This is a genomic window from Bradyrhizobium sp. Kon37, from assembly GCF_055807535.1.
Genome location: NZ_JBVVOY010000010.1, coordinates 1 through 54426, shown reverse-complemented (window position 1 = coordinate 54426; position 54426 = coordinate 1). Strand labels below are relative to the sequence as shown.

Here is a 54426-nt window from a genome sequence, read left to right as displayed (position 1 = left end):
GTCGAGATTCCACAGGCTCTCTCCGAGGCTGCCCGTGGTGCTGCGGCCGATCTCGTCCAGCCGCGTCTCGATCAGTCCGACCTCACGATTGTAATCCAGATAGAGCTGGAGCGCGGTCAGGGTCAGCGTCACGACCGACGAGAACAGCAGCACGGCGGCCAGCAGCCGGGGCCCGACGCCGCTGCGCGACCAGTTGAAGATGCGCGACAGGAGCGCCGCGAACATCGCAGGCGCGAGCGCGGCACCAATGCCGGTCAAATCCTGCTTCGCAGCCGCCGGCGCAATGGCGCGGCCACGCTTGGTATCGTCGTCACCTGCGTTGCCCATGCACCACGTCCCCGAAATGGCGGCACCTGCTCAGCCTACCGGCCGCAGCCGCGCGCAAAGTGAACGGTGAGGCTTTGCCGCGTCACGCGATACACGTGGCGATCCTGTCGGCCCTTGATCCTGTCGGCCCATGGGCGGCCTGAGTTCGACGGGGTCATATCTTGCGCCCAGCAGCAGGATTCCCGGGCAAACTACCACCTCGCGTGCTAGAATGACATCGGTGAAAGTCCGGAGCCGCCCGCACAGCGGGAAGGCGCTGCAAACGTTGCGGACCGGCGCAGCTGCCATCTCCGGTAGATCGCGCGGCACCGGAGTCCGATGGTAGCAGAGCACGCCAAAAGGCATGGCCAGGGAGATGCGTCATGAGGCGGATAGTCGTGGTCTGCCTGTTGCTGCTCGCGGCAGGCCCGTCGCAGGCGCAAGAGGTCATCCGGCTGGCACGCATCGCCGATATCCCCGATCAATATGTCGGCGGCGAGATGCTCCGTGCGGTCTATGCCCGGCTGAATATCAAGCTCGAATTCGAGGATGTCCCCGGCAAGCGCGCGCTCACGCTGTCGAGCACCGGCGAGGTCGACGGCGAGGTCCAGCGGATCGGAACGCTCTCTCGCGACTACCCGACGCTGATCCAGGTGACACCTGCGATCAATTACATCGAGCCTGCTGTCTTCACCACGAAACTGCAGTTCGACGTCGCCGGCTGGAATTCAATCAGAGACTACAGCATCGGCATCGTACGCGGCGTCGGCTCGTCGGAAGCCGGTACGCGCGGCATGACCCGGGTCACGGCGACGACAAGCCTCGACAACATGGTCAAGATGCTCGATGCCGACCGCTTCGACGTGATGGTCACCGACCTCTTCAGCGGGTTGGCTGCGGTGAAGAAACTCAATCTCCAGGCCAGGATCCATCCGCTCTCACCGCCACTCGAGCGCATCAGCATCTACCACCATCTGCATGAACGGCATCGCGATCTCGTGCCGAAGGTCGGAAGGATGATCGAGCAGATGGAGGCGAGCGGCGACCTCGCCCGGTTGCGGGAAACCCTGATCAAGCAGGTGCTGAGCGGGATGTGACACGCGGTCAGTTCGTGCGGGTCCGCTCCCGCACCGCAACCGCCGCGATCAACAGCCCGACGCACCAGGCCATGGCCGCCCGCGACGGCTCGCCGCCGAGCAACACGGTGAAGATGCCCGCGAGCAGGCATGGCGCGATCGCCTTGCCGGACCTGCTCGCGAGCGAGAGCAGGAACGGCATCGCGGCGATCGATATCTGCACGACGTTCATGGTTGCAGGCTGTTTCGCAAGCGTCGGGCTTAGAAGCCGCAAACGCTCATTGCGGGCGGGCGCTTGCCGCGCCGGCTTTCGACGATGCGCTCGCCGCCGCTCTCGGCCGAGCTGCCGTAATAGCGGTGGTGGCCGCTCTGGTCGTGCAGATCCGCAGCGTCCGACTTTCCCGCCCGACGCGCGTCGCAGATGATCTTGCAGATGATCTTGATGGTCGACATGGCCGCCTCCGAAGTGTTCTTGGTGGCAATCAGTCGCGCCGCATTCGGGCGGCGTTCACATTTTTCGGCCGCAATCGGGTTTCGGGAGGGTTTCGTCGCCGCACCCCGCGACGCAATATTTTCCGCAGCCCCATTGTCGGCTGCGACGGTGGTGATACGTCCTTGGGACGCGCGCAGCGAAAACAACGAGGTGACGATGCTTTACGCTATCCTGGCCTATCACGTGGAAGACGAGATCTTGTCTTGGACGCCCGAGAAGGACGCCGCAGTCGTGGCCAAAGTGATCGAGGTTCAGGCGCCCCTGCGGGCAAGCGGGCATTTCGGCCCGGCCGCCCGCCTGGATGAGACCCGAAAGGCCCGCACCCTGCGGGGCCCCGGCGCGGGCGTCGTGCTGGACGGCCCGTTTGCCGAGACCAAGGAGCAGCTTCTGGGCTTCCACCTCGTCGAATACGACACCGACGAGGAGGCGATCGCGGCCGCGCGGACGCTGCGCCAGGTCAATCCGTCAGCGGTTTACGAAATCCGCCCGGTCAAGCTTTACGTGCCGGCCGACGGGTTCGGCGCGACGCCTTCCGGCGAATGAACGGCAGGCCTATTTGTCCGTCCCCGTCGGCCCGGCATAGAAGCGCTGGATCAGCAGGCCGCCGAAGGCGATGAACCACACGAACGGCGCGACCTGCGGCGCGAACGCCGCAACGACCGTGCCCGGGATGAACACCAGCAACGGAAACAGCGAAGCCATGATCTCCTGGCGCCAGCCGCCCAGGATCCTCCACCACAGCCAGGCATTGAGGCCGGCGATCGCAGTCAGGTGCAGGCCGTAGAGCACGGCGACCGCACTGCTCGTGGGGTAGTTGGTGTAGAGGCCGTTGGTCACCGGCAGCAGCACGATCGACAGCAGGAAGAACAGATTGAGGATCACCGCGCCGCGGCTGCCGACGGGCTGGCGCGCCAGCCGCCGGTGATGGCTGATCCAGAACACGCCGGCGATGATGAAGCTGAGCGCTAGACCCGCGAGCTTGCCGGAATAGACCCGGGCGAGATCGTTCCAGTCGGGCGCGCTGGTGAACACCGCGGCCCTGGGCAGGTCGTAGGCGAGCAGCGTCATGGCGACGCCAAAGATGGTGTTGCTGAGCGATTCCAGCCGTCGCATTTCGAACTGGTCGGATTTGAGCTCGGTCATGCCGGTTAGCGCTTTTTCGGAATGGAACCTTGGGCCGTCTTGTCCCTAGGTCTTAACATCGGTCCCGTCCAGACGCATTGCGATTCGCAGCGGGATCGCCGACTCTGGCTGTTTCACCGGGGCGATTCGTGGCGACATATCTGGACACGCTCAATGCGGAGCAGCGCCGCGCCGTGGAGCATGGCGTGGCCGATGGTGCGACCGTGGGCGCGCCCCTGCTCGTCATCGCCGGTGCAGGCTCCGGCAAGACCAATACGCTGGCCCATCGCGTCGCGCATCTGATCGTCGCGGGCAGCGATCCGCGCCGCATCCTCTTGATGACGTTCTCGCGCCGCGCCGCGGCCGAGATGGCCGGCCGGGTCGAGCGCATCGCCCGAAAAGTGCTCGGCGAAAACAATGCCGCGATCATGCGCGACGCGCTCAGCTGGGCCGGCACGTTCCACGGCATCGGCGCACGGTTGCTGCGCGAATATGCCGAGCGGATCGGTGTCGATCCCGCCTTCACCATCCACGACCGCGAGGATTCCGCCGACCTGATGAACCTGGTCCGGCACGAGCGCGGATTGTCGAAGACCGAGAGCCGCTTTCCCGCCAAAGGCACCTGCCTGTCGATCTACTCGCGCTGCGTCAATGCCGAGATGGAGATCGAGAAGGTTTTGGGGGCGCACTATCCCTGGTGCGCAGGCTGGGCGGCCGAGCTGAAGGGCCTGTTCGCGGCCTATGTCGAGGCCAAGCAGGCCCAGCACGTGCTCGATTACGATGACCTCCTGCTCTACTGGTCGCAGATGATGAGCGATGCGCTGATCGCGGAAGAAATCGGCGGTCGCTTCGATCACGTGCTGGTCGACGAATATCAGGACACCAACCGCCTGCAATCCTCGATCCTGCTGGCGCTGAAGCCGGATGGACGCGGCCTCACCGTCGTCGGCGACGACGCGCAGTCGATCTATTCGTTCCGCGCCGCCACCGTCCGCAACATCCTGGATTTTCCGCAGAGCTTCTCGCCCCGCGCCGAGATGATCACGCTCGACCGCAATTACCGCTCGACGCAACCCGTGCTGGCGGCGGCCAACGGCGTCATCGGGCTGGCGCGCGAGCGCTTTACCAAGAACCTCTGGACCGACCGCGCCGGCACGCAAAAACCACAGCTCGTCACCGTGCATGACGAGGCCGATCAGGCCCGTTACATTGTCGAGGAAGTGCTGGCCAACCGCGAGCAAGGCGCGCTGTTGAAGCACCAGGCCGTGCTGTTCCGGACGTCCTCGCATTCGGGCCCGCTGGAGATCGAGCTCACCCGCCGCAACATTCCCTTCGTCAAGTTCGGAGGGCTCAAGTTTCTCGATGCCGCGCATGTCAAGGACGTGCTGGCCTTGCTGCGCTTCACGGAGAATCCGCGCGACCGCGTCGCCGGCTTTCGCATCCTGCATCTGTTGCCGGGGATCGGACCCGCGACGGCGCAGCGTGTGCTCGACCAGATGGCCGAGAGCACCGATCCGCTCGCCGCGCTCGGCCAGCTCCCGGTGCCGGCGCGCACCGGCGCGGATTGGACCGACTTCGTCCGCACCGTCGAAAATCTGCGCTATTCGGAATGGCCGGCCGATCTCGAACGCGTGCGGCTGTGGTATGAACCGCATCTCGATCGCCTCCACGAGGATTCCGAGACGCGCCGCGCCGATCTGATGCAGCTCGAGCAGATCGCGAGCGGCTATGCCTCGCGGGAGAAATTCCTGACCGAGCTCACGCTCGACCCGCCGGATGCGACCAGCGACAAATCCGGGCCACCCTTGCGCGACGAGGACTATCTGATCCTCTCCACCATCCACTCCGCCAAGGGCCAGGAGTGGAAATCGGTGTTCGTGCTCAACGTCGTCGACGGCTGCATGCCGTCGGATCTCGGCGCCGGCACCAGCGCCGAGCTCGAGGAGGAACGCCGCCTGCTCTATGTCGCGATGACGCGCGCCAAGGACGATCTGCACCTCGTGGTACCGCAGCGCTTCTTCGTCCACGGCCAGGCTGCCAAGGGCGACCGCCATGTCTACGCCTCGCGCACCCGCTTCATCCCGGAGCAGCTCGTCTATCTGTTCGAGCGCACCGCCTGGCCGAAAGCCGGCGCAAGCTCAGCGCGCACTGCCGCGCAAGGGCCAAAGGTCGACATCGGCGCGCGGATGCGCGGAATGTGGCGGTAAGACACAAGAGGCTGGTGTCGGGACCTGTCAGGATAGCTGGAACAACAGAGGTCCGACATGAAGGCCGTCGTCGTCGAGCAATACGCGCCCATCGATCAAATCGCGCTGAAGGACGTTCCGTCTCCGCGCATCGAGCCGGGACAGCTGCGCATCCGGGTAGAGGCCGCAGGAATCGGATTTGTCGACGGCTTGAAGATCGAAGGGCGCTATCAGACCAAGGATCCCCTGCCCTTCATTCCCGGAACCGAATTCGCAGGGATCGTGGACGAAGCGCCCGGCGCACCGGGCGGCTATCGACCCGGCATGCGCGTGATGGGCATGACGCGGTCGGGCGCGCTCGCCGAAGAGATCGTCGTCACCCCCGAAGCGCTCTATCCCCTGCCGGACGGCGTCGCGGCGGAGGTCGCCGCCTCGTTTCGTGCCAATTACCTGACCGCCCTCTATGCGCTGAGTGCGCGCGCGTCGCTCGGCGCAGGCGAACAGCTTCTGGTGCTGGGCGCAGCGGGCGGCACGGGAATCGCGGCTGTCCAGATTGGCAGGCTGCTCGGCGCCCGCGTGATCGCAGCGGCGTCGACACCAGACAAGCGCGAGTTCGCGCGACAGCACGGCGCCGATGCCATGGTTGACTACACGCAGACCAACTGGCGCGACACATTGAAGGAATTGACGGGAGGACACGGCGCCGATGTGATCTTCGACCCCGTCGGCGGCGAAGTCTCGGTTCAGGCCTTTCGCTCGATCGCATGGCGCGGCCGTCATCTCGTGGTCGGTTTTGCCGCCGGCGCGATCCCTGCATTGCCGTTCAACCTGCCACTGCTGAAGGGTGGCGCCCTGCTCGGCGTCGACCTCGCGCAGCTTCCAATCCGCGAGCCCGAGGTGCAGAAGCGCCTGATGTCGGAGCTGACGGCCTGGTTGGTCGACGGCCAGCTGAAGCCCGTGGTCGGTCGCGTCTTCACGCTGGATGATTTCCGGGAAGCGTTCAGGACCATGCAGACGCGCGGGGCGCTTGGCAAGATGGTCGTGCGTATCTCGAAATAGGACTAGTTATGCGCCCAGCCGGTCGAACTGGACCTTGCCCGCCTTCATCACCATCGGGATGTGCTCGCCCTGGCCGAGCAGGCAGGCCACGTCGCGCAGCGGATTGCCGTCGACCACCAGCAGGTCCGCAATGGCTTCGGGCATGATGCGGCCGAGCTTGCCTTCCATGCCGAGCACCTCGGCGCCGATCAATGTCGCGCTGGCAATGACCGCGCGCGGTCCGAGAATTTCGGCGCGGATGCGGAATTCGTCGCTCTGCAGACGCTGCGACGGTCCGAGCAGGTCGCTGCCGAACCCCATCTTCACGCCGGCATCGCGGTAGATCGTGAGCGAACGCAGGCCGGCGTCGCGAACATCGGCGATCTTGGCCACGCTCTCCGGCGGCAGGCCATACTGAGCGCCCTCGTTGGCCAGCGCCTCGTAGGTGACCAGCGTCGGCACCACATAGGCGCCCTTCTCGGCCATCAGCTGCGCGGTCGGAGCATCGACCAGATTGCCGTGCTCGATGGTGCGCACGCCGCAGCGAACGGCGCGTTCGATCGCGGCAGCGGTGTAGGCGTGGGCAAGCACATAGGTCTGACGCCCGCGCGCCTCCTCGACGATGGCGCGGATCTCGTCCTCGGAGTAGCCGAAGGCACCGACCGGATCGGTCGGCGAAGCGACGCCGCCGGAGGCCATGATCTTGATCTGGTCGGCGCCCATCTGGAGTTCCTCGCGCGCCGCCCTGCGCACGCCGTCGACACCATCGGCAACGCGCGCCAGCGCGCCGACACGCACGCAGCAGGGGCACGGTGCGTCGCTGGCGAGGTAGTCCGAGCGGGCTCGCATGTCGCCGTGGCCGCCGGTCTGGCTCAGCGCACGTCCCGAGACGAACAGCCGTGGACCGTCGGTGAGACCGGTCTCGATCGCCTGCTTCAGCGCATGGCCGGCGCCGCCGGCGTCGCGCACGGTGGTGAAGCCCCGCCGCAGCATGCCGCGCAGCAGCAGCGTCGAGCGCAGCGTCACCAGCACGTTCGGCATGTGCACCTGCTGCGCCAGATTGAGCTCTACGGCGATCGCATGCACATGCAGGTCGATCAGGCCGGGCATCAGCGTCTTGCCCTTCAGATCGACGGTGCGGTCGGCTTCCACCTGGAGCGGCCGATCGGAGACCTCCTTGATCAGACTGTCCTCGACCAGCACGTGATGCCCCTCCAGGAGGTCCGGCTGAAGCGGATCGAGCAGAGCGGCGTTCTTGAAGAGCACACGGGACATGACGACTTCCTGTCTTATCAGGACTGGATCAGCAGCACGGGCAAGGCGAGCTGGGCGAATGGAAGACACGCAGCGATATCGTCCTCGCCGTACCAACCTGCCTCATGGAGCAGATTGAGCGAGCCGAGCGTGCGCCCGCGCCAGCGCACGGGCATGTTGAGCACGCTTTCGCAGCCGAGCGAAGCGATCAGCTCGTGATCGGAAAACACCTCGCGCAGATCGTCCCGGGTGCGGCCGATATAGGCCTCGCCGCGGTCGAGCACGGCCTCAGTCCACGGCCCCGCCGCCAGGCGTTTGCGTCCGCCCGCGGGGTAAGGTCCGGGCAGATTGGAATACACCCGCGCTGCTTCCCTTGTGTCGTCTTCATAGGTCAGGATCGTGAACAGCTTGTGCCCGATCGCCGATTTCAAGGCGTCGTCCAGCGCCGAGTACAAGGCATCCGGCTGATCCGCCCTGCCCTGCGCGGCCGCGACGGCGCAGAGCAGCGGATCGGACCGGCGTTTCGTTTCCCTCATGCGACTTCACCCGCCGCGATCTCTTCCAGCGAACGGCCGCGTGTCGGCACGCCCATCAGCACCACGGTCAGCGCGCCTAACAGCAGCACGCTTGTGGTGAGGCCGAACACGCCGGCGAAGCCGAAATTGGGATAGAGATAGCCGACCAGGATCGGCGAGACGATCGCACCGATGCGGCCGATTGCGGAGGCGAGCCCGGCGCCGGTGGTTCTCACCGCCGTCGGAAATACCTCGGCGGTATAGGCATAGACGCCCGCATAGGTTCCGTTCATGAAGAAGGACAGCAAGATTCCGGCGACCATGATGTGCTGGTCGCTCTGCGCGAATGCAAGTCCAAGCGCGCTGGCGCCGCCGAGCACCATGTAGGAGGCGATCGTCGCCTGCCGGCCGATGCGCTCGTTGAAGTACGCGGCGCTGAAATAGCCGGGGATCTGCGCGCAATAGATCGCGATCGAATAGGCGAAGCTCTTGGTGATGCTCATGCCGTTCTGGACCAGAAGGCCGGGGATCCAGACGAAGAAGGAATAGTAGCTGAACGTGATCGTCAGCCACATGATCCAGGTCATGATGGTGATGCGCGCCTGGCGGCCGGCGAGCAGCGCAGCAAAATTGGCAAGCAGCGTCCCACCAGTCACGGCAGGCGCCGTGATTTCGACGACCGGTTGCGGCAGGACGTGGCCTTGGCTCGCAAATCCGGCCTCGATCCTGTCCAGCACGGCTGCGGCTTCCTTCTCCCGGCCCCGGCTTTCCAGCCAGCGCGGCGATTCCGGCAGCGCCCTGCGCCACCACAGCAGCATGACGACCGGCACCGCGGTGATCACCAGAACGATGCGCCAGCCGTTCTCATAGGCGGGCACGATGAAATAGCCGAGCAAGGCCGCCGCGACGAAACCGAAGGAGAAGAAGCCGGCCAGCGCGCCGGTAAAGCTGCCGCGGTAACGCCGTGCGACGAATTCCGCCAGATAGGGCGCAATGATTGCGCTCTCCGCGCCGGTGCCCATGCCCGCGACCACGCGGGCGGCGAAGAAGGACGACCAGTCGTTCACCGCCGCGCTGACGATGGATGCGACGCAATAGAGCGCCAGCGCCGACATCATCACCGCACGACGGCCGATCAGGTCACCCAGCGTGCCCGCCAGCAGCGCGCCGAACAGGAAGCCGATATAGGTGCTGCTGCCGAGCACGCCGATCTGCACGCTCGACAGATTCCAGGTCGTGCGCAGCACCGGCAGGATGAACGCCAGCACGGCTGCGTCCATCGCGTCGAACATGTAGCCGAGCCCGCCCATCAGCAGCAGATGCCCGTGGAAGCGCGCAAATGGAAGGCGCTCGATGCGCGCCGAGATCATCGACATGAAAGTCCCCTCTGTCTGGCGGCCCGGCACTCCGCTCATTCCCTGGGGAAACCATAGACAAGGAGATATTATCGTCATAATTTATAATCATGATCTAGTACATCACTGTGGTGAATGTTCTGTCGTTCCGAAAGCTCGACCTCAACCTGCTGAAAGTGTTCGAGGCCCTGATGACCGAGGGCAGCGTCACGCGCGCCGCCAACGCGCTCCTGATGACGCAGCCGGCGGTCAGCAATGCGCTCGCACGACTGCGGGACGCGCTCGGCGATCCCCTGTTCGTCAGGTCCGGCACCGGCATCCGTCCGACCCAGCGCGCCGTGGTGTTGTGGGAGCCGATCGGCGAAGCGCTCGAAACCGTCCGCGGCGCGCTCGACGAGCAGGTGTTCGATCCGCGCCGTGCGCAGACCGAGTTCAGCCTGTCGATGTCGGATTACGTCGCCTCGCTGGTGATGCCGAACCTGCTGAACCATTTCGGCAAGGTCGCGCCGAAGGCGCGCATCCACACCGTCCCCAACACCGTCGTGGAGATCGCCGATCAGCTCGAGGACAACAGGGTCGATTGTGTGTTGAGCGTCTATGTCAACGAGGCGCAGCAGCCGGCCGCCATCCGCTCGCGCTCGCTGTGGACCGTCGACTACGCCTGCTTCATGCGGCGCGGCCATCCGCTCGCGGCGGTGAAGCGGCTGAGCACGCGCAGCTTCCTCAACGCAGGGCATGTCGATGTGAGCCTCGCCGGCAAGACCTTGCCGTCCTACGACCTCTTCCTCGCCTCGCGCGGGCTGTCGCGCAACCTGGTCGCGACCGTCAATCACTACAGCGCCGCCTACGAGATCGTGCGCCAGTCGGACCTGATCGCGGTGCTGCCGAGCGATCTGCGCTCGCAATCCCGACACGCGCCGTTCCTGCACGCGATGCCGCTTCCGCTCAAGGCGCCGCCGCGCATCGTCAGCCTGTTCTGGCACCAGCGCAACGACACCGTACCGGCGCAGCGCTGGCTGCGCGACACCCTGGTCGAGATGTTCGCCAGGTCCGACTGAAGGCGCAGGCCCCCGACACCCGAAAAAGGGAAACAATGGGTTTCTCGAAGCAGCATTGTGTTCCAGTCCCCGCTGCTTAGCTCCAACGGAAGCAAATCCCCTCCCCCAGTGACAGGCGCGCAAAGCTGCGCCCGCAGAGACCTCATCAATGACCGCACCGCTCGAATTCGGACTGGACACCTTTGGCGATGTCACCAAGGACGCCGCCGGCGCGATGCTTCCGCACGCGCAAGCGATCCGCAACGTCGTCGACGAAGCGGTGCTCGCCGACGAGCTCGGCCTCGACTTCATCGGCCTCGGCGAACATCACCGCGCCGACTTCGCGATCTCCTCGCCCGAGACCGTGCTGGCGGCAATCGCGTCGCGGACCAGGCGCATCCATCTCGGCTCGGCCGTGACGGTGCTGAGCTCGGACGATCCAATCCGCGTCTTCCAGCGCTTTGCCACGCTCGACGCGCTCTCGAACGGGCGCGCCGAGGTGATCCTCGGCCGCGGCTCGTTCACGGAATCCTTCCCGCTGTTCGGCTTTGATTTGCGCAAGTACGAAGAGCTGTTCGAGGAGAAGCTCGATCTGTTCGCAGCACTGCTGTCGCAGAAGCCGGTGACCTGGGAAGGCAAGCTGCGTCCGCCGCTGAAGGATCAGCTGGTCTATCCCCCGGTCGAGAACGGCACGCTCAAGACCTGGATCGGCGTCGGCGGCAGTCCGCAATCGGTGGTGCGCGCGGCGCATTACGACCTGCCCCTGATGCTCGCGATCATCGGCGGCGATCCCGCGCGCTTCGCGCCTTTCGTCGATCTCTATCACCGCGCCTTTAGGGAGTTCGGCCGCCCGGCACAGCCGATCGGCGTGCACTCGCCCGGCTATGTCGCCGAGACCGACGAGCAGGCGCGCGAGGAGCTGTGGCCCGACTACAAGGCGATGCGCGACCGCATCGGCAAGGAACGCGGCTGGCCACCGATGGGCCGCGACGAGTTCGTCAATGAGGCCGAGCACGGCTCGCTTTATGTCGGCTCGCCGGAGACGGTCGCGCGCAAGATCGCCAAGACGGCAAAGGCACTCGGCATTTCGCGGTTTCAGCTGAAGTATTCGGCGGGCCCGCTGCCGCATGGCAAACTGATGAAGAGCATCGAGCTCTACGGGCGGAAGGTGGTGCCGATGGTGCGGGAGATGATGGGGTGACTTGCGCGCTGCGCCAGTCCGCCTGCGCCCTACGGCGCGACAGCCTTCGCTCGCTTCGCGCCATGACCATCGGTGCCGGCTTGCCGAGCCGTAGCTCGCGAAGCGAGCGAAGGCTGGTGGGGGAGGCAGGACTCGAACCTGCGAAGCCATAAGGCGGCTGATTTACAGTCAGCTCCCTTTGCCACTCGGGACACTCCCCCGCTCGACGGCAGCACAATCGGGCCGGACCTTGCCGGCGACCGAAGACGGCCATGGAACGTGAAGGCCGCGACAGCCCGGATGGGGGCGCGACCGGGCGCGGTTATCGGCGAAGCGATGGGGTAAAGTCAACCGAGGCGAACAGCTAAAATCGCCCCCGAAGCCACCCAAATTGCCATATTCCGGGACCCGTGACACAAGCGAGCCCATGAAGGATCGAAAATTCAACCCGAGGGGGCCCCGTGGCGGGTCTAAGCCCTTCAACAGGCCCGGAAAATCGGCCGGTCGCCCGGCCCGGCGCGATCGCGATTCGGACACCGACGGTCCCGTCATCCTCTATGGCTGGCACACCGTCACCATGGCGCTCGCCAACCCCCAGCGGCAGATCCGCAAGCTGACGCTGACTGAGAACGCCGCAAGGCGTCTGGCGGACGAGAACATCGCAACCCGCATCACGCCCGAGATCGTCCGGCCCCAGGAGATCGATCGGCTGCTGTCGCCCGACGCCGTGCACCAGGGCCTGCTCGCGGAAGCCGATCCCCTGCCCTCGCCAGACATCGAGGATTTGGTGCAGGACGGCATCGTGCTGGTGCTCGACCAGATCACCGATCCGCACAATGTCGGCGCGATCTTGCGCTCGGCGGCGGCGTTTGCGGTGAAGGCGATCGTCACCACCGCGCGCCACAGTCCGGAAGCGACCGGCGTGCTGGCCAAGGCCGCCTCCGGCGCGCTGGAGCTGGTCCCGATGGTGACGGTGCAAAATCTCGCCCGCGCATTGACCACGCTGAACGAGCTCGGCTTCCAGACCGTCGGGCTGGACAGTGAAGGCAGCGCCGATCTTTCCGAGGTCACCCTGCGCGAGCCGCTCGCGCTGGTGCTGGGCGCGGAAGGCAAGGGCCTGCGGCAATTGACACGCGAGACCTGCAGCGTCGTGGCGCGGCTCGACATGCCCGGCGAGATCAAGAGCCTCAACGTCTCGAATGCCGCCGTGCTCTCGCTCTATGTCGGCGCCAGCCGGCTCGGGCTGATGAAGCGGTAACAAAACAAAAGAAAACGCCCGTCCGCATCGCGGACGGGCGTCTCGTTGGTTCAACCGATCAAGCGATCAGTAATAGCGACGCAGCACGCGGTGGCCGCCATAATACGGCGCATGGCGCGGGGCGTAGCCGTAGCGCGGGCCGTAGCCGTAATGCGTGCGCGGCAGATAGCCGGCGCGCGGGCCGTAGCCGTAGCGATACGGACGGTAATACGGGCGGCGGTAGGGATAGGCGGCCGGCCCTTCGACCGCGGCGGCGCGATAGCCATAGCCGTGCCCATAGCCATAACCACGGCCGTAGCCGTAATTGGCGGGCGCAACCACCGCGTCCTCACGGTAGGTCGGATACGGCGCGAAGGCGCCCGGGCCGGTGTAGGTCGGGCCCTGGTTAACGTGATAATATTGCGTGGTGGGCTCGGCGAGACGCTCATAGGCGCCGTAGCCGTAACCATAGCCGGCCCCGTAACCGCCGCAACCGGTGTTGCAGCCGGAATAGACCGGCGCGACCGGCTGGCACGGATTGAAGCCGCAGGCCGCGGCGGGCGCGGTGGCAGCGAACATCACGGCAGCCGCCGCGACCAGTCCCGAAATCATCTGACGCATTACTCTCTCCTGTTGATTTTCGTTTGTTGTTTAACCCGGCGGCCTGCCGGGCATCTCTGCACGCGGCCGCGGCCGAGGACGCCGCGGCTGGTCGTTGATCTCGGGCGCGAGGATCACCGGCGGCGGATTGACGGGTACGTCCATCTGCGGCGGCAGCGGCGCCGATTGCGCGCCCCAGCTTTGGTAATAGCCCTCGGCGGGCTTGGGCAATTTGCGGTTCGCGGGCGGCTCGACCTCGAGCCGGCCATAGCCGGGCCGCAGGCCCAGCGTCGGGTAGTAATGGCCGACGTCGGTGGGCTGGCGCTCGGCGACATAGCGCCCGCCATAGATCGTGGGCTGCACCTGGACGTTTTTCCCCAGGCCCCAGGTCCCCTCGATCACGCTATAGGACGCATCGATGTTGTTGATGATGATGGGTACGCCCGGCCGACCGGGAACGACGATATCGAAGCCGCCGCCGGCAAACGCCGTCGCGGGCAGTCCGATCAGAAAGGCGGCGAGCGCAGATACGCGCATGAGGGGATCCCATTTATTCGGCGACAACCTACCCGATGGCGGCGCAGAGAGGGTTAAGGCCCTCTCACCAATTGCTGGTAAGCCTAATGTGTAAGGATTGCGCGCCGCTCAAATCCTCTAAAGCGAACTAGTGAAGCATTAACGCCGGCGGCCCCTGCAGTCCGGAACCGTGGCGCGTGCTCACTTCCGTTTGACTGTCGCACACGAAAATCCGCCGGTTTCAGCGGAACGTCCGGCGTCCTCGGCGTTTAGCCCCCGTCAACAAAATGGGAGCCAAACAATCATGAATATCAAACTTCTCGGAGCCACGGCGATTGCGGCGACCCTGGTGACGGGCTCTGCCATGGCGCAGGCCGTGATCAACAATCCCGGCCGCTGCGCGGCGCAATTCCCCAACGCCAACTGCCAGAACGTCGGACCGGGAAATCCGTACACCGACAGCGGCTATCGGCATCGTCGCGTGTCCTATCGCCAGACCACCAACGGCGACTGGAATAACGACTGGAACAGGAGCCGCACCGGCTTCTGGCCGACCGACGTCGCCGCCGGCGCGGTCGGAGCAGCCGCTGGCGTAGCCGGCGCAGCCGTCGGGACTGCGGGCGCGATCGCAACCACCCCGTTCCGTGCCACCAACGACGCCTACGCCTACGACAATGGCTGGGATAATTCGTGGAATAATTCTTGGGACAATCGCGGTTGGGACACCCGCACCTACGCCCAGCGCAACGGCTTCGTCTGCACGCCCGGCACCTGGTTCAAGGGCGAAGACGGTCGCCGGCACATCTGCCAGTAAGGCCGTTTGAACCGAATGCGACAGATCAGGCGGCCTTCGGGCCGCCTGATTCATGTCTGCATCGGGCATCGCGGGTTCTGGCACTTTCCGGTCAAGTCTGGTATTGCGGCGCGCACGGGCGGACAGCCCCGGCATACGCCGGCCCTGCCCCGCTTCTCCAGGCGTCGCCGGCTTAGCTCAGCGGTAGAGCAGCGGTTTTGTAAACCGAAGGTCGGGGGTTCAATCCCCTCAGCCGGCACCACCGATTTAGCCGACACCACGGCCTTATAGATCAGGGCACTCCTCGGTCTGACGACGGCCAGAATCGATTTCCAAGGCAATCACGTCAGAGATTTCCGAGCGACCGTTACACTCAACTCGAGCAGCGGGTGCTTCTCGTTCCTGACTGTAATGAGGACCTGCGCCCCCTTTGCCGACGCGACGTCTCTGGCAATCGAGGTCGCCATTGCGATCGCCTCTTTTTCGGCGGCTTCCGGGCCGGGCAAATCCACCCCATCCTCGTCGACCGCAGCGAAAAAATCGTCCTTGATGTCGAAGTAGAACTTCATGGCTCAGAGCGACGGATTGAGATGAAGGTAAAGCACGTCGAAGTCTGCTATTTGACGCAGCCCGGCTTCATCAAGGATCGATATTCTTCCCCGTTCCAGGTCCAACACGCGCTGAGCACGCAGCTGCTGAACGACGCGATTCATGTGAACCACACTCGTGCCGACGGCGTCGGCGAGGAGTGCCTGAGAGGCCGGAAAGTCGAAGGACAGGCCGTCCGCTCGGCCGATCGCCTTCAATCTGGTGTAAAGCTCAAGCACGAGGTGCGCCACGCGGCTTGTGGCTTCGCGTTGACCGACGTTGCAAATCCACTCCCGGAAGATCGCGGCGTCGGTCAGTGTATCGCGCCAAAGCGCTTGAGCCACGTTGGGCCGCTTTCTTATCAGCGAGCGCACCGCTGCATGGGGAATGAAGCCGAGAACGCTATCGCCCAGCGTGCTGACGTCATGGTCCATCACATGCAGAAAGAGACCCTGCAGATCGGGAATGTCGCCGGGTTGGTGAAAGGCCATGATCTGGCGGTGGCCATTGCCGACGATCTTTGATCTCAGGATAAAGCCATCAACGACAAGGCAGCATGCCGAAGGTCGATCTCCGAGAGAAACGACCGGTTGACCGCCAGCCATCCGCTTCACCGTGATTGGCAGATGACGGATAGCGACCTCGTCCTCTTCGTCAATTTCGGTGCTGACCCGCAACCGCGCCAGGAAAGGTTCGAAAATTTCCGCGTTATTCATCGTTAGCTCCGGTCGGCAAACGAGTTTTTGTCACGTTCGTTCCAACCTGGGGCCGCCAGCGATTGTCTCAAGCGAAGCAGAGGGACTGCCGCAAATTCCAACACTCGGCGGAACCAGACGGGAACGGCGTCAATTCATCTCGCCGCGAAGCCTTGGCGCGAAATTTGAGGCGCAACGCTCACTTGGAATACTTAGGTGCGCTGCTTTGCTGGAAGTGCTCGGCGCCTGATATCTCCACCCAGGCATGTTTCGACTGTTCGAAAACCGAGCGGATGGGCGCCGGGTAGTTCGGAACCGCGACCGCGCCCACGGCAACGCCGATCATCGCAGGCAGATTGTCCGCCTTCCAATAGACCGTCGAACCGCACGCGGGGCAAAAATAGCTGCGGACCTTGCCGCCGCTTGCGGCTGTCCGGACGTATTCGTACGACCTCCCTGAGATCGTGACGCCCTCCGCCGGATAGAACGCACCGACCCCGAACGGCGCGCCGGTTCGACGCTGGCAGTCAATGCAGTGGCAGGCAACGACGAGGCTGGAAGCTCCTGGAAGCGACAGCGCGAGAGCGCCGCAGCTGCATTGGGCATCGATCATCGGGATTCACTCCACTCTCGTTGGTCCTGTAGTTCGGATGGAGCGCAGCGCGATCCGGGCTACAATTGATCCAGCCGCCACAGCCCGAGGCTCTTGTCGCGCCAGCCGCCACCGCCCTCTTCGCAATGCTCGTTGATCAGCTCGCGCGGCGCCGGCCAATCGAACGGCGCTTTCTCCATGTTCAGCGCGCGCCAGTCGCCGTCCTCGCAATCGCGATTGTTTTCCCATTCGGGAAATGTCGTGACCAGCAGGAAATGCGCGCCGCTGGCGCGGAAGTTCGCGACGGCGCGAACGATGTTGTCGAAGCTCAAATGCACCAGGCAGTCCCGGCACAGAACGACATCCGCGCGCGGCAGTGCATCGCGCGTGATGTCGGTAACGAGAAATCGGCCGGACAACTCGCCGGCCGCGACGCGCTGGCGATTGGCCGCGATCAGCGACGGCACGATGTCGATGCCGGTGTAGTCGAGATCCAGCTTGATGCGACCGATCCAGCCCGCGTCACCGCAAGGGGCGTCGAGCAGTGAGTGCGCGCCGAGCCGTTGCAGCAGGAGAGGAAGCGCCTCGCGGACCGCGGCGGTCGCGGGGGCCTCCGAACCGAGGCCCGACACCGAGGTGGCCGCGCCCCACAGGTTGGTCTGCTCGATCCGCTCGAACCGCGCGGCGAGATCGAGGTCCGCGAAATTGTCGCGGTCGGCGACGAAGCGTTCGTGAGCGAGCACGGATGGACGTTTGGCGATCACCGGGCAGACCTCAGACCATGATTCCGTCGTGAACACGCTAGCAGGTAGAGCTTTGCGTCCGAAGTCCGTCTCAAGCCGGTTTCTGCCACTCCATGACGTGGAAGAAGGGCACCCGTCGATGACGCGCATTCCTGTCGGGGTCGCCGCCCGTGGGCTGCGGCTCGACGAACAGGCGCAACTGGAGCCCGCGATCGAGCAACAGCGTCATGTACATCGAGAGCGGACGATGCCAGTTCTGGACGCGAATGCCGCGCCATGTCACCCAGGTCGGCCGCTCTTCCATGTAATGATCGATGACGAAGCGCAAGACGCCCTCGCCGTCACGCGTCCAGCCCTCGGGCGGACCGGCGGTGTTGAAGCTGGTCAGGTTGGCGATCAAGAGCGTACCGCCCGGCCGCAGCGCCGCCTCCATCCTCGCGATAGATCCAGCGAGATCGGGCATGTCTATCAAACTGAGATAGCTGACGACCAGATCGAACTCCGCGCCGAAATCCATTGTCTCGGCTCGGCCGAGCCGATAGTCGCCCTGCGGGTCTAACTCAATGGCACGCGCGAGCAGCGCTTGGGTTGGATCGACGCCAGTGGTGCGGATACCGGCGCGCTGCATGATGCGACAGAAGCGCCCCTCCCCGCAGCCGACGTCGAGCGCATTGCGGAAGCCTCGCCCTTCGATCCGCGCCCGCATCGGCGCGTCCAGCACGAAGCGGCGGCCATAGTCGCCGTCCTCGCCCTGCTCGACGATCCAGGCCATCGCGGACGCGGCCCAGCCGTCGCTGACATCGTCGCTCATGGTCGACCTTCGGCAACACATCTTGGCCGCGCCCGTCGCGGGCGCCGCTACTGATCACAGATTGGATCAGAGTTCAACATGAGGTAGATTGCAGCCCCCATGCGCCCCACCACAGCCAAAGAAAAGGCCAGGATCGCCGCCGGTGCGGCGACGGCCGTCGTCATGACGGCCGTGCTGTTCGCATTCGCAATGGGATTTCTGCTGGCGCGATGAATGCGCCGCGCGGCGGACGGATGGCCGCCGCGCAGACCTACGCGGCGCGCACCGTGTGGAGGAATTTCCCGACTTCGTCCCTCAGCCGGCTGCTGTCGGTCGCCAACATCTTGGCGGTGGAAAGCACCTGCGAGGAGGCCGAGCCGGTCTCGGCCGCACCGCGCTGCACGTCGGCGATGTTGGTGGAGACCTGCTGGGTGCCGTGGGCGGCCTGCTGCACGTTGCGCGAGATCTCCTGGGTCGCGGCGCCCTGCTCCTCGACGGCCGCGGCAATGGTCGACGACACTTCCGAGAGCCGCTCGATCGTCGCGGAGATGTCGCGGATCGCGTTGACGGATTCCTGGGTCGCGGTCTGGATGCCGGAAATCTGCTGGCTGATCTCGCCGGTCGCCTTGGCGGTCTGCTCGGCCAGCGTCTTCACCTCGGAGGCAACGACCGCAAAGCCGCGGCCGGCCTCGCCGGCGCGTGCCGCCTCGATCGTGGCGTTGAGCGCCAGGAGGTTGGTCTGGCCGGCAATGGTGTTGATCAGCTCGACGACGTCGCCGATGCGCGTCGCCGCAACCGAGAGCTCGCTGACGCGCACCGTCGTGGTGCGGGCCTGGGTGACGGCCTCGCCCGCCATCCGTGCCGATTCCTGCACCTGGCGACTGATCTCGTTGACCGAGGAAGACAGCTCCTCCGTGGCGGTCGCAACCGACTGCACGTTGCTGGTGGCTTCACCAGAGGCGATTGCGACGACCGAGGTCAGCTCCTGCGCACGCTGCGCGGTGGTGGCCAACGTCGAGGACGACGCTTCGAGCTCGGTGGACGCCGAGCCTACTGTCTCGATGATCTCGCCGACCGCGCGCTCAAAGCCGTCGGCAAGGTTGACCATGTCGCGCTTGCGCTGATCGGAGGCCTGCTTCTCCACTTCGACCTGCGCAGTCTTGAGGCGCTCGACCTCGATCCCGTTGGTTTTGAAGATTTCGACCGTCTTCGCCATGTCGCCGATCTCGTCGCGGCGGTCCTTCTCGGGCACCTCGGTCTTGAGATCGTTGCGGGCAAGGCCCTCCATGGCGAGCTTGAGGCGGGCAATCGGCCGGGACATCGCATTGAGGCCGATGAACAGTGCGATCGCGATACCCAGGATCAGGCCGCCGGCGCTGACGCCGATCACAGTCCAGGTCGCGGATTTAGCATCGCGGTTGATAGCGTCCTTGCGTTTGGCGACCGCCTCTGCGGTCTCGCCCACGAACTTTGCAATGCGCCCCAAGGCCGCATCCATCACCGGATCGCACTCCTTATGCGCACGTTCGGCTGCCTTGGCGTTCTCTTCCGGGCTGCTTGCGAGTGAGCCTGCCTTCAGCACCGGGTCGCAGCCGGCGAACACCGCCTTCAACTGATCGCCGATGCTCTTGATCTGGCTCGCGCGCGCCGGATCGTCCTGCTCGGCTGCATCGAGGTATTGGCGGATTTCATCGCGGTTCTGGGTCGCGGTCTTGAGACGGTTGGCGTTGCCCGCCTCCGTCGCCTCGGTGAAGACCGCATAGAGCGCTGCATGATAGGTCTCTGCGCGGCGCTGGGCCCGCGTCAGGTTGAGCGCTGAGGATTGTGCTGCGGAAAGCTCGGCGAAGCCGTCGACCGTTGCCGAGAGCTCGCGCGTGCCGAAGCCCGCGACGGCGACCATGGCAAAGCCCATCACGGCGACGATCAGCGCGACCTTCCACACGATTTTCAGATTGTTCAAAACGCTCATTGCAGCCGCCCCAGTGATTTTCTGCCGATGCATATTCCCAGCACCGTGCATTGGAACCAGCTGACGTTAAGATTTGATGCCAAATGTCCGGGGTAGTCTTACGGAAAACTAACTATTTGGGCTTCCGCCGTAAGCTTGGTGTAAGCTTCAGCCTATTCCGGGGTGTGAGCCGGGCTTGGAAAACCGGAACCGGTCGGCGGCGTCGTCCGTTGTCGGCGCATGCGGATCACGGAAGAAAACCGAAACATGTTTCTGCTGGCGACGGTGACGCTGTGCTGTAGCGCCCTGGCCGGAGCAATTGCGCTGTTCGAACCGGCTCCGGCAAAGCAGCAGGCTCAACGGGCAGTGATCGATGTGACCGCTCCGACGCCGGTTCGGGTGGTCGGGGCTCCGTTCGAGCCCAACCTCAATCCGCGGGAGCGCTAGCCCTCACCCCGGCGAGACGTCGGCGCCCTCCTCGGGACGGCGTTTGGCGCGGGCCAACTCCTCAACGAACGCGATCACCTCCGCCCGTTTGTCGGGCGGCAGCGACAGGAACGCGCGGACGAGCCTCAAGCCCTCGGCTTCGGCTGAATGGTCTGCTTTGGCATCCATTCCCCACTGTCGGGCGGCCGGGAAAAATATGCAATCCCCTACCCAAGACCTTCTTGATTCAGCCGGCCAGCTTTGCTGGAATGATCCCGACAGGGGTGCACCATGAAGTGGATCACGGAACGCGACGCGCTGATCGCGCAGACAATGGCCTTCGTCCAATCGGTAACCGGCAAAAAGGATGACTTGCATCCCCCGGAGATCCCGACGGCGACAGTGGCCGCGTTGGTGCAGATCGTCCCCGTCAACACCCTCGTCGAGAGCAAGCCACTTCCGCCCCAACCCTTGCCTCTCCCGCCGCAGCGCGTAGCGAGCCACGACGTCCGCACCGAGATGCAGGCCCGCATCGCCAATTTCCGCAAACATCAGGAGCGGTTCGAGCGCGAGCGCGAGGAGTATTGCGCGGCCACCCTGACCAAACTGCGCGCCGCCATTCGCGACGCCTCCCCCCGGCCACCGGCTGAAAAGTAAAGCCGGGGCCTCCCGTCGCAGGCTACAGCCAGGACCACACCAGCCAGAGATTGGCCGCGCAGGCGCCGAACAGGGCCAGCGTGAGGGGCAGCAGCATGTGCCCGCAAGAGGTTTTCAGGTCGGTCGTCATGGCCGAAAACATCCCCTGATTCCGCCAAATGAGTCCCGGGGATTCTTTTTTTCGGGATTCAGGACTCGTTAAGGACTCAGGCCCCGGCGACCCTGATCACGGCCGCGTGATCGACCGGCAATCGGAACCCCTCCCCCGCAAAGTCGTTAACGCGCTTTCCGGGAGCGGGAAGAATGCCCTACGCCCTGTTCTGCAACGACGCCCAGATCAGCAAGGCCTATCCTGATGAGTCCGACGTCTGGAGGCTCGCGCAGCGCAGTGGCCTCGTCGTGGACGTATCCGCGGATGACAACCGCCCCGGGCCACGCCGGGTGCTCGACAACGATTACGAGATCAAGCCGTGCCGGGCCGCACAGGGCGAGGACCCAGCCCGGAACAAGGCCGAGGCCGATCGCCAAGCGAGGATGGAGCTTGAGCTGAATTCCTAAAGACGGATCAAAGGTGGGAAGCCAGAGCTCAGGAAAAGCTCAGGGCGTCGCGGTCGCGAGCGAGGCCTGCTCGCCCGCCAGAGCCACGCAGGCCTTCCGACGATGCAGCCCACGGATCGCGCCGGTGACCTTCAGCACCTTACCGGAGGAGCACGAGGCGTCCTTGACGAAGGCCACCTCGTAGGGTGCCAGCATCAGAGGCTCGGATTTGAGGATTGTTTGGGCAGCGCACGGCAAACTGACGAAGCACGAGAGCACCACAGCCGACACCAAGATACGCATGTCCGTCGTCCCACCAGCCCGGTAATTGTCATATAACGCGTTCCGGCGCGCGAGTTCCCTAAGCTGCAAAAATTATTTTTGCTTTACCCGAGCTCCATGACGCGCGTGAGAAAGCGCGCGCCAAAACGTTTGCTTGCAAATGACGCGCCAGATGGTTGACGCAATGCAAACGACAGAAGGCTGGCAACCGGAGCCGGCAAACGAAAGGCCGGCGGGAGCCGGCCTTTGTCAGATCGTGGTCGTTGGTGGCGCGTCAGTAGCGCGAGGCTGCCGGACCGCCCCAGCCGAAGCGATAATTCACGCCGACCTTGACGGTATGCTCGTCCTCCCGGCCGCGGACGCCGACAACGTCGACCGGACCGGAGGTGATCGTCGTGCTGCCGAAGTTGTAATACTGGTACTCGGCCTTGGCCGACCAATTCGGCGCGAACATGTATTCGAGGCCAGCGCCAACGGTATAGCCGTCCTTGCTGTTGCCGGTGGCGGTGAAGGGCTGCGGCACGCCGGCAATATTGACGCCGAGGCCGCCGTTACGCCAGGCATAACCGCCCTTGGCGTAAAGCAGCGCCGGACCCCAGGTGTAGCCGATGCGGCCGGTCACCGAGCCGAGCTGGTCGGTATTGGACGTCACCTGCGTGCCCAACGGGAACGTGGCACCGCCGTTGTTGGTCGGCAGCCAGGAATACTGCGCCTCGACGCCCATGACCCAATTGGGCGCGAACTGGTAGTCGAAGCCGCCCTGGACACCGCCGAGGAAGCGCGCGTCGCTCGACTGGAAGCTGCTGTCGCCGGCAAAGGCGCCGCCGACATGGCCGCCGATGTAGAAGCCGGTCCAGTTGTAGATCACCTGCGGCGGCGTGTAGGCCGGAGCCTTGGTGTAGGTGCGCGCCTGCATGTCGGCTGCGGCAGCCGGCGCGGCCAGCGCAAGCAGGGCAACTGCACCCAGCAAAATCCTTTTCATGATCATCCCCGTTCTTTCAAATTCGACACTCAGGAAACAACGTGGCGTGAATTGGGTTGCTTCGCGGCGATGCCGGAACGTTGATCGTTCGTTACTGTGACGGAGCGGCAACAGCGCGATTTTGTTCCGTCCCGCAGGCTCGTGCCGACGGTTTTTTTCCGCAGGAAACAGAACCTGCCGTAACGATTAGTCGCAACGCAAAACCACGCCGTTCAAAGCTCCCCGAAATGTGATCCGGCAGCTCCGGCGGGCTTGGTCCTATCACCAAGCGATGAAGGTGGGCTTTGCGCTACCGCGTCATCTTTTCAAGTTCCAGAAAGGGTACGTAAACCGCGCCCGCGCACAGCTCGCTGGCGCGATCGACGACGCGGTCCGCCCGACCGTTGACGAAGATCACGGCGCGCTCCCTCATGGCCTTGTAGGTGCCGTCGGTCTCGCGTGGGGTGAAGTGCAGGCAGCTGACATAGAACTGCCGACCGCCGACCTCGCGCTGCACCGGCTCGGCCATGCTGGCGTCACGCACGCCGACGGGGTTGTTCAGATAGCTGCGCATCAAGGCCAGCGTGTCGCCGCGGAAGTTGTCGGGAAACGGCTGCGGTCCGCCAGCCTGGGTCCCGTCCATCAGGGTTGGACGGTCACCATCGCTGCCGAAACATCCCGTGAGCGCCAGCGGCAGTGCCAGCATCAACGCCAAGCTCACTGCGCGTTTCGCTCGTCGCCGCACCGCTTACGCTCTCCGCTCGATCAGTCTCGGAGACGTTCAGCCCCAAGGTTGCAATGATGCATGTCTACAGGTGTTTTGCCCGACGAGTCAAACGGATTGATTCGTAAAATCCGTAGATGAGCCACCGCTTAAACCATTGATTTATCTACGACCCGCTACTGTGCATGGGGTTGTTTTCGAGGTTTTGTTGGCGGCCGCCAAATCTGGGACGTTGCTCGCGGGCTTCATCATGGTCGTACCGGCCCGCCGCCAGCACCTCGAGCTTTCGCGCAAGGCGTGACGAACGGGCCGGGCCTGAATTCCTCACGCGGCGGCTGGGCAATGCTAGAACGCCGCCGCGCAGGATCAGTGGTTAGCTGCGCTTCTCCATCGTCGCCGGCTTGGTCACGTCCGGCTGCGTCGTCAGCGACTTCTTCGCGGACAGATGCTTGTGGTGGTGGCGATGCGTGCGCACGGTCTTGTGCGCGTCCGGTGTGACCGCGGCGTTGGCGTTCATCGCCTTCGACTTGGTGTCCACCTTGGCGTCGGCCTTGACGTCCGAAGCCTTGACACCGGAAGCCTTGACATCCGAAGTCTTGACATCCGACGTCTTGGCATCGGAAGTCTTGGCATCGGCCTTGAGGCCGGCGTCGGGTTTCGCGGCGGTGGTGGACACCTTGGTCTGGGCCTGGTCCGCCTTGATCACCGGCGTGGTCGTGGTGGTCTTGCCGGCCTCGGCTGCGAAGGCCGGGGCTGCGATCACGGAAGCTGCAAGCAAGGCTGCGGAAATGGTCTTCAACATGGTTGGTCTCCTCTTGGAAGGATCTTGAGGCGGGCGCCCTCTCGCCAACCCTTTGATCGTAGGTTGGAGCCTAGGGGGCACGCACTGAACCCAATCTGAAGCCCGCAGCAGGCTCCCGTTCATCTGGATGACAAGTTTGTCATCTGCCCGCAGGGCGAATAGGCCGGGATGCCGGGAATGTTTTCGCCTGATGGGTGTTCCGGTCTTTGGGCAATCGTGTAGGATCGCCACGTTCCATACGGGAGAACTTAGATGCGAAAACTCTCAACGCTTCTTGTGCCGGGACTTGTCGCCATGACATTGGCGGCCGGGCCGGCTCTGACCAGCGCCTATGCCGCAGGTGGCGACACCCCCTCGTCGCCGCCATCGTCGGACACCTCGACCAAGAAGGGCAAGAAGAAGAGCTCCTCCGTCAACGATCCCAAATTCCTCGCCGCCTATCGCACCGCCTACACCACGATCTACGACAATCACGACTACACCGGCGCGATCGGCCAGCTGAAGTCGCTCAAGCGCGACGACGTCGCCGACGTCGCCAATCTGATTGGCTACTCCTATCGCAAGCTCGGCGACTACCAGTCGTCGAAGGTCTATTACGAGCTGGCGCTGAAGGACGATCCGAACCACGTCCGCACCTGGCAGTATTATGGCCTCTGGCAGCTCGAGCAGGGCAACCGCGAGCAGGCGCAGTATCACCTCGACAAGCTCGCCTCGCTCGCCGGCACCGACAGCTCCGAATATCGTTCGCTCGCCGCCGCGCTCGACAAGCCGACCGGAGCGACTCTCGTCTATTAAGAACATCGCATCTTTGAACGAAGCGAACGGGCACAACCTCAGGGTTGTGCCCGTTCTGCGTTCTCGGCTAGCCTCTCGCATCAAATCCTCTCCTCGCTAATCGGTGCGCAATGGACAAATGGCTGCGATCCGCGATCGACTACATCGGCTCCTGGATCGAATTCCAGCACACCACAATCCAGCAGCCGGGCGTGATCGTCGCATTCGCCCATCGCGGCGAAATCGTCGCCGAGCACGCGTTCGGCCTCGCCAATCTCGACACCGGTGAGAAGCTCACCCCGCGCCACCGCTTCCGCATCGCCTCGCACTCGAAGAGCTTCACCTCGGCCGGCATCATGAAGCTGCGCGAGCAGCGCAAGATCCGGCTCGACGATCCCATTGGCCAATATGTCGCCGGCCTGCATCCGCGCGTCGCCGAGACGACGATTGGGCAAGTGCTCTCGCACAGCGCAGGACTGACGCGCGACGGCGCCGATTCCGGCCAGTTCATCGACAGCCGTCCCTATCTCGACGCGAGCGAGCTGCTCGCGGAATTGAAGCTGCCGACCGCGATCGAGCCAGGCACACGCTTCAAATATTCCAATCACGGCTTTGGACTGATCGGTCTCGTCATCGAGGCCGTGACGAAAGAGCCCTACCCGGTCTGGATGAAGCGCGAGATCATCGAACCGGCGGGCCTGCGCGAGACCGCGCCGGACGCGCCGCTTCCCAAGGGCGCGTCGTTCGCGCGCGGCCACACCCGCAAGCTGCCGTACGGGGAGCGATGCGTGATCCCCGGCGATAATCCCGCGCACGCGATGGCCTCCGCCGCCGGCTTCATCGCGACCGCCGCCGATACCGCCCGCTTCTACGCGCAGCTCGCGCCCAATGCGAAAAAGAGCGTGCTATCGGTCGCGAGCCGCCGCGAGATGACGCGAAACCATTGGCGCGTGCCGCAAAGCTTCGAGGCCTATTACGGCCTCGGCGTCAACGCCGGCAAAACCGACGGCTGGGATTGGTTCGGCCATGGCGGCGGCTTTCAAGGTTACATCTCGCGGACCTGCTGCATCCCCTCTTGCGAGCTCGCGATCAGCATCCTCAGCAACTCCATCGACGGCGCGGCCCCGTTCTGGATGGACGGCGCGATGCAGATCCTGCGCGTCTTCCAGTCCCGTGGCGCACCCGACCGGCGCGTGCGCGACTGGACCGGTCGCTGGTGGACGATCTGGGGCGCGAACGACCTCGTGCCGGTCGGCAACCGCGTGCTGGTCGCCAATCCCCAGTTCAACAACCCGTTCATGGATGCCGCCGAGATCGAGGTCACCGGTCGCGACACCGGCAAGCTCGCCTGGGCCGCCGGCTACTCCAGCCATGGCGAGCCGGTCCGCCGCGTCCGCGACAAGCGCGGGAGGATCAGCGACGTCTGGATCGCGGGCGCCAACGTCAAGCCTGCGGCCGTCGTGGCGCGTGAGATCGCGCGGAGATACAAGCCGCGCAAGCGACGGCCTACTCCCGAATGAGCGTCTCGACCTCGCTCCGAAGCGCCTGGCGCGAGCCGTCGCGCGAATAGAACATGTGGCCGCCGGGATAGACCACGAACTTGACCCGCTGTGTTGCGAAGGCCGGCAACTGGTCGAGCACCCGCTTCGATCCGAAATAGGGCGTGGCGAGATCGAACAGGCCGTGCGCGACCAGCACGTTCAGCTTCGCATCCGTGGCGAGGATCTGGCGCAGCTCGGAGACGGACTGCGGCGGGTTGATGCCGCGGCCGAAATCCCAGTGACCCTCGACGGCGCCGTTCAACACCTCGTAGGAGCCATCGGGCCGCCAGTTGAGCTTGTGTGTCAGCAGGTCAACTGCGGCACTCGTCAGCGGCGCCTGCAGCGCATCGCCGGAGGGATCACCGAACCGCGAGCTGCTCGAATCCGGATAGGGATCGAAGCCGCGCACCGAGGCATCGTAGCGCCCCGTCACCTTACCGTTCTTGCGGTCGAATTCGCGGCGGAATTCGCCGACGTCGAAGCGGCCGGCGAGCCGGCGGCTCACCGCCTGGTCGATGCCGGTGAGCTCGGCGACCTTGTCGGCAAGCCGATTGGTGGCCTCCTTGTCCGCCTCGCCCTTGACGAGGTCGGCCAGGAATTCGCCGCGCGCGTAAGCCTCGACGTCGGCGAGATCGGCGCGCTTGACCGGGCCTTTCGCCTCGCGCGCCACCGCGACATAGCTCGGCAGCGTCGCGACATATTGCAGGAGGCTGGTGCCGGTGAACTCGCGGAAGTCCAGGAGCGGCGACACCAGGATCAATCCCCTGACGCCGACGCCGTGCTGGAGCTGCAACTGGCGCACCACCTTCGGCCCGCGAATGCCGCCATAGCTTTCGCCGGCGACATATTTCGGCGAGGTCAGCCGGTCGTGCTTCTCGAGCCAGCGGCGGATCACGAGCGCGATCGAATTGACGTCGCCGTCGACGGAGTAGAACGACTTGCGCGCTTCATCGCCGCTTGCGACGAAGCGGCTGTAGCCGGTGCTGACGGGGTCGATGAAGACGAGATCGGTGAAATCGAGCCAGGTCTCCGCGTTCGGCTTCACCTCGGGCGAAGCGGACGGCGACAGCGCTTCGCCATCGAGCGGCAGCCGCCACGGCCCGGCCGCGCCGAACTGAAGCCATGCCGAGGACGCACCGGGCCCGCCGTTGAACAGGAACGTCACGGGGCGCGTCGCCCGGTCGGCGCCGTCGAGCTCATAGGACGTATAAGCGATGTCCGCCACCGGCTCGCCCTTGCCGTCGAACACGCGGATCGAACCCGCGGTCGCCGCGAAACTGAGGGTGCGGCCCGTAAGATCGAGCGTCTGCTTCGTGGTGGAATCCGGCGGAAGACGGTGCGGCTCGGCGGATGACGATGCATTCTGCGACGCGCTTTGTGCGCCGCCGCGACCGCCCTTCGATGCGGCTGGCGCCGCCGCCTCGGCGCGCGGCTGCGGCGGATCCTCGGCGCGCGCAAATCCTGCGAGCGCGAATGCCGACACCGCCAGCACCAGGGTCGCGCGGCGGAGCGCCGGCATGTTCGTGGCCATGATCGTTCTCCCTGTCCGGCGACGCTCCGGTGCGGACCGCAAGGCTAGCGCGGAATTGCGACGGTTTGGGGGATCATGGCTCCAGCGGCGCCTGAAGAGCCCGGTGGGGCACAAATCGACCCGGTTTCATCCTCAAATCGGAATGGGCAGTTGCCGGTCTGCTGTGAAGGGCGGTCATCCTCGACAATCCCGGTCGAGATCGTTAGACGAGCCCGGCGGAACTTTCTCCAGCCAGCGGCCCTGCCCGGAAGCCATGACCAAGCCAGCGCGATACGACCGGATCGCCTTCGTCGCCAGCCCGAGCAGCGAGGCGCAAGCCGCCTTCGGCCAGCTCACCAGGGACTTCGGCAATTGCGATCCGAAGGACGCCGACATCGTGGTCGCACTCGGCGGCGACGGGCTCATGCTCCAGACGCTGCATCAGCACATGCATACGGGCAAGCCGATCTACGGCATGCACCGCGGCACCGTCGGCTTCCTGATGAACGAGTACTCGACGGTCGATCTTCGGGCCCGTCTCGAGGCGGCGCAGGAATCCGAGATCCACCCGCTCCTGATGCGCGCGACCGACGCCAACGACCGCGTTCACCTGCATCACGCCATCAACGAGGTCGCCCTGTTCCGGCAGACCTACCAGGCCGCGCGCCTGCGGATCCTGATCGACGAGCGCGAGCGCATGTCCGAGCTGATCGCCGACGGCATCATGGTGGCAACGCCGGCCGGCTCGACCGCCTACAATCTGTCCGCCCAGGGACCGATCCTGCCGATCAACGCCGCTCTGCTGGCGCTGACGCCGATCAGCGCCTTCCGCCCGCGACGCTGGCGCGGCGCGCTGCTGCCGAACACGGCTTATGTTGTGATCGAGGTGCTGGAGGGCGACAAGCGTCCCGTGGCGGCGGTCGCCGACCATGACGAGGTGCGCGACGTCCGCCGCGTCGAGGTGCTGTCCGACAGGACCATCTCGATGCGCATGCTGTTCGACCCCGGTCACAGCCTGGAAGAGCGCATTCTGCGCGAGCAGTTCGGCTCCTGAGCCGCCTCGCCGGACTGCCGATCGCAACCCTTCATTAACCCCCGGCGAGATATGGTTAACGAAAGTTGACCGCTCCGGCCCGGGCTCCATGTTCCGCATCGATTTCAACAAGCTGCGTTTCCTCGTCTGCGACGACAATCCGCACATGCGCCGCATCCTGCGGACGCTGCTGCATTCCTTTGGCGCGCGTGAAGTCTACGAGGCCGAGGACGGCGCCACGGCGCTGGAAATGTACAGCCATTACGTGCCCGACATCGTCATCACCGACTGGGCGATGCCGATCTTCGACGGGCTCGAGCTGGCGCAGATGATCCGGCAGCCGGAATCCAAGGGCAATCCCTACGCGCCGATCATCATGCTGACCGGCCATTCCGAGAAGCGCCGCGTCACGGTGGCGCGCGATGCCGGCGTCACCGAATTCCTGGCCAAGCCGATCTCGGCCAAGGGGCTCTACCAGCGCATCCTCAACGTGGTCGCCAGTCCCCGCCCCTTCATCAAGACCAAGACCTATTTCGGCCCGGATCGCCGCCGCAACATCACCTCCGCCTATATGGGTCCCGAGCGCCGCGTCGGCGAAAAGCACGAGGTGCTGCAGCAGCCCTCGCTGCTCGACAAGGCCCGCTCCTCCATCTAGCGCAACGTCTCTCACGATCGAGGCCGATATCATGGCGAAGAACAGCGCAAGAGACATCGAGATCACGGCCTTCGCCACGCATCAAATCATCACGCAGCCCAACCCGCTGCGGTCGGTCCTGCGCCGCGTCGAAGACAAGGACATGGACGATCCGGTTGCCCGCGCCGAACAAGCGCTCGCGGGCCTCGCCGGCGAGTTCAAGGACTGGATGGCGACCGAGATCAACCGGCTGTCGGCGGCCTACGTCGCCATCCGGCACGACGGCTTCACCAAGGACAGGCGCGACGAGTTGTTTCGCGCCGCGCACGACATCAAGGGCGATGCCGCGACCTTCGGCTATCCGGCGGCGGCGGGTGTAGCCGAGAGCCTGTGCCGCGTCATCGAGCACGCACCCGATCTGGAAAAGGTGCCGGCCGAGCTGTTCACGCACCACATCAACGCCATCCTCGCCATCGTGCACGAGAACACCAAGCTCGACAGCATCAGCGTCTCCGCCGAGCTCAGCCGGCGCCTGCGCAAGGTCGCCGACGACTATCTCGCCGACGCCAACCGCGACCGCCCCGAGCATCTCGAGGTGATCCTGGCGCCAAGCATCGCGCCGGCGGGGTAGCTCTTCCCTCATCATTGCGAGCGCAGCGAAGCAATCCAGACTGTCCCCGCGGTGGGATTCTGGATTGCTTCGCTGCGCTCGCAATGACCGGAGTTTGCGGTTTCGACCTGCCCTGTCTCGGATATCGAATCAGGCCGCGATCAGATCGTCATAGACCCGATCAACTGTCTCCTCCGCGACCAGCTCGTCGCAGAACAGCCTTGCCTCTTCGCGCGCGGATTCGGTGGCGAAGCGGCGCAGCAGGACCATCAGCGGCTCGGTCGCGCCGCGGTCGGTCTCGCAATGGGTGAGCACGCGCTCGACCATGCGGCGGCGCAGCCGCACCGCATTGTCGTCGCTGTCGACGAAGCCTTGCTCGTGGCAGGCATCGAGCGCGACCTGGAAGGCCGCAAACGTCGCCTCGGGAAGTCCGGCGCGGCGGAGCAGCGCGTGCAGGCTGTTGCCGCCGCGATCGTGCAGCAGCGCGGACACGCGCGCCAGCGGCAGCTCGGCGAGCTCGGCCAGCGCCGCATCGAACAGGTCGAGATTGCTCGACAGCAGCGCGCGCAGAATGAGACCCGCGGTGAGCTGGCCGGTGATGCGCAGGTGCCGAACAAGACCTTCCATGTCTTCGCCGCGCGAGCGCGCCGCGATGTTCATGGTGGAGCGGTCGCGCGCCTCGATTGCGATCCGCTCGGCGCGGTCGGCACTCAGCCAGTTCCGGGCCACGACGAATTGAGCCAGCGTCTCCGAGAGTTTTGCCACCAGCGCAGCGCGCGTTGCCGACGGCAGATCCTCGAGCACCAGCATCGCCTCGCGGATCGCGGCGAGATGGCCGTGACGCTCGACGATGCGATCCCAGGAGAACGGCGCAAGCTCGGCATGAGAATTTTCGATCAGCTCGAGCGCTGCCGCCGCGCAGCCGACTTCGGCAATGGCGGCGCAGACCGATACCGGCAGCGCGATGCGGCGCGCGACCGCGCACTGCACCTCGTCGTTGCCGGTCGCGACGATGTCGACGAGATCGGCGTCGATCAGCAGCGGAGAATGTTCGAGCACGGGCAACGCGACGGTGGGCTGGTCCGCCGACAGCGCCCGCACGATCGACGCCGGTGCCTCGGTGCTGCGCGCAAACGCCTCGGCCATCGCCTGCCGCACCAGCGGCGAGGGATCGTCGAGCAGCATCAGAAGCGCGCCTTCAGCGGCAATACGGTCGTCATGGGAAAGGTCTGAGATCAGCCAGGCCCGGGCCAGCGCCCGCGTCGCCTCGGCCCGCTCGCCAGCGGGCGCCGTCCTGATCCAATTGATGAACTGCCGAACAATCATGGTGCTTCCGGCTTACGCAACGAAGACGAAGCGGTGACGGCTTGTCACCTGCAACACAAAATAAACCACGACGCTTAACAAAGCGTTCACCATAACTGGCTGGTTTTATTGACGTTTTGTTAAGGGAACAAAGGCGCCCCGTTCACGCACTGGGCCCTGCGCGCAGCGTTCACGCTGCGACGTGTCCGAGACACCGGCGCGCGAATTAGCTTGAGAACGTGCCGCTGCGATCGCTGAAGAGATCAAGAGGCTGGGGCGGCCGGACGTCGGGCGTCGCCGATGCGGCCGAAGTCGCGGGTGCGACCGTGGTCGCGGGTGCGACCGAAGTGAGCGAGGCGTTGTTGCCCCACAATTTCTGCACGGTCGTCGAGACCGGCTGGGTGGTGTCGCCGGGCTGATAGATCGAGCGAAACACCGGCGTGCTCGGTGCATTGTCCGCCACCGTCATTGGCGCTGTCGCGCTGACCGGCGTCACCGCGCGTGTATTCGGAAAGGACTGGAGATACGCGGCATTGTCGATCAGCGGCGCGGCAGGCTGTACGCCGTTGGCGCTCGCGACCTGCGTCGTCGATGGCGTGCCGCCATACATCGCCATCGCGCTGCGGGTGGTTTTCGAATTTGCCGCGCCGGCGTAGCGTGCATCCAGCACCGAATAGACCTCGGAGACGCTGCGCGCGCGGCCGTCCCTGGCGTAGAAGATCGAGCGATTGGCGGACGCAGCGTTGGGAAACAACCGCGCGCCGACCGCTTGCGGATTGTCCTCGGCATTCGCGATCAGCTTCGCGGCGCCGCCGACGCCCATGAAATGCGCCATGTAAAGTTCGCTGTCGGACGGCCTGCGGCCGAGCAGCCCGGTGAGCTTGAAGCTGTTCGACTGCGTCAGCGCGGCCGCCATGCTGGAGGCGGCCTCCGGATCGTCTCGCAGCTTCATGATCGACCGCTTCATCGCGGGATCATCGACGGTGTAGGTGCCCGACGACGTCCTGGTGATGGCGTCGGAATAATTGCCATAGCCGAGCTGGGTGCCCGCTTCCTTCACCGTGCCGAGCCAGGTCTGGTCGATGAACTGGTAGAGCCCGTGCGCCGATGACGTAGACGCCCCCGCCGTGGGATCGAAATCCGATTCCATCTTGGCGGTGGTCAGCATGTATTGGAAGCTGACGCCACCGACGTTCGAGGCCTGCTTGATCGCACCGGCGACGCGTGCCCGCGACGGATCGAGAACCGCCGTCTGAGAGGCACTGGAATTGTCGACCGACATGAAATGCCCGCCCCGCGCGGCGTTGAGCGGCGCCGGCAATTCGGCGCCCTGTCCTCTCACCGTGGAACAGCTATGGTTAATCCGGGGTTAATTCGGCCGCCCGCGCTCCGCGTGACGGCAGGACTACTTCTTGTACACCGCGTCCGGATCGAACAGCCTGTCCGCATCGACGAAGACGAGCGTGGCGCCGCCGTCTTCGGCCTCGACCTTGCGGTAGAAGCAGGACCGGCGGCCGGTGTGACATGCCGCGCCGATCTGCTCGACGCGCAGCCAGATTGCATCCTGATCGCAATCGGTGCGGATCTCGACCACGCGCTGGGTTTGACCCGAGGTCTCACCTTTTCGCCACAAGGCATTGCGCGAGCGGCTGAAGTACCAGGCCTCGCCGGTCGCGACGGTCTTGCGCAGCGCCTCGTCATTCATGTGCGCGACCATCAGCACGTCGCCGGTGGCGACGTCGGTCGCGACGACCGTCACGAGCCCGGCCGCGTCGAATCTGGGAAGGAAGGCGAGACCTTCCTCGGTCTCATGGGAGTGAGCGGACACAGTGCCCTCGCCGGTCTATTCGCGAGGTCAGCGCTGCAGGCCTCGCACCAGGGACAGAAAACGAGCCTGCTCCGCCGGATTGTCGCGGAACATGCCGGTGAAGCGGCTGGTAAAGGTGGAGGCGCCATGCTTGGCGACGCCGCGCACCGACATGCAGGTATGCTCGGCCTCGATCAGCACGGCAACGCCGCGCGGCTTGAGGATCTCGTCGATCGCCGCCGCGATCTGCGCGGTCATGTGCTCCTGGGTCTGCAGCCGGCGGGCGAAGATGTCGGTGAGGCGCGCAAGCTTCGACAGGCCGACCACGCGTTCCACCGGCGTATAGGCGATGTGCGCCTTGCCGTAGAACGGCATCATGTGATGCTCGCATTGCGAGGTGAACTCGATGTCCCGCACAAGGACGAAATCATCATAGCCGGCGGTCTCGCCGAAGGTGCGATCGAGCACCTCGGCCGGGCACTGGTGGTAGCCCTGATAGAGTTCGTCGAAAGCCTCGACCACGCGGCGCGGCGTGTCGAGCAAGCCCTCGCGGTTGGTGTTCTCGCCGATATAGGCAAGCAGTGTCTTCACCGCCTGCTCGGCCTCGGCGCGCGCCGGGCGCGGCTGGTCGGCGCGTACGGCAGCGGCGAGGAATTCGGAAGGATCAAGCTCCGCCGGACGGCTCTCGGGCTGCCGGTCGGAGGGCTTGTTGGGGCGGATGGATTTGATGGTAGCGTCCATGTCTACTCCGTTCGACGGCCTTGCGGCCGGAGTGTCACCGGCAGACGGGGCGGCGAGCCGCCGGACGCCTGAGAGAACAGTTTCGGCGAAAGGTCTTCAAATTAACGCCGGCAGCACGGTTCTGGATCACACCATCGCTGCGGCGCTGGACTGTTTTTCCGCCAGTTCCGACCCTATATAGGGCCGTGGACGGCGCACGCCAAGGCCGATCCTGCTGGACTCCATCACATGCTGAACGACATTTATAACAAGCGGATCATCGAACTGGCCGGGAATATTCCGCGGCTCGGACGGCTGTCCAATCCCGATGCCACCGCCACCGCCCACTCCAAGCTGTGCGGCTCGACCGTCAAGATCGACCTCAAGATGGAGGGCGACAAGGTCACCGACTTCGCCCACGACGTGAAGGCCTGCGCGCTGGGACAGGCTTCTTCATCCATCATGGCAAGTCAGATCGTCGGATCGACTGCGAGCGAACTCCGTGAGTTACGCGAAACTGTTCGCAAGATGCTGAAGGAGAACGGCGCGCCTCCTGAAGGCAAATGGGCAGAGATCAAGTTCCTTGAGCCGGTCCGCGACTACAAAGCGCGCCACGCCTCGACGCTCCTGACCTTCGATGCCGTGGTCGATGCCATTGGCCAGATCGAGGCGAAGGCGAAGCAGCCGGCTGCGGCGCAAGGCTGAGTCCGGAGGCTGATTCCGGCGGCTGCTTCCGGGCGCCTCGCTAGGCCCGGAAACGAGATCAGAAATTCGAGGCTACTTCTGCGACGCCGCAACCGGCGTGGCCACGCCGCCCGTCGGCACCAGAGCTTCCGCCGTCTTGGTCGACTTGGCGGGCTGCTCCGGCTCCGCACCGAATCTCGCCTGGGTCTTCGGTGCAAGCTCCGCCATTGCCGGCGCGGAGATGTCGACATGCGGCAGCACGTCGGCCACGAGATCCGTCGTGACGAGATTGGTGAGCTTGAGCTCGCCTGCATCGAGCTCGTGCAGATCTTCCCAGGGCGGGACGCTGAGCGCGAGCGATAGCAGATCGCCGGCACCGCCCATGTCGAACGTGTATTTGGCGAGCCGGCCAATGTCGCGCTCCACGATCATCAAATCCTGCGCGCTGTAGCTCGCGGCCTTGGCATCGTCGGCGCGATCGCCCATCCAGATCTGGTGGACCCGCACATGGGCCGCTTCCGGCACGTAGCGCTTCTTGCCGGCCAGCAACAGGAACACGCACATGGATTCGCAATAGGCCTCAGGCGCGACCGCCGGACGGACCGACTGTCCGCCGCGGTTCTGAAGGCTGATGCCGACCGTGGTCAAAAGTCCGAGATTGCGGAAGCGCCGGCCGAGCGTGATCGCGTCGTTGACGGAACCACCGCTGGAATCCAGCACTACGGTGGCGCCGCCGAGCTGGCGCCCGCGGGAAAACTCTTCGAAGTCTTTGGGCGTATCGGCGGTGATGATGCCGACCGCGCTGACCCAACCGCGGCAATTCGGTTCGCAGGCGACCCAGCCGAACTTCATCGGCAGCTTGCGCTCTTCGAGGGCAACACCGGCCCGAGCCGACGACCCGAGCGTCGCGACGGCGCCAGCCAGCACGACTCCACAAGCAGCGGTTCCCACCAGCAACCAGCCGCGAAGTTTGAGCGCCTTCAGAAGTTTCAAACTGGTCCCTTCCCCAAGTCCCAAGCTTTAGCCCAAGCCTTACGGCGAGCCGACTCAGCCAAGCCCCGTTCTGACGTTCCAATGAGTCTCACATGAACGTCACAAAAATGGTATCCGGGGGAATACAGCTCGTCCATAGGCACTTGCTGCACTGCTCCCAAAAAGCACGCAAAATATGACGTACAAACAACAGCTTATAGTTCCCTGCGCCGGAACCGCGCAGAACCTCGCCCACGATCTCGGCAAAGCGCCTATGAAGCAATCAGCCTGCGAGCACTGTTCCAATCCCGTCGCGGGCGCACTCCGGCTTCCACGCAGATTCGGCCGTGCGTTGATCTGGCTCTACCGCCACACGCTCTCGCCGCTGGTTGGCTACAATTGCCGGCACCTGCCGACCTGCTCCGCCTATGGCGACGAGGCAATCGAACGGTTCGGGCTGTGGGCCGGCGGCTGGATGACGCTGGCGCGCCTGCTCCGTTGCAACCCTTTCGGCACCTCGGGCATCGACAACGTGCCCCTCACCGCGCCGCAAGCTTCGCGCTGGTATCTGCCCTGGCGATACGCCCGCTGGCGCGGTGTCAACGCATCCTAAGCACGACGCGGCGCCTCACGCGTCGCTACCTTGAGTGGAACCGAAACTCTCTTCTCGCATTGATGTGATGCTCCCGCGGGAGGAAACAACAATGCGCTGGAAAATCAGCCCTCATTTTCACTTCAGATCTGGACCGGATTCGCGGGGTGGTTCGCGAGGCCACGATCCCAGGACCCTCGACATGCTCGCCATCATCGTCCTCCTGACGCTCGCGGTCGGCTCCGGCTGGTATCTGGCGACGAGCACTGCCACGCCGCCCAGTACGACGGCGTTCATCGTGCCGAGCCAGAGCGTGCACTGGTAGGCTGGACTTAGAGGTCCAGCACCAGCCGGTCCGCGTCCGATCCGGCGACGCAGATCATGAGAAAGCGTTCGCGCTCATACGGCGACAGGACGCGATCGCGGTGCACGGGCTTGCCCTCGATCCAGCCGACCTTGCAGGCGCCGCAAATGCCGCCGCAGCAGGACGTCGATATATCGATGCCTCCTTCCTGCAAGGCGGCCAGCATGGTCTGGCCGGCGCGAACCTGGATTTCCGTCCCCGTACGCGCCAGCGACAGCGTGAAGGGCTTTGCGTCGGGGTCGATCACCGGTGGCGGCGCCACGAAACGCTCGATGTGGACGTTGGCTGCGGGCCAGGCTGCGGTCAGGCGCTCGAACTCGTCGGTCATGCCTTCCGGCCCGCAGCAGGCGACCATCGTCTGCACCCCGACCTCTCCGACCAGCGACGCCAGATCCGGACGCCCGGCCGAGGAGGTGCGGTGCACGACGACACGCCCCGCTTCGATCAGCGGCGCGAGGTGGGCGGCAAGCGGCACCTCCTCGCGCACGATGAGGTGCAGCACAAAGTCCGCATTGCCAATCCGCAGGAGGTGACGTGCCATCGACAGGAACGGCGTCACGCCGATGCCACCCCCGACGAACACATGGCGCGCAATGTCCGCAGCCGGCTCCAGCCCGCCGCGCGGCAGTGACACGCCGATGACATCGCCTATGCCAATCTCGTCGTGAAGCGCGCGCGAACCGCCGCGCCCATCGACCTCGCGTTTGACCGCGATGACGTAACGCGAGTTGTCGGCGGGCTCATTGCACAGCGAATAGGTCCGCACGAGACCGTTTGGCAGATGCAGGTCGATGTGGGCGCCAGGCTTGAACGGCGGCAGGTCCCAATGGTCGGGATCGGCCAGCGTGAACACCTTGATCCCCGTACCAGCCCCTTCGATGCCGACGACAACCGTCTTGATCGTCGTTATGGGCCGCGCACTCATGGCGCGTTCCGCACGGTGTCGCCGACCCTGACGATGCCGCCTTGCAATATCCGGCAGTTGAGGCCCGATCGGTTGATGAGCGGATCGAAGATCGCCTTGCCTGTGATCTCCTCGATATGCCGGCACGGAATCGACAACCGGGTTGCTTCCAGCAAGGTCTCACCTAACCAGAAGCGGCGGCCGACCAGGTGGTTCAACGGCACGCCCTCGACCGTCACGTTGCGGCGATGCTCCTCGGGACCGAGTTCGATTCCCGCGTCGCGCTTGAGCGCGATCAAGGTTTCGAGCTCGAACAGGGTGACCTGCCGGCCCTCTTCGGGCTTGTGCGAATAAAATCCTTCCTCGCGCCCGATCATGTAGCGGTCGCCCTCTATTCCTTGGCCAGCGACGAGAACGAGCTGCTCCATCGCGCGCATTGGCAGGAACGCGCGTGGAGCGAGATGGAGGAAGCGGACCAAGCCAGTCCAGCCAAGGCGTGCTGTGCTATCGGCCGAGCCGGCGTCTATCTCATCGAGCATGACAAAATCCTTTTGAGAAGCGATGGCGCGCCGCCAGCAGCGGCGCGCCGCGGGATCAGGTCAGTTCCTTGTTCGCCGTTTCCGGCGCGAACGTGGTCGCGGTCGCCGTGATGGCGGCGCAGCCAATCAGCAGCAGCGACACCGGCCAGGTGGCGCCGCCGCTCCAGGCCATCAGAGCCGCCGCAATCAGCGGCGTCAATCCGCCACTGATGGCAGCACCGACCTGGAACCCGAGCGAGGCGCCGCTATAGCGCAGCCGCGCGGAAAACAGCTCGGAGTACCAGGGCGCGCCAATGCCGAACATCACCATCTGCCCGAAAGTAATCGCGACCACGATGGTGCAGATGACGATGGTGGGATCGCGGGTGTTGAGCAGCCAGAACAGCGGAAAGGCAAACAGCGCCGAAAACAGACAGCTTGCATAGAACATCTTTTTGCGGCCGACGATATCGGACAGCCAGCCGAACAGCGGAATGGCGAGCAGTGCGACCAGCGATGCCGCGAAGGCGCCGTTCAACACCACCGTACGAGACAAGCCAAGATTCGCCGTGGCGTAGGACATCACGAACACGCCGCCGATGCTGGCATAGGCGATCTCCGAGATCTTCAGCCCGACCGCGGTAAAGAAAGGCCGGCGGTGGTGCCTGAAGATCTCGACCAGCGGCAGAGTTGCGACCTCTTTTTTGGCCTGGACCTGACGGAAGGCCACGGTCTCTTCCATGTTGAGGCGGATGTAGAGACCGACGCCGACCAGGAGGATCGAGATCAGGAACGGAATGCGCCAGCCATAGGACATGAACTCACTTTCCGGCAGGCTCGCCACCAGCGCAAACATGCCGATCGCGGCGAGATTGCCGATGGGATTGCCGACCTGCACCATGCTGCCGAGCAGGCCGCGGCGGTGCGTCGGGCAATTCTCCACCACCATCAGCACCGCGCCACCCCATTCGCCGCCGAGGCCAATACCCTGGAGGAATCGCAGGCCGATCAAGAGCAGCGGCGCGGCGATCCCGATCTGCTGATAGGTCGGAAGCAGGCCGATCAGAAAGGTGCCGATGCCCATCACCATGATCGTGATCGCGAGCATCGCCTTGCGGCCCACCCTGTCGCCGTAGTGACCGAAGATGGCGGCGCCAAGCGGTCGCGCCAGAAAGCCGACCGCATAAGTGCCGAAGGCCGCGATGGTGGCGAGCGCGGGATTGCCGGCAGCGAAGAAGACCTTGTTGAAGACCAGCGCTGTCGCCGTGCCGTAGATGAGGAAGTCGTACCATTCGACCGCGGTGCCGATCACGCTCGACCACACGATCCGCCGCAAGCTCGCCGCCTCGTCCGGCGCTACGTTCAGGGTTACGTCGTCTGCTACGGTCATCGATGTCTCCAAAAAGTACCGGCGCCAGGGGAAGCAGTTGATTCTGTCCGCGGAGCCCATCGGCGTCCCGGACGGTAAAATCGATCATGTTTACTGTTGGAAATCAACGACGCGGAACGCGGCAAATGCCATCCGGAGCGGCAAAGCACGCCAATTGCACTGTAACTGAGCTGATTTAAGCGATATACCAGAGTCTCTGCTTACAATATCTGCGCCCTTGCTCTAAATTTCTGCGCATATGTTTTCCGTTGGAATACACCCGGCGCGTACACGGAAGGGACAGCGCGCACCCGCCGGACTGGCAGTCGGGCGACATCTGTTGCAAAAGAGACGTCACCAGTTCGGGAGACTCATGCGTGCTTGACGTCAGCAAAGCGGCAGCCGTCGGGGCCAACATTCGCCATGCGCGGATCGCCAAGGGCCTGACGCTGGACCAGCTTGCCAAGCAGAGTGATCTCACGCGCGGCTATATCTCGCTGGTCGAGCGCAACCTGAAGATCCCTTCGCTCGCCGCCCTGCTACGGATGGCAGCCGCGCTCGAGGTCAATGTCGCGACTTTCTTCGACCCTAACGCCGAGCCCGCGCCGCGCTACACGCTGTTCCGCCGTGAAGGCGGCAACGTCCCGCTGTTTCAGGACACCTTTGGCGTGGTGCCACTGGCCACCGGCCGCACCCGCAAGATGATGGAGCCGTTCCTCCTGAGCCCGCCGCACAAATCGGCGACGCGCGCCTCGCATGCGGGCGAGGAGTTGCTGTTCGTTATCAACGGCAAGATCGCGATCAAGCTCGACGGCGAAGAACTCGTCCTCGGCAAGGGCGATTGCCTGTATTTTTCAGGCGAGACACCGCACGAGGTCAGGAGCCTCGGTCGGCAGAAGGCGGAAGTCCTGGTCGTCGTCGCCCAGAGCCCGGCGGCGTAACTCCGGGCCTGGCACCAGGCTTAACGGGACCAGAAAAAGCGCCCGGGTGGCGGCGGGACCGGCTCGGGCGGACGTGGCCGCTTCGGACGCGGCGGTTTCGGCGGCGGCTCGGCGGACGAGGTGGTCTCCGCGCCCGGCGCCGTCTCGCTTCCCGGTACCTTCACCGACAGCAGCAAGTTCGACTCGTGCATCCGCCAGCGGTAACCGACGCCGAAATCGATCGGCTGGGCGCGCGTGAACAGCGCGGCGTAGCGTTCCTGGTAGCGGCCGGGAAATTCGCCGATCGGTCCGAGATAGCGGCCGAACGGGAAGAACCGCCATTGCCGCGAATTGTAGCTCGAAAGCGGAATGCCGGAATCGTCCTGGACGATGGTCGCGCTGTTGGCGAGCAACCAATCGCGCGCGACCGTGAAGTTGCCGGAGTGCAGCAGATAGGACGCACTCTTGATCAGGCTGTTGCCGGGGCCAAGCGTCTCGCAGAACTTCAGGAAGCCGGCTGCGCGTGCACCTGAATTGGAGAGATCGGTCGAGAAATAATACAGCGTGCGCGCCTCGCCGTCAGGGCCTGCAAAGGTGATGCGGGCCCCGCGCGTCGCGTTCGGTCCGGGATTGTCGTTGCCGACATGCATCCCGCCCTTGTCGTCGAGTGCGACCATCTCGACATTGCGGATGGTCTTGCCGGAGCGGACGAGGAAGACGTAGAGGATCGGCAAGGTGCCGTTGACCTGGTTGGTGTGCAGGTCGACCTTCATTTGCTTGGTGATGAAGAAGGAAAAGCTCAGGATCGAGCCGAGCGAGCGCTCGACATTGTAGAGCGCGGCGCCGACCGAGCCGCGCGGCAATCGCGTCAGGTCAGCCACCGCACCGACCGGCTCCAGCGCGCCGAGCACGTAAGTGCTGGCCTTGGGATAGAAGGCGTTGGCATAGAGGAAGTCGGGACCGCTGAACAAATAAAACATGGTCGGCCTGGGCGCCGCCAGATTGACGTCGGCCCAGTTGCGGATCTTCGAGAGCTGGCGCTGCTCGAGCTGGGCGAAGGCGCCGTCGAAGAATTTCGCGTGCCGCTGCCAAGCCGGGTCCTTTGTAAGCGGCACCAGCGGCGAATCCGCCGAAGGCTGCATGCCCGCAAGGAAGCGCGCGGTGTCGTCGAAAGTTGCCTCGGCGGCACGTGCGCACGAGACGGCCGCAGCCAGCAAGGCGAGAGCGACGGCCGCAATTCTCATGGGTCGAAACATGTCTATTCGCAATGTCATGAAGTGCCAGCGGCGACCGGCCGCCTGCGGAAAACAGCATAAATCAACAGGCCCGAGAGCATGACGAGCATCCCCGACAGCGATTGCACGGGCCGCTCGGTCAACAAATAGTACATCATGAACGCGGTCACGAGCAGGAAAACGAGTGGCGTGAACGGGTATCCCCAGGCACGATAGGGCCGTGGCAAATCGGGATCCGTGATGCGCAGCTTGATGACGCCGGCGACCGTGAAGAACGAGCAGAACAGCAGCGCGAACTGGATGAAGTCGAGCACGGCCTCGAAGCTGCGGGTGAACAGCAGCAGATTGGCGACGGCGAGCTGAAACAGGATGGCATAAGCGGGCGCGCCGCGGACCGACCTCTGCGAGAACACGCGCAGCGCCGGAATGTCCTCCCCCATCGTCATCATCACGCGCGGGCCGATCCACATCATCGCGCTGATCGATGAGATCAGGCCGAAGCAGATCATCGCGCCGACGATCCGGCCCCCGAGCTTGCCGAAGATCGCGCTGCCGGCGACGCTGGCGACGTCGAGCTGACCCGCGAGCGCGCCGACCGGGGTCGAATGGAGAAACACCGCATTCAGCGCAACGTACAGCACGAGCACGATCAGCGTGCCCGCGAGCAGCGCGCGCGGCAGGTCCCGCTGCGGCATGTTCATCTCGCCGATGATGTAGGTCGCGGCATTCCAGCCCGAGAACGAATACATCACGAATACGAGCCCGATCGCGAAGGGCGCGCTGACGATATGCGCGAGATCGCCCGCCTGCGGCGAGAAGGCAATCGGCTGCGGCACGCCGACGATGAAGCCGGCAACCAGGAAGGCCACGATCAGCACGACCTTCAGGATGGTCGAGATCAACTGGAAGGTCGAGGAGTGCCTGACGCCGGTCAGTTGCACGAGCGAGACCAGCCACACCACGGCGATGGCAAGCGGGATCGGCGGCACACCGGGGACGACCGATTTAGCGTATTCGCCGAACGCCATTGCGGCCAGCGCAACGGGTGCTGCAAAACCAACCGTCGCCGACACCCAGCCGGCGAGAAAGCCGAAGGCGGGATGATAGGCACGGCTGAGGAAATTGTATTCGCCGCTCGAGCGCGGAAACATCGCGCCGAGCTCGCTGTAGGAGAACACCCCGCACAGCGCGACGATCCCGCCGACCGTCCAAAGCAAGAGGATCGAGAAGCCCGAGGGAATGTCCTTGACCTGGAAGCCGAGGCTGGTGAAGACGCCGACCCCGATCATGTCGGCCACGACGATGGCGGTTGCGACCAGAACGGAGACCCCCGACCCGCTTCCGGTCAGCCGGCCGGTCCAGGGTGCAGTACCCGCGTCTGATGCCGTCATCGCCGTCCTCAACCTCAGGCGTCACGCCTCGTGGGAAGCATCGTGCAGCTCGGTCCAGTCAATTCAAGCAGGGTTAACAAGGGTTAAATGAGGCGGGGCCACTTCGGTACTCTAGCACCATTAATCCACGATCCGGGCAATAAAGCTTCGTAAACACCGGGACATCCCGCCTCCCTCCCCCACAATCACGACACGATTGCGTGGTCCCTTTGAGCGTTCCGGATGTGGGGAAGTTTCTCCGGACACTTAACGTCGCCTAAACGCCCATCGGCTCAATTGCCTTAATGATTGCCGATGGACTTGTGGTCATGACTTGGGGTCATGGGTGAATGGTCGGGGCCGTTCCGAAATCGAGAGCTGACATCCGCGCCGACCGGACCACGTCCGGCGTGAGCGGTCGTGCGCTTCGGATCGCTCTGATCTCAGTCTTGGTGCCGTTGTCGCTGACCCTGGTTCAATGCGGCAAGGCACCCAATCCGGCAGCGCTCGCGGCGAACTCGCAAGCCAACGTCCAAGGCAACGTCCCAGCCAACGTGCAGGTCGTTGCGAAGACAAACCAGCAAGTCGCAAGCAGCGACTCGTTCGAGGATCGCTTCCCGGCCCCCCAGTTCAGGGAGCGCTTCCCATCCGCGAGCGAGGGTTTTCTGCAACGGCAGATGTCGGACTTCTCACCCAAGCGCGCCGCGCAGCAGCAGCCGGAGCAGGCGCCCTACAAGGTCGCTTCGCTCGCGCCGCAGGCCCCCTACCAGCGTCCGCCGCGCGAGGATCTGACGACGCTCGTCAGCATGAAATCGTCAGCTTTCCCTTATTTCGGCAACAACCCCGCCTCCGACGCGCCGTTCCTCAACATCTCCAAGGGCGACCGCCGCGGCCACCGTAGCTATTCCGGGCGCGTCTTCTGGCAGGACGAGACCTACAGCGATAACCGCGTCTTGATGCACGTGCCCGAGCATTTCGACGTGCGGAAGCCGGGCGTGATCGTGGTGTTCTTCCACGGCAATGGCGCGACACTCGAGCGCGATGTGCGCGACCGCCAGCTGGTGCCGCAACAGATCACCGATTCCGGCGCCAATGCCATCCTGCTCGCACCGCAGATGGCAGTCGATGCCGCCGATTCCAGCGCAGGAAAATTCTGGCAGGCCGGTGGCCTCAAGCGCTTCATCGACGAGTCGGCTAACCATCTGGCCCGCCTCACCGGCGATCCCAACAGCGCCCGCGCCTTCGCCAATATGCCGATCGTGATCGTCGGCTATAGCGGCGGCTTCCTGCCGACGGCCTGGAGCCTCGAGGTCGGTGGCATCAGCGACCGCGTCCGCGGCGTCGTGCTGCTCGACGCCGTCTATGGCGAGATGGACAAGTTCGCCTCATGGATCGAGAGCCACCGCTCCGGCTTCTTCGTCAGCTCCTATACCCACTACACCGCGCGGCGCGACCGCGAGCTGATGAGCACGCTGCGGCAGAAAGGTATCACCGTCTCCGAAGACATGGACGGCCCCTTACGTCCGGGCAGCGTGGTGTTCGTCGAAACCGGGGACGGCATCACCCATCGTGACTATGTGACCCGCGCCTGGACGCGGGACCCGCTCAAGGACGTCCTGGTGAAGATGTCGGCGACGCCATCACTCGCGCTCACGCGCGTGGCCTCCACCAATCCATCCGCATCGAGCCGGTAGCGATATTGCGCCCGTCGGCATCTGGCTGCACGGCCCGCAATTCTCTCGAGCCTTGATCAAAATGTGATGTTGATGGCCGACGGTCCCGGTGCCGACCGGATTGCTTCCACTGGCAACAATCATACTTTGCCGGCCAAGTTGTATTTGGGATTCTGCGGGGACATGCAGTGCGTCAGGGACTCTACAAGGTCGACTTCCACACGGTTCACGGCACCGGTTGCGGCGTCGTCTATGTGACCGAGGGCAAGATGCGCGGCGGCAATTCCGCTTTCGCGTTCATCGGCACCTGCACGGGCGAAGGCGACAGCATCAGAGTCAAGATCTCGACCGAGCGCCACAATGACGACCCTTGCTTCAAGGCGTTGTTCGGTCTTGACCGGATCACGCTGACGCTCGCCGGCCGGGAGGATGGCGACAGTGCGGAATTCGAAGGCACCGCACTGCAACTGCCGGGCGTTGCCTTCAGGGCCGTGCTGAGCCGGATCAGCGACTAACCGCCCGGCTGCTGGACCTTGGCCATCGGCCTTAGGTCCTGCCCTCAGGTTTTTGGCAGCTTCGGAATGCTCTCGGCAAAGCCGTTGAAGCAGGCCAGCCGTTCGTCCTCCTCCTTGAAGAAACGGCAATCGGCGTAGCCCTTGGCCTTCGCCGGCTTCGGCTTCGGCGTCGGCGCGATCACGGCGTCGTAGCAATTGAGCCGGTCCTTGGTGCCGTCGTCGAGATCGAGGCAGGCCTGGAGCCGCGCTGCGATGGATTGCGGCTTGCCCTTCGGCGCCGCAGCCGGCTTGGCCGCAGCCTCCTTGGTCCCTGCCTTGGTGCCCTTGGGCTTGACCTGCACCAACGGCTTGTCCCCGATCATTGGTGGCTTGTCGGCTTGCGCGAAAGCGGAAGCTGAATAGAGCACCGCGGCAACCGCCAGAATCATCCTCATCTCAGTCAACCCTCTTTGGTCCCCATGACCGGCCTTCTAGCCTCCCGGCGCGCGGTTTGCCAAGCACCTTGCGCATACGGACACGCTTAGGTTCAGGCCGGGGCGGCAGTTGCCGGCCGGGGCCGGGTCAGGACCACCAGGATCAGCGCCAGCACGACGAAACCGACCGCGACGAAGCCGAGCGTATGCAGGAGCTCGCGGGCAAACAGCAGTCCGCCGACGGCAGAGCCGACCGCCTGGCCGACGTAGAGGACGGAGGTGTTGAGTGCGACGGTCGCCGATGCCAGCGACGGTGCGGCCGAGACCAGCCGCACCTGCTGCATCGAATTGGTCGAGGCAAAGCCGAGGCCCCAGATCGCGACCGCACCCGCCATCAACGCGAGCGTGCCGGCGCCGAGCGCCCAGCCGGTGATCCCCGCAAGCAGCAGGCAGGTGAACAGCAGCGAGGTGCGATAAGGCCCTGATGTGTCGACGATGCGGGTCGCGATGACAACGCCGAGGAAGCCACAAACGCCATAGAGAGCGAACACCATGCCGATCGCATCGGGCCCTGCGCCGGTCAGCTTGTTGAGCAGCGGCCCCATGAAGGTGAACACCACGAACTGCCCCGACATCTGCAACATCGTGATCGCAAGCAGCAGCAGGATCGTTCTGTTGCCACCGACCGCGCTCCAGGTCTTCAAATCCACCGGCGACCCCTTCAAGCCCGCGGGCAGCCGCATCAGCAACAGCAGCAAGCTGACGCAGCCGAGCGCGCCGATCCCGCCATAGGCCGCGCGCCAGCCATAGCGGCTGGCGATGAAGGTGATCAGCGGCAGGCCGACGGCGGCAGCGAGCGACCAGCCGAGAAAGATGTAGGCAATCGTGCTGCCGCGACGCTCCACCGGCACGATCAACGCCGCCGTACCGGCGGCCTGCGGCGTATAGAGCGCGCCGACCGCGAGCATCACCAGGCGGATGACGAGGAGGCTCGCATAGTCGGGCGCAAAGGCCGAGGCGAGGTTGCCAGAGGCGAGCACCGCCAGCGTCGTGGTGAGCAGCGTCCGGCGCTCGATCCGGCTGGTGAGCCAGGCCGTCAGCGGCGAGCCGATGCACAGGATGATGGCGCCGAAGGTGATCAGGAGCGCGGCCGCATGGATGCTGACGTCGAGCCCCGTCGCCAGTTCCGGCAGCATGCCCGCCGGTGCCAAGACCGAGCAGCCGGTGACGAGATTGCCGAGCATCAGGGCGGTTGGCGCGAAACGGCCGGCGCGTGCATTTTCCATGCAAACGCATGTAGAGCCGCCTTGCGACCAGTTAAAGGGCGTTGCCCGGAATAGTTCGTGCAGCGCCCCCGCTTTGGCGCGCCGGTTTCTTGGAAATGCCGGATTGCGCAGGCCGAATCGCCTGATATATCGCTCGTTCCCGCTTACCTGCGCTCGTTCGCAGGAGTGAGCCTCAGGAGACACGCCATGACCGACCAGCCCAACGACCAATCCAAGGACCAGTCCAAGGACCAATCTAAGTCCGAACAGCCCAAGTCCGAATCCGGCTTCCAGTACAGCCTCAGCAACTTGAGACCCGTGACCCCACCGGAAAAAATCACCCTCACCTTCCCGGACGGCGCCCGGCGCGAATACGCCAAGAGCATCACCGGTCTCGAACTCGCCAAGGGTATTTCCCCGTCGTTGGCCAAGCGCACGGTCGCGATGGCGCTCGACGGCGTGGTCTCCGACCTCGACGACGCAATCGAAGCCGATGCCAGGATCGAGCTGATCAACCGCGACGATCCGCGCGCGCTCGAGCTGATCCGCCATGACTGCGCCCACGTACTTGCCGAAGCCGTGCAGACGCTGTGGCCGGGCACCCAGGTCACCATCGGTCCCGTGATCGAGAACGGCTTCTATTACGATTTCTTCCGCAACGAGCCGTTCACGCCGGAAGACTTTGCCGCGATCGAGAAAAAGATGCGCGAGCTCATCGCGCGCGACAAGCCTTTCACGAAAGAGGTTTGGGATCGCGAAAAGACCAAACAGGTGTTCCGCGACAAGGGCGAAGCGTTCAAGGTCGAGCTGGTCGACGCCATTCCCGGCAACGAGCCGATCAAGATCTACTACCAGGGCGACTGGTTCGATCTCTGCCGTGGCCCGCACATGACTTCGACCGGCAAGGTCGGCAACGCCTTCAAGCTGATGAAGGTGGCCGGCGCCTATTGGCGCGGCGACAGCAACAACCCGATGCTGACCCGCATCTACGGCACGGCGTTCGCCAAGCAGGAGGACCTCGACGCTTATCTGAAGCAGATCGAGGAAGCGGAAAAGCGCGACCATCGCAAGCTCGGGCGCGAGCTCGACCTCTTCCATTTCCAGGAGGAAGGCCCGGGCGTCGTGTTCTGGCACGCCAAGGGCTGGACCATCTTCCAGCAGCTGATCGCCTATATGCGGCGGCGCCTGGCCGGCGACTACAGCGAGGTCAACGCCCCGCAGATCCTCGACAAGTCGCTGTGGGAGACCTCCGGCCATTGGGGCTGGTACCGCGAGAACATGTTCGCGGCGCAGTCGGCCGGCGAGGAGGCCGAGGACAAGCGCTGGTTCGCGCTGAAGCCGATGAACTGCCCGGGCCACGTGCAGATCTTCAAGCATGGCCTGAAGAGCTACCGCGACCTGCCGCTGCGGCTTGCCGAGTTCGGCGTGGTGCACCGCTACGAGCCGTCCGGCGCGATGCACGGATTGATGCGCGTGCGCGGCTTCACCCAGGACGACGCGCACATCTTCTGCATGGAGGATCAGCTCGCCGACGAGTGCCTGAAGATCAACGAGCTGATCCTGTCGACCTACGCCGATTTCGGCTTCACCGGCGATCTCACCGTGAAGCTGTCGACCCGGCCGGAGAAACGCGTCGGCACCGACGCGATGTGGGATCACGCCGAGCGCGTGATGGCGACGGTGCTGCGCGAGATCCAGTCGCAGAACAATCACATCAAGACCGAGATCAATCCGGGCGAAGGCGCCTTCTACGGGCCGAAGTTCGAATATGTGCTGCGCGACGCCATCGGCCGCGACTGGCAGTGCGGCACCACGCAGGTCGACTTCAACCTGCCGGAACGGTTTGGTGCGTTCTACATCGACCACGACAGCGGCAAGAAGCCGCCGGTCATGGTGCACCGCGCGATCTGCGGTTCGATGGAGCGCTTCATCGGCATCCTGATCGAGCACTATGCCGGCAACTTCCCGCTCTGGCTGTCGCCGGTGCAGGTGGTGGTCACCACCATCACGTCGGAAGCCGACGAGTATGCCAAGCAGGTGCTGGAGCAGGTCCGGCGTGCGGGACTTCGAGCCGAGATCGACCTGCGCAACGAAAAGATCAACTACAAGGTCCGCGAGCATTCGCTGGCCAAGATTCCGGCACTGCTCGTGGTCGGCAAGAAAGAGGCCGAGACGCAGTCGGTCTCGATCCGCCGGCTCGGCAGCGACGGTCAGCAAGTGACGACGACGGCGGAGGCGATCGCGGCCCTCGTCGACGAAGCGACCCCGCCGGATGTGAAGCGGGCGCGCGGCGCCGTCTGACATCTGAAATCGGTCTAAACTCGCTTTCGGTTGCGGGCGTGCATTCCTATGTGGGGATTGCACGCCCGACGACCAGCCGAAGAGGAAACCGCAGTGCCCGACGCCATCGAACTCCTGAAGACCCGCCGCTCGGTCAAGCCGCGCGAGATGTCGGGGCCTGGCCCCTCCCCGGCCGAACTCGAGACCATCCTCACCATCGGCGCGCGCGTGCCCGACCATGGCAAGCTCGCGCCCTGGCGCTTCATCATCTTCGAGGGCGATGCGCGCCAGCGCGCCGGCGAGGTGATCGCGAAGGTGTTTGCCCGGAAGAATCCCGGCGCGGCGGCGGCCGATGTCGAGACCGAGCGCAAACGCCTCACGGATGCGCCGCTGGTGATCGGCATCGTCAGCTTCACCAAGCCGCATCCGAAGGTGCCGGCTTTCGAGCAGGAATTGTCGGCCGGCGCCAGCGTCATGAACATTGTCACGGCCGCGACCGCGCTCGGCTACGGCGCCTGCTGGCTGACCGGCTGGTTCTCGTTCGATCGCGACGTGCTGGACGGCCTCGGCCTCAAGCCGGACGAGAAACTTGCCGGCTTCGTCCATATCGGCAAGCCGACCAGGCCGAGCGAAGACCGTCCGCGACCGGTCCTTTCTGAAATCGTGACGCGATTTTAATCGAAGGCGTGTTGACGCCTTCGACGTCTTGCGGCTTTGATCCCGGCAAGGGAGGAAGCCCGGATGAAGCGTCGTGAATTTCTGGTCGGAGCCGCGCTGCTGGCCGGCACGATGGCGCGGGCCCGCGCCGCCGATACCCCCGCGCCGTCGTCCGAGGGGCTCGACCGCATCACCGCGTACTTTGACAACGAGGTAACGAGCGGCCGGCTGCCGGGCGCCGTGGTCCTGGTCCAGCAGCACGGCAAGCCGGTCTATCTGAAGACTTTCGGCGTGCGCGACACCAGGACGGGCCTCGCGATGACGCCCGATACGATCTTCGCCATCCACTCTATGACCAAGCCGGTCACGTGCCTTGGCGCGATGATGCTGATCGACGAGGGCAAGCTTGCGCTCACCGACGCCGTGTCGAAATACATTCCCCTCTTTGCCGACACCAAGGTGGGCCTCGAGGTCACCAATCCCGACGGCACGTTACATCTGGATCTCGTGGCCCCGATCCGTCCCGTCAACATCGAGGATCTGCTGCGGCACACTTCGGGCATCAGCTACGACTACATCGGCGGCAAATGGGTCGAGCAGGCCTACAAGGCCGCCAATATCTTCGAAGGTCAGTTCAACAACAGGGAATTCGCCCAACGCATCGCGAAGCTGCCGCTGGCGCGGCAACCTGGAACGCTGTGGCGCTACGGTCATTCCACCGACGTGCTCGGCAGCGTCATCGAGATCATCTCGGGCCAGACGCTGTACGCACTCCTCAAGCAGCGCATCTTCGATCCGCTCGGCATGAGCAGCACCAAATTCGCGCTGACGACCGAGGACGAGCTCGCGCGGATGGCACGACCGCTGCCGAACGACAACATCCTGCTCGCTGCCGAGCGCGAGCGCCTCGACCATCCCGAATGGCAGTCCGGCGGCGGAGGACTGCTCTCGACCATCACCGACTATCAGCGCTTCTCGCAGATGCTGCTCAATGGCGGCGAGTTCGACGGCAAGCGCTATCTGAGCCCCGCCGCGTTCAAGGCCATGACGACCGATCACGTCGGGCCGGGCTCGGGCGTCGGACGCGATTACTTCTATTTTCCGGGCGACGGCTTCGGCTATGGCTATGGCCTCGCGGTGCGGACCGATCCCGGCAACGCCAAACCGCCTCCGCCCGGCTCGCTCGGCGAGTTGAAATGGGACAGTGGCAGCGGCACCTATTTCGGCGTCGATCCCAAGCTCGACATGGTCTACCTGCTGATGCAGCAGACTCAGAACGAGCGCAGCCGCATCACGCCCGCCTTCAAAGCGCTGGTCTATGATTGTTATCCGCCCGAGTTACGCCGCCCGTGAAGCACGCTGGCCGAAATCGGCGAGCAATTTTGCGATCTCGGCGGCGGGCCGCGCCGCGCTGAACAAGAAGCCCTGCACTTCGTTGCAGCCTTCGGCGCGCAACCACGCGAGCTGATCCTCGGTCTCGACGCCTTCCGCGGTCGTGGTGATGTTGAGGCTGCGGCCAAGCCCCGAGATCGCGCGAACGATCGCGACGCAATCGGGCCGCCCTGCCAGATCCTTGACGAAGGAGCGGTCGATCTTGATCTTGTCGAAGGGGAAGCTGCGGAGATAGCTGAGGCTGGAATAGCCGGTGCCGAAATCATCCATGGAGATGCTGACGCCGAGCTCGCGCAACTGATGCAGGATGGCGAGATTGGCGTCGGTCTCGGCCAGGAAGATCGACTCGGTGATCTCGAGCTCAAGCCGCTTCGGCGACAGGCCGGACTGCGCCAGTGCCGAGATCACGACCTGAACCAGATTGCGGCTTCGGAACTGCGCCGGCGACAGATTGACCGCGACCTTGACGTCGACGGGCCATTTCACCGCCTCGGAGCAAGCCACGCGCAGCACCCACTCACCGAGCTGGGTGATCAGGCCGATGTCCTCGGCGACCGGAATGAACTCCGCCGGCGAGATCATGCCCTTGTCGGGGTGATGCCAGCGCAGCAGCGACTCGAAGCCGGAGATGCGGTCGGAGGCGATCGAGACCAGCGGCTGGTAGTGCAGCTCGAACTCGCCATTGGCAAACGCGCGGCGCAGATCGAGCTCCATGTCACGGCGCTTCTGCGCCTGCAAATCCATCTCGCGCTCGAAGAAATGATGCACGCCGCCGCCGTCCGATTTCGCCCGGTACAGCGCCATGTCGGCGTTGCGCATCAACTCTTCCGGCGTCACGCCATCGCCCGGCGACAGCGCGATGCCGATGCTGGCGCCGATCACCATCTCCTGACCGTCGATCTCGTAGGGCGCCTTCAGCAGGTCGATCAGCAAGCTCGCGCAGGCGCTGGCCTCGTTGGGCCTGACGTCGGCCCCCAGGATCACCGCGAACTCGTCACCGCCGAGCCGGGCCGCGAGATTGGCGCCGCGGACCGCGGTGCTCAGACGGGCGGCAACCTCCTTCAACAGGCGGTCGCCCACCGGATGGCCGAAGGAATCGTTGACGTTCTTGAACAGGTCGAGATCGAGGTAGAGCACCCCGACCCGCTTTCCGCTGGCCTGGTCGAGCGCCTGCTTCAAGCGCTCCTGGAAGTATTCGCGGTTCGGCAGATCGGTGAGCCCGTCATGGTGCGCCATGTGGGCGATCCGCGCCTCGGCCTTGCGCCGTTCGGTGATGTCGACCACCGCGACCAGATAGCCGTCGCGATCGTCGAAGGCGACGCGGCGGCCGAAGGTCAACACCTCGATCTCGCTGCCGTCGGCGCGCAGATGCCGCCAGTTGCGCGAGGAGTGATAGGCGTCGCCGATGCGTTCGAGCGCCTCGGCATGGCTGTCCCACTCGTCCTGCGGCCAGATCTCGTGCAACTTCATGCGCAGGAAGGTGGCGCGGCTGTAGCCGTAATGCTGGACCGCGGCGTCGTTGACGCTGAGAAACTGCTTGCTCGCGGCGTCGAACACCCACATCGGCATCGGGTTGTTGTCGAACAGCAGGCGGAAAGAGGCGTCGCGCCGCTTCAACACAGTGACATCCGAGATCGTCAGCGAGACCACGTCGGCAAACGCGGTGGCGCTCAGCCGGAGATGGCGTCCGTCGCTCTCGATCTCGAGCTGCTCGCCGCGACCGCCGGAGACGGCTTTGAGCAAGAATTCCATGACTTCAACCGAGGCCAGCAGCGTGTCGCCCTCGCCGATCCGGTGCCAGAGCAGGCTCGCGCCTTCGGCCTTCAGCAGCAGCGCCGCACTCTTGTTGTGGTGCACGATCTGGAGATCGAACGGCTTGCCACCCGCGTCGCGCAGCGTCGCCAGCGAGAGCACCGCGTCGTCGGTCGAAGCGAAGATCGCGTCCAGGAGATTGTATTGCGCGCCGCGTTCGTTGATGTAGGCGCCGACCAGCGTCGCGCCCCAGCGCGATGCGGTCGGCAGCGCCAGCACATCAAATGTCCTGACCATGCCGTCGCGCACGCAATGGGCGCTGGCCAGGTGTGGCCGCCCGTTGGCGAGTGCGCTCGCCGCGGCTTCCGACAGCGCGGTAGCGCAATCGGGCGAGAGCGCGGCGACCGGGATGTCCCAACGCTCTTCGCCGAGCCATTTCTGCACGTAGCGTCCGCTGCGCGACAGCTCGAGCGCGCCGTCGCCCTTGAGCAGCGCGATGTGGTCGGCGAGCCGTCCCAGGCTGCCGAGCATCACGTCCTCGTAGCGCGGCAGCCGTTCGCCCGGCTTCAACGCGGCACGCCATTTGCGCTGAAGCACCGGGATGTCGTCGAACATTTCGGCGGCCGGTTTTCCCGACACTTTCTTCACGGCACTCATGGCAGTCCCCAACGCACTTTCCCGCCGCATCCAATGCAGCCGCGCTTAACGGCGTGTAAAGAGCGCGCGCGTGCGAGTTCCGTTCGGTGATTATGACAGTTTAAAGTCGGCCGTTGGTTAGTGGGCGTTAGAGACTATGACAGTTGTGCGAAGGCGTTGCGTAGGCGGCGCGTGAGACCGAAGCTTTGGCGCACCGCCGCATCAGCATCGTCATTGCGAGCGCAGTGAAGCAATCCAGAATCTTTCGGCGGCGACAGACTGGATTGCTTCGCTGCGCTCGCAATGACGGAATCTGTGGGTGGCAGCGTCGCGCTTCCATTCGCATTCCGGATCGCAGACGCAGCTTCGCATCCTCGCGGCTTGTTCGCCCGAGCTTTGCTTCATCGTCTCACCCTCAAAATGAAAGAGGGCGCAGGGAAGACCGGGTGCCGGCTGGCACCCGCGGTCCACTGTGCGAAAGGCAGTAGCGAAATCTGCACAGCGGCATACAGGTGAAGCCAAAACATC

60 protein-coding genes and 2 tRNA genes (1 of these 62 only partly in view) are annotated in these 54426 nt (G+C 64.6%); 26 read left to right on the top strand and 36 right to left on the bottom strand.

What is annotated here, in order from left to right; all coding sequences use genetic code 11:
• On the bottom strand, positions 1-327 hold the 5' portion of the coding sequence (locus tag AC0L3J_RS19835; protein ID WP_473348113.1) for an ATP-binding protein. Its footprint begins 2100 nt before the window's first position; 327 of the gene's 2427 nt are visible here — the first part of the coding sequence; it begins with the start codon at positions 325-327; the stop codon falls past the left edge of the window.
• Positions 328-689: 362 nt separating this feature from the next.
• Between AC0L3J_RS19835 and AC0L3J_RS19830 the strand changes: the two genes are divergently transcribed.
• Positions 690-1403, top strand: coding sequence for a substrate-binding periplasmic protein (locus AC0L3J_RS19830; RefSeq protein ID WP_473348112.1), 714 nt, complete (start codon positions 690-692; stop codon positions 1401-1403).
• Between the two features lie 7 nt (positions 1404-1410).
• On the opposite strand, the gene AC0L3J_RS19825 is transcribed toward AC0L3J_RS19830, so the two are convergent.
• Together AC0L3J_RS19825 and AC0L3J_RS19820 are read right to left on the bottom strand one after the other, a co-directional pair.
• Positions 1411-1614, bottom strand: a complete 204-nt coding sequence (locus AC0L3J_RS19825) for a hypothetical protein (RefSeq protein WP_473348111.1) — start codon at positions 1612-1614, stop codon at positions 1411-1413.
• A 29-nt stretch (positions 1615-1643) separates the two neighbouring features.
• Positions 1644-1835 carry a hypothetical protein gene (locus AC0L3J_RS19820; RefSeq protein ID WP_473348110.1) on the bottom strand — a complete coding sequence of 64 codons (192 nt, stop codon included), beginning with the start codon at positions 1833-1835 and terminating at the stop codon, positions 1644-1646.
• Positions 1836-2031: 196 nt separating this feature from the next.
• Between AC0L3J_RS19820 and AC0L3J_RS19815 the strand changes: the two genes are divergently transcribed.
• Positions 2032-2418 carry a YciI family protein gene (locus tag AC0L3J_RS19815; RefSeq protein ID WP_007611703.1) on the top strand — a complete coding sequence of 129 codons (387 nt, stop codon included), beginning with the start codon at positions 2032-2034 and terminating at the stop codon, positions 2416-2418.
• Positions 2419-2427: 9 nt separating this feature from the next.
• Here AC0L3J_RS19815 and AC0L3J_RS19810 read toward each other — a convergent pair whose 3' ends face one another.
• Complete coding sequence (locus tag AC0L3J_RS19810; protein WP_473348109.1) at positions 2428-3018, bottom strand: TMEM175 family protein; 591 nt, start codon at positions 3016-3018, stop codon at positions 2428-2430.
• 128 nt (positions 3019-3146) lie between these two features.
• Here AC0L3J_RS19810 and AC0L3J_RS19805 point away from each other — a divergent pair, with 128 nt between their 5' ends.
• Both AC0L3J_RS19805 and AC0L3J_RS19800 read left to right on the top strand, forming a co-directional pair.
• On the top strand, positions 3147-5204 hold the full coding sequence (locus AC0L3J_RS19805) for an ATP-dependent helicase (protein WP_473348108.1): 2058 nt from the start codon (positions 3147-3149) through the stop codon (positions 5202-5204).
• Positions 5205-5261: 57 nt separating this feature from the next.
• Positions 5262-6242 (top strand): NADPH:quinone oxidoreductase family protein, encoded by a 981-nt coding sequence (locus AC0L3J_RS19800; protein ID WP_473348107.1) that lies wholly within the window; start codon positions 5262-5264, stop codon positions 6240-6242.
• Between the two features lie 6 nt (positions 6243-6248).
• On the opposite strand, the gene AC0L3J_RS19795 is transcribed toward AC0L3J_RS19800, so the two are convergent.
• From AC0L3J_RS19795 to AC0L3J_RS19785, 3 genes are read right to left on the bottom strand one after another with little or no spacing between them, the layout of a single operon-like run.
• A complete protein-coding gene (locus AC0L3J_RS19795) occupies positions 6249-7496 on the bottom strand; it encodes a metal-dependent hydrolase family protein (RefSeq protein WP_473348106.1) in 1248 nt (415 codons plus the stop codon).
• A 17-nt stretch (positions 7497-7513) separates the two neighbouring features.
• The gene (locus tag AC0L3J_RS19790) at positions 7514-8011 is read right to left on the bottom strand and encodes a GAF domain-containing protein (protein ID WP_473348105.1); all 498 of its coding nucleotides are present in this window, start codon (positions 8009-8011) and stop codon (positions 7514-7516) included.
• Complete coding sequence (locus AC0L3J_RS19785; protein ID WP_456769383.1) at positions 8008-9366, bottom strand: MFS transporter; 1359 nt, start codon at positions 9364-9366, stop codon at positions 8008-8010. Before AC0L3J_RS19785 ends, AC0L3J_RS19790 begins: the two co-directional genes overlap by 4 nt.
• A gap of 107 nt (positions 9367-9473) precedes the next feature.
• Between AC0L3J_RS19785 and AC0L3J_RS19780 the strand changes: the two genes are divergently transcribed.
• Together AC0L3J_RS19780 and AC0L3J_RS19775 are read left to right on the top strand one after the other, a co-directional pair.
• Positions 9474-10403: a LysR family transcriptional regulator gene (locus AC0L3J_RS19780; RefSeq protein ID WP_473348104.1), complete on the top strand. Its 930-nt coding sequence runs from the start codon at positions 9474-9476 to the stop codon at positions 10401-10403.
• A 148-nt stretch (positions 10404-10551) separates the two neighbouring features.
• On the top strand, positions 10552-11583 hold the full coding sequence (locus AC0L3J_RS19775; protein WP_473348103.1) for an LLM class flavin-dependent oxidoreductase: 1032 nt from the start codon (positions 10552-10554) through the stop codon (positions 11581-11583).
• Positions 11584-11697: 114 nt separating this feature from the next.
• Here the strand turns inward: AC0L3J_RS19775 and AC0L3J_RS19770 are convergent.
• Positions 11698-11783: transfer RNA gene (locus tag AC0L3J_RS19770), tRNA-Tyr, on the bottom strand.
• Positions 11784-11989: 206 nt separating this feature from the next.
• On the opposite strand from AC0L3J_RS19770, the gene rlmB reads away from it, so the two are divergent.
• Positions 11990-12820, top strand: a complete 831-nt coding sequence (rlmB, locus tag AC0L3J_RS19765) for a 23S rRNA (guanosine(2251)-2'-O)-methyltransferase RlmB (protein ID WP_473348102.1) — start codon at positions 11990-11992, stop codon at positions 12818-12820.
• Between the two features lie 66 nt (positions 12821-12886).
• Here the strand turns inward: rlmB and AC0L3J_RS19760 are convergent, their stop codons facing one another.
• Together AC0L3J_RS19760 and AC0L3J_RS19755 are read right to left on the bottom strand one after the other, a co-directional pair.
• Positions 12887-13420, bottom strand: coding sequence for a hypothetical protein (locus AC0L3J_RS19760; RefSeq protein WP_473348101.1), 534 nt, complete (start codon positions 13418-13420; stop codon positions 12887-12889).
• A gap of 30 nt (positions 13421-13450) precedes the next feature.
• A complete protein-coding gene (locus tag AC0L3J_RS19755; RefSeq protein ID WP_473348100.1) occupies positions 13451-13936 on the bottom strand; it encodes a hypothetical protein in 486 nt (161 codons plus the stop codon).
• Positions 13937-14219: 283 nt separating this feature from the next.
• On the opposite strand from AC0L3J_RS19755, the gene AC0L3J_RS19750 reads away from it, so the two are divergent.
• Together AC0L3J_RS19750 and AC0L3J_RS19745 are read left to right on the top strand one after the other, a co-directional pair.
• Positions 14220-14729 (top strand): hypothetical protein, encoded by a 510-nt coding sequence (locus AC0L3J_RS19750; protein ID WP_473348099.1) that lies wholly within the window; start codon positions 14220-14222, stop codon positions 14727-14729.
• A 166-nt stretch (positions 14730-14895) separates the two neighbouring features.
• A tRNA-Thr gene (locus tag AC0L3J_RS19745) sits at positions 14896-14970 on the top strand.
• A 79-nt stretch (positions 14971-15049) separates the two neighbouring features.
• On the opposite strand, the gene AC0L3J_RS19740 is transcribed toward AC0L3J_RS19745, so the two are convergent.
• From AC0L3J_RS19740 to AC0L3J_RS19715, 6 genes are all read right to left on the bottom strand, one after another.
• Positions 15050-15277: a DUF6894 family protein gene (locus AC0L3J_RS19740; RefSeq protein WP_456769377.1), complete on the bottom strand. Its 228-nt coding sequence runs from the start codon at positions 15275-15277 to the stop codon at positions 15050-15052.
• 3 nt (positions 15278-15280) lie between these two features.
• Positions 15281-16012: a Crp/Fnr family transcriptional regulator gene (locus tag AC0L3J_RS19735; protein ID WP_473348098.1), complete on the bottom strand. Its 732-nt coding sequence runs from the start codon at positions 16010-16012 to the stop codon at positions 15281-15283.
• A 178-nt stretch (positions 16013-16190) separates the two neighbouring features.
• Complete coding sequence (locus AC0L3J_RS19730) at positions 16191-16604, bottom strand: GFA family protein (protein WP_473348097.1); 414 nt, start codon at positions 16602-16604, stop codon at positions 16191-16193.
• 59 nt (positions 16605-16663) lie between these two features.
• Positions 16664-17347, bottom strand: a complete 684-nt coding sequence (locus tag AC0L3J_RS19725) for a class I SAM-dependent methyltransferase (RefSeq protein WP_473348096.1) — start codon at positions 17345-17347, stop codon at positions 16664-16666.
• Positions 17348-17417: 70 nt separating this feature from the next.
• Positions 17418-18137, bottom strand: a complete 720-nt coding sequence (locus AC0L3J_RS19720; RefSeq protein ID WP_473348095.1) for a class I SAM-dependent methyltransferase — start codon at positions 18135-18137, stop codon at positions 17418-17420.
• Between the two features lie 250 nt (positions 18138-18387).
• Positions 18388-20085, bottom strand: coding sequence for a methyl-accepting chemotaxis protein (locus AC0L3J_RS19715; protein ID WP_473348094.1), 1698 nt, complete (start codon positions 20083-20085; stop codon positions 18388-18390).
• A gap of 219 nt (positions 20086-20304) precedes the next feature.
• Between AC0L3J_RS19715 and AC0L3J_RS19710 the strand changes: the two genes are divergently transcribed.
• Positions 20305-20511: a hypothetical protein gene (locus tag AC0L3J_RS19710; protein ID WP_473348093.1), complete on the top strand. Its 207-nt coding sequence runs from the start codon at positions 20305-20307 to the stop codon at positions 20509-20511.
• A 3-nt stretch (positions 20512-20514) separates the two neighbouring features.
• Here AC0L3J_RS19710 and AC0L3J_RS19705 read toward each other — a convergent pair whose 3' ends face one another.
• A complete protein-coding gene (locus tag AC0L3J_RS19705) occupies positions 20515-20679 on the bottom strand; it encodes a hypothetical protein (protein ID WP_007602663.1) in 165 nt (54 codons plus the stop codon).
• Between the two features lie 102 nt (positions 20680-20781).
• On the opposite strand from AC0L3J_RS19705, the gene AC0L3J_RS19700 reads away from it, so the two are divergent.
• Positions 20782-21147, top strand: coding sequence for a hypothetical protein (locus AC0L3J_RS19700; protein ID WP_473348092.1), 366 nt, complete (start codon positions 20782-20784; stop codon positions 21145-21147).
• A gap of 303 nt (positions 21148-21450) precedes the next feature.
• Positions 21451-21705 (top strand): hypothetical protein, encoded by a 255-nt coding sequence (locus tag AC0L3J_RS19695; protein WP_007602660.1) that lies wholly within the window; start codon positions 21451-21453, stop codon positions 21703-21705.
• A 39-nt stretch (positions 21706-21744) separates the two neighbouring features.
• Here AC0L3J_RS19695 and AC0L3J_RS19690 read toward each other — a convergent pair whose 3' ends face one another.
• The 4 genes from AC0L3J_RS19690 to AC0L3J_RS19675 form a co-directional block, all read right to left on the bottom strand.
• Positions 21745-21987 carry a hypothetical protein gene (locus tag AC0L3J_RS19690; protein ID WP_018455389.1) on the bottom strand — a complete coding sequence of 81 codons (243 nt, stop codon included), beginning with the start codon at positions 21985-21987 and terminating at the stop codon, positions 21745-21747.
• 253 nt (positions 21988-22240) lie between these two features.
• The gene (locus AC0L3J_RS19685) at positions 22241-22948 is read right to left on the bottom strand and encodes an outer membrane protein (RefSeq protein ID WP_219683804.1); all 708 of its coding nucleotides are present in this window, start codon (positions 22946-22948) and stop codon (positions 22241-22243) included.
• A gap of 289 nt (positions 22949-23237) precedes the next feature.
• On the bottom strand, positions 23238-23633 hold the full coding sequence (locus AC0L3J_RS19680; protein WP_473348224.1) for a hypothetical protein: 396 nt from the start codon (positions 23631-23633) through the stop codon (positions 23238-23240).
• A gap of 391 nt (positions 23634-24024) precedes the next feature.
• Positions 24025-24453 carry a His-rich protein BRANT gene (locus AC0L3J_RS19675; protein ID WP_473348091.1) on the bottom strand — a complete coding sequence of 143 codons (429 nt, stop codon included), beginning with the start codon at positions 24451-24453 and terminating at the stop codon, positions 24025-24027.
• 252 nt (positions 24454-24705) lie between these two features.
• Here AC0L3J_RS19675 and AC0L3J_RS19670 point away from each other — a divergent pair, with 252 nt between their 5' ends.
• Together AC0L3J_RS19670 and AC0L3J_RS19665 are read left to right on the top strand one after the other, a co-directional pair.
• The gene (locus tag AC0L3J_RS19670) at positions 24706-25248 is read left to right on the top strand and encodes a tetratricopeptide repeat protein (protein ID WP_473348090.1); all 543 of its coding nucleotides are present in this window, start codon (positions 24706-24708) and stop codon (positions 25246-25248) included.
• A gap of 110 nt (positions 25249-25358) precedes the next feature.
• A complete protein-coding gene (locus tag AC0L3J_RS19665; RefSeq protein ID WP_473348089.1) occupies positions 25359-26747 on the top strand; it encodes a serine hydrolase domain-containing protein in 1389 nt (462 codons plus the stop codon).
• On the opposite strand, the gene AC0L3J_RS19660 is transcribed toward AC0L3J_RS19665, so the two are convergent.
• Positions 26734-28299: a S10 family peptidase gene (locus AC0L3J_RS19660; RefSeq protein WP_473348088.1), complete on the bottom strand. Its 1566-nt coding sequence runs from the start codon at positions 28297-28299 to the stop codon at positions 26734-26736. The two genes, AC0L3J_RS19665 and AC0L3J_RS19660, sit on opposite strands and share 14 nt — an antisense overlap.
• A 253-nt stretch (positions 28300-28552) precedes the next feature.
• On the opposite strand from AC0L3J_RS19660, the gene AC0L3J_RS19655 reads away from it, so the two are divergent.
• The 3 genes from AC0L3J_RS19655 to AC0L3J_RS19645 all read left to right on the top strand — a co-directional run bounded on the left by AC0L3J_RS19655 (position 28553) and on the right by AC0L3J_RS19645 (position 30576).
• Positions 28553-29332, top strand: a complete 780-nt coding sequence (locus AC0L3J_RS19655; protein WP_007602648.1) for an NAD kinase — start codon at positions 28553-28555, stop codon at positions 29330-29332.
• Between the two features lie 88 nt (positions 29333-29420).
• Positions 29421-29966, top strand: coding sequence for a response regulator (locus AC0L3J_RS19650; protein ID WP_027567831.1), 546 nt, complete (start codon positions 29421-29423; stop codon positions 29964-29966).
• A gap of 31 nt (positions 29967-29997) precedes the next feature.
• The gene (locus tag AC0L3J_RS19645; RefSeq protein ID WP_473348087.1) at positions 29998-30576 is read left to right on the top strand and encodes an Hpt domain-containing protein; all 579 of its coding nucleotides are present in this window, start codon (positions 29998-30000) and stop codon (positions 30574-30576) included.
• A 129-nt stretch (positions 30577-30705) separates the two neighbouring features.
• Here AC0L3J_RS19645 and AC0L3J_RS19640 read toward each other — a convergent pair whose 3' ends face one another.
• The 4 genes from AC0L3J_RS19640 to folE all read right to left on the bottom strand — a co-directional run bounded on the left by AC0L3J_RS19640 (position 30706) and on the right by folE (position 34408).
• Positions 30706-31881 carry a DUF2336 domain-containing protein gene (locus AC0L3J_RS19640; protein WP_473348086.1) on the bottom strand — a complete coding sequence of 392 codons (1176 nt, stop codon included), beginning with the start codon at positions 31879-31881 and terminating at the stop codon, positions 30706-30708.
• 205 nt (positions 31882-32086) lie between these two features.
• Entirely contained in the window at positions 32087-33142 is a 1056-nt protein-coding gene (locus AC0L3J_RS19635; RefSeq protein WP_473348223.1) for a lytic transglycosylase domain-containing protein, read from the bottom strand.
• A 123-nt stretch (positions 33143-33265) separates the two neighbouring features.
• Entirely contained in the window at positions 33266-33688 is a 423-nt protein-coding gene (hisI, locus tag AC0L3J_RS19630) for a phosphoribosyl-AMP cyclohydrolase (protein ID WP_473348085.1), read from the bottom strand.
• 27 nt (positions 33689-33715) lie between these two features.
• On the bottom strand, positions 33716-34408 hold the full coding sequence (folE, locus tag AC0L3J_RS19625) for a GTP cyclohydrolase I FolE (RefSeq protein ID WP_007602630.1): 693 nt from the start codon (positions 34406-34408) through the stop codon (positions 33716-33718).
• 228 nt (positions 34409-34636) lie between these two features.
• Here folE and AC0L3J_RS19620 point away from each other — a divergent pair, with 228 nt between their 5' ends.
• Positions 34637-35092, top strand: coding sequence for an iron-sulfur cluster assembly scaffold protein (locus AC0L3J_RS19620; protein ID WP_027518679.1), 456 nt, complete (start codon positions 34637-34639; stop codon positions 35090-35092).
• Between the two features lie 72 nt (positions 35093-35164).
• On the opposite strand, the gene AC0L3J_RS19615 is transcribed toward AC0L3J_RS19620, so the two are convergent.
• Entirely contained in the window at positions 35165-36064 is a 900-nt protein-coding gene (locus tag AC0L3J_RS19615) for a COG3904 family protein (RefSeq protein ID WP_473348084.1), read from the bottom strand.
• A 253-nt stretch (positions 36065-36317) separates the two neighbouring features.
• On the opposite strand from AC0L3J_RS19615, the gene yidD reads away from it, so the two are divergent.
• Together yidD and AC0L3J_RS19605 are read left to right on the top strand one after the other, a co-directional pair.
• The gene (yidD, locus tag AC0L3J_RS19610) at positions 36318-36656 is read left to right on the top strand and encodes a membrane protein insertion efficiency factor YidD (RefSeq protein WP_473258714.1); all 339 of its coding nucleotides are present in this window, start codon (positions 36318-36320) and stop codon (positions 36654-36656) included.
• 91 nt (positions 36657-36747) lie between these two features.
• Entirely contained in the window at positions 36748-36960 is a 213-nt protein-coding gene (locus AC0L3J_RS19605) for a hypothetical protein (protein WP_473258716.1), read from the top strand.
• A gap of 7 nt (positions 36961-36967) precedes the next feature.
• Here the strand turns inward: AC0L3J_RS19605 and AC0L3J_RS19600 are convergent, their stop codons facing one another.
• Genes AC0L3J_RS19600 through AC0L3J_RS19590 form a run of 3 tightly spaced genes read right to left on the bottom strand, consistent with a single transcriptional unit; the run spans position 36968 to position 39811 of the window.
• On the bottom strand, positions 36968-37924 hold the full coding sequence (locus AC0L3J_RS19600) for a PDR/VanB family oxidoreductase (RefSeq protein ID WP_473348083.1): 957 nt from the start codon (positions 37922-37924) through the stop codon (positions 36968-36970).
• Positions 37921-38442, bottom strand: a complete 522-nt coding sequence (locus tag AC0L3J_RS19595) for an MOSC domain-containing protein (RefSeq protein WP_473348082.1) — start codon at positions 38440-38442, stop codon at positions 37921-37923. Before AC0L3J_RS19595 ends, AC0L3J_RS19600 begins: the two co-directional genes overlap by 4 nt.
• Before the next feature lie 55 nt (positions 38443-38497).
• Complete coding sequence (locus AC0L3J_RS19590) at positions 38498-39811, bottom strand: MFS transporter (protein ID WP_085361746.1); 1314 nt, start codon at positions 39809-39811, stop codon at positions 38498-38500.
• A 356-nt stretch (positions 39812-40167) separates the two neighbouring features.
• Between AC0L3J_RS19590 and AC0L3J_RS19585 the strand changes: the two genes are divergently transcribed.
• Positions 40168-40731 carry a helix-turn-helix domain-containing protein gene (locus tag AC0L3J_RS19585; protein ID WP_473348081.1) on the top strand — a complete coding sequence of 188 codons (564 nt, stop codon included), beginning with the start codon at positions 40168-40170 and terminating at the stop codon, positions 40729-40731.
• Between the two features lie 20 nt (positions 40732-40751).
• Here AC0L3J_RS19585 and AC0L3J_RS19580 read toward each other — a convergent pair whose 3' ends face one another.
• On the bottom strand, positions 40752-41966 hold the full coding sequence (locus tag AC0L3J_RS19580; protein WP_473348080.1) for a hypothetical protein: 1215 nt from the start codon (positions 41964-41966) through the stop codon (positions 40752-40754).
• Between the two features lie 14 nt (positions 41967-41980).
• Positions 41981-43336 (bottom strand): APC family permease, encoded by a 1356-nt coding sequence (locus tag AC0L3J_RS19575; RefSeq protein ID WP_473348079.1) that lies wholly within the window; start codon positions 43334-43336, stop codon positions 41981-41983.
• A 329-nt stretch (positions 43337-43665) separates the two neighbouring features.
• Here AC0L3J_RS19575 and AC0L3J_RS19570 point away from each other — a divergent pair, with 329 nt between their 5' ends.
• Entirely contained in the window at positions 43666-45009 is a 1344-nt protein-coding gene (locus AC0L3J_RS19570; RefSeq protein ID WP_456769350.1) for an alpha/beta hydrolase, read from the top strand.
• Positions 45010-45176: 167 nt separating this feature from the next.
• A complete protein-coding gene (locus AC0L3J_RS19565; RefSeq protein ID WP_473348078.1) occupies positions 45177-45503 on the top strand; it encodes a hypothetical protein in 327 nt (108 codons plus the stop codon).
• A gap of 44 nt (positions 45504-45547) precedes the next feature.
• Here AC0L3J_RS19565 and AC0L3J_RS19560 read toward each other — a convergent pair whose 3' ends face one another.
• The gene (locus tag AC0L3J_RS19560; RefSeq protein ID WP_027567818.1) at positions 45548-45937 is read right to left on the bottom strand and encodes a hypothetical protein; all 390 of its coding nucleotides are present in this window, start codon (positions 45935-45937) and stop codon (positions 45548-45550) included.
• A gap of 92 nt (positions 45938-46029) precedes the next feature.
• The gene (locus AC0L3J_RS19555) at positions 46030-47202 is read right to left on the bottom strand and encodes an MFS transporter (protein WP_473348077.1); all 1173 of its coding nucleotides are present in this window, start codon (positions 47200-47202) and stop codon (positions 46030-46032) included.
• A gap of 186 nt (positions 47203-47388) precedes the next feature.
• Here AC0L3J_RS19555 and thrS point away from each other — a divergent pair, with 186 nt between their 5' ends.
• From thrS to AC0L3J_RS19540, 3 genes are all read left to right on the top strand, one after another.
• On the top strand, positions 47389-49482 hold the full coding sequence (gene thrS, locus AC0L3J_RS19550) for a threonine--tRNA ligase (protein ID WP_473348076.1): 2094 nt from the start codon (positions 47389-47391) through the stop codon (positions 49480-49482).
• Between the two features lie 93 nt (positions 49483-49575).
• Positions 49576-50139 carry a nitroreductase family protein gene (locus tag AC0L3J_RS19545; protein WP_247400261.1) on the top strand — a complete coding sequence of 188 codons (564 nt, stop codon included), beginning with the start codon at positions 49576-49578 and terminating at the stop codon, positions 50137-50139.
• 63 nt (positions 50140-50202) lie between these two features.
• On the top strand, positions 50203-51471 hold the full coding sequence (locus AC0L3J_RS19540; protein ID WP_473348075.1) for a serine hydrolase domain-containing protein: 1269 nt from the start codon (positions 50203-50205) through the stop codon (positions 51469-51471).
• Here AC0L3J_RS19540 and AC0L3J_RS19535 read toward each other — a convergent pair.
• Together AC0L3J_RS19535 and AC0L3J_RS19530 are read right to left on the bottom strand one after the other, a co-directional pair.
• On the bottom strand, positions 51457-53919 hold the full coding sequence (locus AC0L3J_RS19535) for a putative bifunctional diguanylate cyclase/phosphodiesterase (RefSeq protein WP_473348074.1): 2463 nt from the start codon (positions 53917-53919) through the stop codon (positions 51457-51459). The two genes, AC0L3J_RS19540 and AC0L3J_RS19535, sit on opposite strands and share 15 nt — an antisense overlap.
• A gap of 210 nt (positions 53920-54129) precedes the next feature.
• Positions 54130-54426 (bottom strand): hypothetical protein (locus tag AC0L3J_RS19530; RefSeq protein WP_473348073.1); only part of this gene is annotated, 297 nt, incomplete at its 5' end.

Bases quoted from the DNA above. Each gene is read 5' to 3' on its own strand.
- AC0L3J_RS19575 (WP_473348079.1), bottom strand. From the start codon at position 43,336: ATGACGGCATCAGACGCGGGTACTGCACCCTGGACCGGCCGGCTGACC.
- AC0L3J_RS19555 (WP_473348077.1), bottom strand. From the start codon at position 47,202: ATGGAAAATGCACGCGCCGGCCGTTTCGCGCCAACCGCCCTGATGCTC.
- AC0L3J_RS19715 (WP_473348094.1), bottom strand. From the start codon at position 20,085: ATGAGCGTTTTGAACAATCTGAAAATCGTGTGGAAGGTCGCGCTGATC.
- AC0L3J_RS19730 (WP_473348097.1), bottom strand. From the start codon at position 16,604: ATGATCGATGCCCAATGCAGCTGCGGCGCTCTCGCGCTGTCGCTTCCA.
- AC0L3J_RS19560 (WP_027567818.1), bottom strand. From the start codon at position 45,937: ATGAGGATGATTCTGGCGGTTGCCGCGGTGCTCTATTCAGCTTCCGCT.
- AC0L3J_RS19700 (WP_473348092.1), top strand. From the start codon at position 20,782: ATGAAGTGGATCACGGAACGCGACGCGCTGATCGCGCAGACAATGGCC.
- AC0L3J_RS19815 (WP_007611703.1), top strand. From the start codon at position 2,032: ATGCTTTACGCTATCCTGGCCTATCACGTGGAAGACGAGATCTTGTCT.
- AC0L3J_RS19595 (WP_473348082.1), bottom strand. From the start codon at position 38,442: ATGCTCGATGAGATAGACGCCGGCTCGGCCGATAGCACAGCACGCCTT.
- AC0L3J_RS19825 (WP_473348111.1), bottom strand. From the start codon at position 1,614: ATGAACGTCGTGCAGATATCGATCGCCGCGATGCCGTTCCTGCTCTCG.
- AC0L3J_RS19655 (WP_007602648.1), top strand. From the start codon at position 28,553: ATGACCAAGCCAGCGCGATACGACCGGATCGCCTTCGTCGCCAGCCCG.
- AC0L3J_RS19775 (WP_473348103.1), top strand. From the start codon at position 10,552: ATGACCGCACCGCTCGAATTCGGACTGGACACCTTTGGCGATGTCACC.
- AC0L3J_RS19720 (WP_473348095.1), bottom strand. From the start codon at position 18,137: ATGAGCGACGATGTCAGCGACGGCTGGGCCGCGTCCGCGATGGCCTGG.
- yidD (WP_473258714.1), top strand. From the start codon at position 36,318: ATGAAGCAATCAGCCTGCGAGCACTGTTCCAATCCCGTCGCGGGCGCA.
- AC0L3J_RS19640 (WP_473348086.1), bottom strand. From the start codon at position 31,881: ATGATTGTTCGGCAGTTCATCAATTGGATCAGGACGGCGCCCGCTGGC.
- AC0L3J_RS19760 (WP_473348101.1), bottom strand. From the start codon at position 13,420: ATGCGTCAGATGATTTCGGGACTGGTCGCGGCGGCTGCCGTGATGTTC.
- AC0L3J_RS19810 (WP_473348109.1), bottom strand. From the start codon at position 3,018: ATGACCGAGCTCAAATCCGACCAGTTCGAAATGCGACGGCTGGAATCG.
- AC0L3J_RS19820 (WP_473348110.1), bottom strand. From the start codon at position 1,835: ATGTCGACCATCAAGATCATCTGCAAGATCATCTGCGACGCGCGTCGG.
- AC0L3J_RS19690 (WP_018455389.1), bottom strand. From the start codon at position 21,987: ATGCGTATCTTGGTGTCGGCTGTGGTGCTCTCGTGCTTCGTCAGTTTG.
- AC0L3J_RS19830 (WP_473348112.1), top strand. From the start codon at position 690: ATGAGGCGGATAGTCGTGGTCTGCCTGTTGCTGCTCGCGGCAGGCCCG.
- AC0L3J_RS19755 (WP_473348100.1), bottom strand. From the start codon at position 13,936: ATGCGCGTATCTGCGCTCGCCGCCTTTCTGATCGGACTGCCCGCGACG.
- folE (WP_007602630.1), bottom strand. From the start codon at position 34,408: ATGGACGCTACCATCAAATCCATCCGCCCCAACAAGCCCTCCGACCGG.
- thrS (WP_473348076.1), top strand. From the start codon at position 47,389: ATGACCGACCAGCCCAACGACCAATCCAAGGACCAGTCCAAGGACCAA.
- AC0L3J_RS19695 (WP_007602660.1), top strand. From the start codon at position 21,451: ATGCCCTACGCCCTGTTCTGCAACGACGCCCAGATCAGCAAGGCCTAT.
- AC0L3J_RS19800 (WP_473348107.1), top strand. From the start codon at position 5,262: ATGAAGGCCGTCGTCGTCGAGCAATACGCGCCCATCGATCAAATCGCG.
- AC0L3J_RS19705 (WP_007602663.1), bottom strand. From the start codon at position 20,679: ATGGATGCCAAAGCAGACCATTCAGCCGAAGCCGAGGGCTTGAGGCTC.
- AC0L3J_RS19635 (WP_473348223.1), bottom strand. From the start codon at position 33,142: ATGTCGGTCGACAATTCCAGTGCCTCTCAGACGGCGGTTCTCGATCCG.
- AC0L3J_RS19580 (WP_473348080.1), bottom strand. From the start codon at position 41,966: ATGTTTCGACCCATGAGAATTGCGGCCGTCGCTCTCGCCTTGCTGGCT.
- AC0L3J_RS19590 (WP_085361746.1), bottom strand. From the start codon at position 39,811: ATGACCGTAGCAGACGACGTAACCCTGAACGTAGCGCCGGACGAGGCG.
- AC0L3J_RS19785 (WP_456769383.1), bottom strand. From the start codon at position 9,366: ATGTCGATGATCTCGGCGCGCATCGAGCGCCTTCCATTTGCGCGCTTC.
- AC0L3J_RS19600 (WP_473348083.1), bottom strand. From the start codon at position 37,924: ATGAGTGCGCGGCCCATAACGACGATCAAGACGGTTGTCGTCGGCATC.
- AC0L3J_RS19740 (WP_456769377.1), bottom strand. From the start codon at position 15,277: ATGAAGTTCTACTTCGACATCAAGGACGATTTTTTCGCTGCGGTCGAC.
- AC0L3J_RS19685 (WP_219683804.1), bottom strand. From the start codon at position 22,948: ATGAAAAGGATTTTGCTGGGTGCAGTTGCCCTGCTTGCGCTGGCCGCG.
- AC0L3J_RS19605 (WP_473258716.1), top strand. From the start codon at position 36,748: ATGCGCTGGAAAATCAGCCCTCATTTTCACTTCAGATCTGGACCGGAT.
- AC0L3J_RS19790 (WP_473348105.1), bottom strand. From the start codon at position 8,011: ATGAGGGAAACGAAACGCCGGTCCGATCCGCTGCTCTGCGCCGTCGCG.
- AC0L3J_RS19540 (WP_473348075.1), top strand. From the start codon at position 50,203: ATGAAGCGTCGTGAATTTCTGGTCGGAGCCGCGCTGCTGGCCGGCACG.
- AC0L3J_RS19665 (WP_473348089.1), top strand. From the start codon at position 25,359: ATGGACAAATGGCTGCGATCCGCGATCGACTACATCGGCTCCTGGATC.
- AC0L3J_RS19660 (WP_473348088.1), bottom strand. From the start codon at position 28,299: ATGGCCACGAACATGCCGGCGCTCCGCCGCGCGACCCTGGTGCTGGCG.
- AC0L3J_RS19650 (WP_027567831.1), top strand. From the start codon at position 29,421: ATGTTCCGCATCGATTTCAACAAGCTGCGTTTCCTCGTCTGCGACGAC.
- AC0L3J_RS19735 (WP_473348098.1), bottom strand. From the start codon at position 16,012: ATGAATAACGCGGAAATTTTCGAACCTTTCCTGGCGCGGTTGCGGGTC.
- AC0L3J_RS19675 (WP_473348091.1), bottom strand. From the start codon at position 24,453: ATGTTGAAGACCATTTCCGCAGCCTTGCTTGCAGCTTCCGTGATCGCA.
- AC0L3J_RS19645 (WP_473348087.1), top strand. From the start codon at position 29,998: ATGGCGAAGAACAGCGCAAGAGACATCGAGATCACGGCCTTCGCCACG.
- AC0L3J_RS19710 (WP_473348093.1), top strand. From the start codon at position 20,305: ATGCGGATCACGGAAGAAAACCGAAACATGTTTCTGCTGGCGACGGTG.
- AC0L3J_RS19750 (WP_473348099.1), top strand. From the start codon at position 14,220: ATGAATATCAAACTTCTCGGAGCCACGGCGATTGCGGCGACCCTGGTG.
- AC0L3J_RS19535 (WP_473348074.1), bottom strand. From the start codon at position 53,919: ATGAGTGCCGTGAAGAAAGTGTCGGGAAAACCGGCCGCCGAAATGTTC.
- AC0L3J_RS19795 (WP_473348106.1), bottom strand. From the start codon at position 7,496: ATGTCCCGTGTGCTCTTCAAGAACGCCGCTCTGCTCGATCCGCTTCAG.
- rlmB (WP_473348102.1), top strand. From the start codon at position 11,990: ATGAAGGATCGAAAATTCAACCCGAGGGGGCCCCGTGGCGGGTCTAAG.
- AC0L3J_RS19670 (WP_473348090.1), top strand. From the start codon at position 24,706: ATGCGAAAACTCTCAACGCTTCTTGTGCCGGGACTTGTCGCCATGACA.
- AC0L3J_RS19680 (WP_473348224.1), bottom strand. From the start codon at position 23,633: ATGCTGGCACTGCCGCTGGCGCTCACGGGATGTTTCGGCAGCGATGGT.
- AC0L3J_RS19570 (WP_456769350.1), top strand. From the start codon at position 43,666: ATGGTCGGGGCCGTTCCGAAATCGAGAGCTGACATCCGCGCCGACCGG.
- AC0L3J_RS19620 (WP_027518679.1), top strand. From the start codon at position 34,637: ATGCTGAACGACATTTATAACAAGCGGATCATCGAACTGGCCGGGAAT.